At 73.5% G+C, this 46,843-nt stretch carries 25 protein-coding genes and 3 pseudogenes; 17 read left to right on the forward strand and 11 right to left on the reverse strand.

The window, feature by feature from the left end:
* Positions 1-157 precede the first annotated feature (157 nt).
* The 6 genes and pseudogenes from ORI94_RS22885 to ORI94_RS22910 all read left to right on the forward strand — a co-directional run bounded on the left by ORI94_RS22885 (position 158) and on the right by ORI94_RS22910 (position 5,274).
* Entirely contained in the window at positions 158-1,195 is a 1,038-nt protein-coding gene (locus ORI94_RS22885) for a 3-oxoacyl-ACP synthase III family protein (protein WP_266078656.1), read from the forward strand.
* A 164-nt stretch (positions 1,196-1,359) separates the two neighbouring features.
* Positions 1,360-1,676, forward strand: a pseudogene (locus ORI94_RS22890) (undecaprenyl-diphosphate phosphatase); the annotation flags it as partial.
* A gap of 170 nt (positions 1,677-1,846) precedes the next feature.
* Entirely contained in the window at positions 1,847-2,539 is a 693-nt protein-coding gene (locus ORI94_RS22895; protein ID WP_266078708.1) for a FadR/GntR family transcriptional regulator, read from the forward strand.
* Between the two features lie 89 nt (positions 2,540-2,628).
* Complete coding sequence (locus ORI94_RS22900; protein ID WP_266078658.1) at positions 2,629-3,681, forward strand: asparaginase; 1,053 nt, start codon at positions 2,629-2,631, stop codon at positions 3,679-3,681.
* Positions 3,682-3,781: 100 nt separating this feature from the next.
* Positions 3,782-4,174, forward strand: a pseudogene (gene aspA, locus ORI94_RS22905) (aspartate ammonia-lyase); the annotation flags it as partial.
* Between the two features lie 167 nt (positions 4,175-4,341).
* Positions 4,342-5,274, forward strand: a complete 933-nt coding sequence (locus tag ORI94_RS22910) for a glutaminase (protein WP_266078710.1) — start codon at positions 4,342-4,344, stop codon at positions 5,272-5,274.
* A gap of 480 nt (positions 5,275-5,754) precedes the next feature.
* Here the strand turns inward: ORI94_RS22910 and ORI94_RS22915 are convergent, their stop codons facing one another.
* Positions 5,755-6,447: a type III effector protein gene (locus tag ORI94_RS22915; RefSeq protein WP_266078659.1), complete on the reverse strand. Its 693-nt coding sequence runs from the start codon at positions 6,445-6,447 to the stop codon at positions 5,755-5,757.
* A 139-nt stretch (positions 6,448-6,586) separates the two neighbouring features.
* Between ORI94_RS22915 and ORI94_RS22920 the strand changes: the two genes are divergently transcribed.
* Together ORI94_RS22920 and ORI94_RS22925 are read left to right on the forward strand one after the other, a co-directional pair.
* The gene (locus ORI94_RS22920; protein ID WP_266078661.1) at positions 6,587-7,018 is read left to right on the forward strand and encodes an Hsp20/alpha crystallin family protein; all 432 of its coding nucleotides are present in this window, start codon (positions 6,587-6,589) and stop codon (positions 7,016-7,018) included.
* 190 nt (positions 7,019-7,208) lie between these two features.
* Positions 7,209-7,643 carry a DUF2267 domain-containing protein gene (locus ORI94_RS22925; protein WP_266078663.1) on the forward strand — a complete coding sequence of 145 codons (435 nt, stop codon included), beginning with the start codon at positions 7,209-7,211 and terminating at the stop codon, positions 7,641-7,643.
* A gap of 1,452 nt (positions 7,644-9,095) precedes the next feature.
* On the opposite strand, the gene ORI94_RS22930 is transcribed toward ORI94_RS22925, so the two are convergent.
* From ORI94_RS22930 to ORI94_RS22970, 9 genes are all read right to left on the reverse strand, one after another.
* Positions 9,096-9,620, reverse strand: a complete 525-nt coding sequence (locus tag ORI94_RS22930) for a hypothetical protein (protein ID WP_266078665.1) — start codon at positions 9,618-9,620, stop codon at positions 9,096-9,098.
* A gap of 415 nt (positions 9,621-10,035) precedes the next feature.
* Entirely contained in the window at positions 10,036-11,247 is a 1,212-nt protein-coding gene (locus ORI94_RS22935) for a cysteine desulfurase-like protein (protein WP_266078667.1), read from the reverse strand.
* Between the two features lie 71 nt (positions 11,248-11,318).
* Positions 11,319-12,416 (reverse strand): AI-2E family transporter, encoded by a 1,098-nt coding sequence (locus tag ORI94_RS22940; protein ID WP_266078669.1) that lies wholly within the window; start codon positions 12,414-12,416, stop codon positions 11,319-11,321.
* Between the two features lie 126 nt (positions 12,417-12,542).
* On the reverse strand, positions 12,543-13,748 hold the full coding sequence (locus ORI94_RS22945; RefSeq protein WP_266078671.1) for a glycoside hydrolase family 64 protein: 1,206 nt from the start codon (positions 13,746-13,748) through the stop codon (positions 12,543-12,545).
* A 162-nt stretch (positions 13,749-13,910) separates the two neighbouring features.
* Entirely contained in the window at positions 13,911-14,684 is a 774-nt protein-coding gene (locus tag ORI94_RS22950; protein ID WP_266078673.1) for an aminotransferase class IV, read from the reverse strand.
* Between the two features lie 62 nt (positions 14,685-14,746).
* Positions 14,747-15,433: a PAS domain-containing protein gene (locus ORI94_RS22955; protein ID WP_266078675.1), complete on the reverse strand. Its 687-nt coding sequence runs from the start codon at positions 15,431-15,433 to the stop codon at positions 14,747-14,749.
* Positions 15,434-15,941: 508 nt separating this feature from the next.
* Complete coding sequence (locus tag ORI94_RS22960; RefSeq protein WP_266078677.1) at positions 15,942-18,749, reverse strand: helix-turn-helix transcriptional regulator; 2,808 nt, start codon at positions 18,747-18,749, stop codon at positions 15,942-15,944.
* A 4-nt stretch (positions 18,750-18,753) separates the two neighbouring features.
* Positions 18,754-21,558: an AAA family ATPase gene (locus tag ORI94_RS22965; RefSeq protein WP_266078679.1), complete on the reverse strand. Its 2,805-nt coding sequence runs from the start codon at positions 21,556-21,558 to the stop codon at positions 18,754-18,756.
* An 83-nt stretch (positions 21,559-21,641) separates the two neighbouring features.
* A complete protein-coding gene (locus ORI94_RS22970; RefSeq protein ID WP_266078681.1) occupies positions 21,642-24,533 on the reverse strand; it encodes an ATP-binding protein in 2,892 nt (963 codons plus the stop codon).
* A 325-nt stretch (positions 24,534-24,858) separates the two neighbouring features.
* Here ORI94_RS22970 and ORI94_RS22975 point away from each other — a divergent pair, with 325 nt between their 5' ends.
* From ORI94_RS22975 to ORI94_RS23015, 9 genes and pseudogenes are all read left to right on the forward strand, one after another.
* Positions 24,859-26,235 (forward strand): glycosyltransferase, encoded by a 1,377-nt coding sequence (locus ORI94_RS22975; RefSeq protein ID WP_266078683.1) that lies wholly within the window; start codon positions 24,859-24,861, stop codon positions 26,233-26,235.
* Between the two features lie 81 nt (positions 26,236-26,316).
* The gene (locus ORI94_RS22980; RefSeq protein WP_266078685.1) at positions 26,317-27,375 is read left to right on the forward strand and encodes a DegT/DnrJ/EryC1/StrS family aminotransferase; all 1,059 of its coding nucleotides are present in this window, start codon (positions 26,317-26,319) and stop codon (positions 27,373-27,375) included.
* A gap of 70 nt (positions 27,376-27,445) precedes the next feature.
* Positions 27,446-28,627, forward strand: coding sequence for a cytochrome P450 (locus tag ORI94_RS22985; RefSeq protein ID WP_266078687.1), 1,182 nt, complete (start codon positions 27,446-27,448; stop codon positions 28,625-28,627).
* A gap of 133 nt (positions 28,628-28,760) precedes the next feature.
* Positions 28,761-28,937: pseudogene (locus ORI94_RS22990) on the forward strand (ferredoxin); the annotation flags it as partial.
* 294 nt (positions 28,938-29,231) lie between these two features.
* Positions 29,232-30,002, forward strand: a complete 771-nt coding sequence (locus tag ORI94_RS22995) for a thioesterase II family protein (protein ID WP_266078689.1) — start codon at positions 29,232-29,234, stop codon at positions 30,000-30,002.
* A gap of 160 nt (positions 30,003-30,162) precedes the next feature.
* Positions 30,163-32,370 carry an aminodeoxychorismate synthase component I gene (gene pabB / locus ORI94_RS23000; RefSeq protein WP_266078692.1) on the forward strand — a complete coding sequence of 736 codons (2,208 nt, stop codon included), beginning with the start codon at positions 30,163-30,165 and terminating at the stop codon, positions 32,368-32,370.
* A 134-nt stretch (positions 32,371-32,504) separates the two neighbouring features.
* Positions 32,505-37,826 carry a type I polyketide synthase gene (locus ORI94_RS23005; RefSeq protein ID WP_266078694.1) on the forward strand — a complete coding sequence of 1,774 codons (5,322 nt, stop codon included), beginning with the start codon at positions 32,505-32,507 and terminating at the stop codon, positions 37,824-37,826.
* A 119-nt stretch (positions 37,827-37,945) separates the two neighbouring features.
* Positions 37,946-38,968, forward strand: a complete 1,023-nt coding sequence (locus ORI94_RS23010; protein WP_416237870.1) for an ATP-binding cassette domain-containing protein — start codon at positions 37,946-37,948, stop codon at positions 38,966-38,968.
* A gap of 31 nt (positions 38,969-38,999) precedes the next feature.
* On the forward strand, positions 39,000-39,848 hold the full coding sequence (locus ORI94_RS23015) for an ABC transporter permease (protein ID WP_266078696.1): 849 nt from the start codon (positions 39,000-39,002) through the stop codon (positions 39,846-39,848).
* A gap of 939 nt (positions 39,849-40,787) precedes the next feature.
* Here ORI94_RS23015 and ORI94_RS23020 read toward each other — a convergent pair.
* A partial coding sequence (locus ORI94_RS23020; protein ID WP_266078698.1) for a type I polyketide synthase occupies positions 40,788-46,843 on the reverse strand: 6,056 nt, incomplete at its 5' end.

Genomic DNA, 46,843 nt, shown 5'->3' on the forward strand with positions numbered 1-46,843 from the left:
CTCCGCGCGGGGTGGTCACAGGGAGGACCGGGCAGCGCGCCCGCGCGTTTCCCCCCCCCCCCCCCGGTCCACGCACCGGGCCGCCGCAGCCGCCGTGCGCCACACGACGCGGGCCCCGGGCCCCTGTACGCCCGGCACCGACACGAAACGAGGGATCATGACCAGTCGTGCAGCTGCGTCCTCCGCCAAGGACGCGGTCGGAGTACTCGGCACCGGCTCCTGCCTGCCCGGCAACGTCGTCACCAACGAGGAGGTGGGAGCACCAGCCGGGGTCACGAACGAGTGGATCGTCCAGCGGACCGGTATCCGGGAACGCCGCTGGGCCAAGCCCGACGAGGTGACCTCCAGCCTTGCCTCGACGGCCGCCCGCAGTGCGCTGGCCGATGCCGCCGTCTGCGCCGAGGACATCTCACTGATCATCGTGGCGACCTCCACCCCGGACTCCCCGCAACCCCCCACCGCCACCGCCGTCGCCCTGGAACTGGGCGTCCCGGCGGGCACACCCTGCTTCGACATGAACGCGGTGTGCAGCGGTTTCGTCTTCGCCCTGGCCACCGCGGAGCGGATGCTGCACGGCACCACGGGACACGCCCTCGTCATCGGAGCCGATGTCTACTCCCGTACCCTGAGGCCCACCGACCGCCGCACCGTGGTGCTCTTCGGTGACGGCGCGGGCGCGGTCGTCCTCGGGCCCGCTCGGGGGCGGGGCGTGTTCGCCACCCGCCTGGCGACCTTCCCCGACAAACGGGACCTGATCCGGGTCCCGGCCGGCGGCTCCCGCATCCCCGCTTCGCCGGAGTCCCTCGCCGAGGGGCTGCACTACTTCACGATGGACGGCCGGGCCGTACGCGCGTTCGTCGAAAGCCGGATCGGGCCGATGATCCGCGACTTCCTGGACGAACACCGTCCCCCTGCCTCCGGCACCGGGCCGCGCACGCACCTCGTCCCGCACCAAGCCAACGGCCGCATGATCGACGCGCTCGCGGCAGGCCTCGGATTCCCGCCCGCGCTCACCCATTCGACCGTACGGGAGTACGGAAACACCGGAGCGGCTTCGGTCCCCCTGACCCTCGACCACGCCACCGCCAGCCTCACTCCCGGCGACCTCGTGCTCCTCGCCGGCTTCGGTGGAGGCATGGCCGCTGGACTCGCCCTCCTCGAGTGGGAGCCCTCTCCCCCACGGCACCGGGCTTGACCGGGGGTCCGTCGGGGGGACGCTGCCGCACCGTTCGGGTCCGTGCCACGGCTGTCGGCGCTGCGGGCCGACTCGCGGGCTTGAAGAGCCGGTGGTCGCCGGGGCACGGCGAACATGCCGCCGATCTGGCGGCGGGCGCAGTAAACGCCGGATGCGTCGCAGGAGACGACACCTCGCACAAGGGCGCGATGCCGGTGAGCCGTTCATGGATTTCGGCCCCGCCCTTCCCTGGCTCACCGCGCTCCGGCGCGACCGTGTCCACTGCCCTCGCCCTCGACCGGGTCGCGGCCACCCGGCCCCGCCCTTTCCCCGGCATCCCGGACCTCAGGAACGCGGGCCTGCACGAACTCAGGGGCTCCCTGGGCACGGGATCGCGCGCCACTCCACCGACCACGGGCACGGCCGTCTCGTTCGTGGTCGCGTACACCTCGATCGCCCGGCGCTGAAGTTCGTGGCCAAACACCCCTTCAACGCGTTCGTGCCCTGACGGATCACGGTCGGACCACTGCTGGGCGCCCGGGGCTCAGACCGGCCGGGGAGCGGGGGCCGACTGCTCGTTCTTGACAGCCGGCCCCCGTTGTCCGCAGGATCACTTCCGTGAACCTGTCAGACAGCCAGACAGGTGACTCGGTGCCGCGGCGCGTCAGCGCGATGGAAGCGGTGCTCGGTCATCTGCGGCGTGCCATCGAGCGCGGTGACTACGCCGTGGGGGACAAACTGCCCTCCGAGGCGGAACTCTGCCGCCGCCTCGAAGTCAGCCGGCCCGTACTGCGGGAGGCTCTGCGAGCCCTGCAGACGATGGGGTTGACCGTCTCCCGGACGGGCAAGGGCACGTTCGTCGTCTCGAACGGGCCGGTCGAGGACCCCACCTTCGGCGACTACACGGCCAGTGACCTGCTGGAGGTCCGGCGGCACGTCGAGATCCCCGTCGCGGGCTACGCCGCCGAGCGCCGCACGCCCGAAGACCTCGACCACCTGGCCCACCTCCTCGACCGGATGGAACGGGAGACCGACACCACAGCGTGGGTGGCCATGGACACGCTCTTCCACCTCGCCGTCGCGCAGTCCGCCCAGAACCCGGTCTTCCGCCGGGTGATCGAGGAGATCCGGGACGCGCTGGCCCGGCAGTCGGCGTTCCTCAACGAACTCGGCGGCCGCCGCGAGCAGTCCAACCGTGAACACCGCGCCATCGTCGAGGCGCTCGTCGACGGCAGCGAGCGCGACGCGACCGAGGCCATGGCCCACCACCTCGACCGCGTCGAGACGACCCTCAGCGCGATCGTCCGCCCCGAACGCACCGACGGCGCGGACACCCCCACGGAAGGCGGAGGACCCCAGGCGTGAGCGAGCAGTCCCTCGAAGAGCAGATACGCCGTACCGGTCCTGACGCACGCCGACGGGGAGCGGGGCGTACGGAAGTCCGATGTGGAGGCATGAGCATCAACACACATACCGCGTACAACAGTCCACTCGCCGAGGCACCCTCCGTCCGAGAACCGCAGCACGCGCCCGTCGCCCATCTCATACGCGGCGACGTCATCGAGGGGGTCCACTACGGCTCGGTCGTCGTGCTCGCCGCGGACGGGAGTGTGGAGCTGCAGATCGGTGACGTGGAGGCGGCCTTCTACCCGCGCTCGGCGCTCAAGCCCGTGCAGGCCGTGGCGCTGCTGCGGGCCGGGCTGCCGCTCGACGGGGACCTGCTCGCGCTGGCCGCCGCCAGCCACTCCGGCGAGGAACGGCATCTCTCCGGCACCCGGCGGATCCTGGAGCTCGCCGGGCTCGCCGAGAACGATCTGCGCAACGTCACGGACCTGCCGTTCGACCCGGTGGTCCGCGAGGACTGGATCCGTGCGGGCCGACTGCCGTCGAGGCTCGCGCAGAACTGCTCGGGCAAACACGCCGCGATGCTCTACACAGCGCGGCTCAACGGCTGGTCGCTCGACGACTACCTCGACCCCGCGCACCCTCTCCAGCAGGCGATCGCGGAGGTCGTCGAGGACCTGACCGGTCAGAGCGTCGCCCGGGTCACGGTCGACGGCTGCGGCGCTCCACTCTTCTCCGTCTCGCTGCACGGGCTCGCACGCGCCGCCGCCCGGATCACCACGGCCCCGCCCGGCACCCCCGAAGCCCGAGTGGCCGACGCGATGCGCGAGCACGCCGAAATGGTGTCGGGCTCCGGCCGCGATGTCGCCGCGCTGATGCGGGCCGTGCCGGGACTCCTCGCCAAGGACGGCTTCGAAGGGGTCCAGATCGCGGCGCTCCCGGACGGCCGGGCCGTCGCCGTGAAGATCGCGGACGGCGCGGACCGGGCGCGCGTACCGGTGGCCGCGGCGGCTCTCGCACGCTGCGGCGTCGACCCGGCCGCACTCGCCGAGTTCGCCGGTGCACCGCTGCTCGGAGGCGGTGCGGTGGTCGGAAGCATCCGTCCGGCGCGGGCGCTCGAGCCTCCGACGACGCCCTCGTCGCCCTGGGGAACGCACACCTGATTCACCACCGCCCGCCCTCCCCCGGCTCACCCACTCCGGAAGGAGGACCCGCACCGACATGACCGTCCGCAGTGAGCACGACCTCCTCGGCCACCGCGACGTCCCCGCCGAGGTGATCGGCAACGACGTCACGACCACCATGGCGGCCGAGGCCGGCCAGCCCCAGGTGAAAGCCTTCCGACCGATCATCCTGCACTCCCTCTTCGAGAGCATCACCCACCTGCGCGCCACCTGGCTGACGCTCGCCGAGCGGTGCGTCGCCGGGATCACGGCCAGCACGGACGTGCTGCGCACGGCCGTCGGGAACTCCATCGGCCTCGTCACCGCGTTCAACCCCCACATCGGCTGCTCGGCGGCCACCGACATCGCCAAGGAAGCCCTCGCCACGGGACGCGGCGTCGCCGAACCCGTCCTGGAGAAGGGCTTGCTGCCGGCCGACGCGCTGGCCGCGTTGCTCCGTCCGGAGGTTTCGGCGGGGTCCCGGACCGGCTGAGCACAGGCGGGTGCGGGCCGGTGAGGGCTTGTCGCACGGTTTTCCCGCGCCCCTCGAAAGCCTGGGGCCGGTTCGTACGCTGCGGCCGGCCACGAACCACCCGCACCCGCCCACCCGGCTCAGCTCGGCTCCACCCCATGGCACACCCCGGAGGGCCCGACGGCACAATGGCGGTCATGACCTCGTCCCCCACCTTTCAGCCCCTTCTGCACCGTATCGCCGCCGAGATCGAGAGCATGCCCGAACGCGGTCGGCCCGCCGACTACATCCCGGCGCTCGCGGCATGCGACCCGCACCGGTTCGGCATGGCCGTCGCGGAGCTGGACGGCACGGTGTACGGAGTCGGGGACTGGCGGCAGCCGTTCTCCACGCAGTCCGTCTCCAAGGTCTTCACCCTCGCCCTCGACCTGGCCCGCGAGGGCGACACGCTGTGGGCGCACGTGGGCCGTGAGCCCTCCGGCAACCCCTTCAACTCGCTGGTGCAGCTGGAGTACGAGAACGGCATCCCGCGCAATCCGTTCATCAACGCCGGCGCACTCGTCGTCACCGACCGCCTCCACACCCAGACCGGCGACGCGGCGGGCACCCTCCTGGAGTTCCTGCGCGCGGAGAGCGACAACGCGGAGCTCGCCATCGACGAAGGTGTCGCCGCCTCCGAGTCCGCCCATGGCGACCGCAACGCCGCGCTCGGCCACTTCATGGCCTCGTACGGGAACATGGGGAACCCGGTTCCGGTCCTCCTCGACCAGTACTTCCGCCAGTGCTCCATCGAGGCCTCCTGCGCCGACCTCGCCCTGGCCACCGGTTTCCTCGCCCGGCACGGCATCCGCGCCGACGGCACCCGTCTGCTGACCCGGAGTCAGGCCAAACAGGTCAACGCGGTCATGCTCACCTGCGGAACGTACGACGCCGCGGGCGACTTCGCCTACCGCGTGGGCCTGCCCGGCAAGAGCGGCGTCGGCGGCGGCATCATCGCCGTCGTCCCCGGCCGCTGCACGCTCTGCGTGTGGGGGCCCGGTCTGGACGAGCGGGGCAACTCGGTGGCGGGAGTGGCGGCCCTGGACCGCTTCACGACGCTCACGGGACTGTCGGTGTTCTAGCGCCGTCCCACTGGACCGTACGGACCCGGTCCAGTGGGACGGCAGGCATACCGTGGCTGCCGCTCAGGGACGAGTGCGCTTTCGGCCCGGAGGTCGTCCGGGGTGAGCGCCAGCAGTTCGCCGGTCGACCGGTTCCATGCGTCAGCCGCCTGCTCCACCGCGGACCGGAAGCCTCTCCGCACCGGGCGCCCGGCCACCGTCAGGGCGACAGCGGCGACCGGCCGCAACAGCCACCGTCCACGCACGGTGGGTGCGACGTCCACCTGCCCCCGGCCGCCGTCCGCCCGCCGCGGGCGCAGACGCAGACGGACCTTGCCCAGCCGGTGCTTCAGCCGTGCCGTCGCCGGAGCACGCGCCGCCGGCGGGGCCCCGGGCGCGAAGTCGGTCGCCGCCCACCATGCGGCCAGGTCGAGCCGTGCCTTTCCCGGCCCCCGACGCAGCGCCCCCGATCCTTCGGGACCCGCACCCGTCCTTCGACGCTCAGCGCGCCGGTGGTCTTTGTGGTCCCTGGCGCTGGTCGCCGCTGTGCCGGCGGAGCCGGTCGGTGTGGCGGGTGACGTCCTCGACGCGCGCCGCGAGGTCGGGGTGGGCGGACACCAGATGCGGGTGTGTCACCGCCAGGGGGCCGACGAGGGCACCGGCGTCGTTCTCGGCGAGGGCTGCGGTGAGTTCGGCGAGAGGGGTGCGGGCGGTGGCGGGAAGATCGGTGAGCGCGGTGATCTGACCGGCGAGCTGGCGCAGGTCCGCGGCGTTGGCGCGGGCCCAGGCGGTGACGGTGCGGGCGGCGGCACGGCGGTCGCGGGTGGCCCGCACCCGCTGTTCGCTCGTGGACCCCGGGGTTCCGGGGCGTACGCGCAGGTAGCGGCGTTCGGCGGCCTGGCGGCTGGAGACACCCAGGGGATGTGCGAGGTCGGCCCAGCTGGCGCCCGCCTCCCGGGCCTCTTCGATCAGGCCCGGTTCCCACCCTGCGAGCTGATCACGGACTTCACGGAGCAGCAGGAGAGCGGCGAGTGCCTGCTCCGAGCCGGTCCGGTCGGGCTCGGGGCGCACCTCGTCCTGCGACGTCCGGGCGGTGTGCAGGGCTTCGTGGATCGTGTTCAGGGCGGCGGCGGCGAGGAAGGACGTGGGGGTGAGACCGCGGGCGCGCGGGGTGGGCCGATCATCGCTGATCATGGAATCTCCAGCAGAAGCAGACACTGTCGTCATCTCGGCGACACTCAACTTGTCATCACTTGGATGACATGTTACAACGAAGGCAGGTGAACCGCATTGGCAGCAAAGTGCCTGACCTGAACACTGGAGGTGTTTCACCATGTTGATGCGCACCGACTCCTTCCGTGAGCTCGACCGGCTCACCCAGCAGCTCCTGAACACGGCCGGCACCTGGTCGCGGCCGTCGGCGATGCCCATGGACGCCTACCGCGAGGGCGAGGAGTACGTGATCGCCCTCGACCTGCCCGGCGTCTCCACGGACGCGATCGAGATCGACGTCGAACGGAACATGCTGACCGTCAAGGCCGAGCGGCGGCCCGTCACCAAGGCGGACGACGTCCAGATGGAGCTCGCCGAGCGGCCCCTGGGTGTCTTCTCCCGCCAGGTCGTGCTGGCCGACACCCTGGACACCGAGCACATCAAGGCGGACTACGAAGCGGGTGTGCTGACCCTGCGCATCCCGATCGCCGAACGCGCCAAGCCGCGCAGGATCGCCATCGGCGGCTCCGCCCACAAGGAGATCAGCGGCTGAGCCCCCTCCCGGCCGCGCGGCACACGGGGGTGACGGCCGCTCTGCGGCCGCCCCGTGCTCCGCGCCCGGCGCGCAGGGCAGAAGGCAGCGACGCCCCGCTCCCCCGGCCGGGCGACATCGGTGGCCGGCGAAAGGACCCCGGCCGCCGCCTCCCCCAACACCTCCCACGAGAAAGGCAACCGCGTCACCGATGACCCCCCAGCAGGAGCCGTTCCGGTCCCCCGTCAGCACGACCTACGAGCAGATGCTGGAAAGAGTGCGCTACGAAGGCGCATATCCCACCCGCGCACGGGCCGAGCAGGCCGTGCGCGCCGTGCTGGCCCTCCTCGGGGGGCAGCTGACAGGCGACGAGCGCGTGGCTCTGGCGGCCGAGCTGCCCCGCGAAGCGGCCGACATCCTCACCTCACAGACACCCGCCACCCGGCCCCTCACCGGCTGGGGCTTCGTCGAGGACCTCTCCTCCCGCACCGGCGGCACACCAGCCACCACCCGCTGGGACACCGGCACCGTCCTGCGCATCGTCGCCCAGCTCATCGACGAGAAACTCCTCGACCGTATCCTCGACCGGCTTCCCACCGGCTACGCCCTGCTGTTCGGCCGTGCCGAACTCACCCAAGCCGCCTGACACCCAAGGGCCGTGCCGCCGCGGAGCCGAGCCCCCGCCGCTCGGCGAAACGAGCGGGCTCCACCCACCGGCGCCTCCGACGGCTGACGCGACCGCGCGGCGTCCAGGCACAGCCACGCCCTGCCGCTGGCCAGGTGCACGACGGCCAGGCCGTCGGGGCCATCGGGCGTGGTGTCGGTGAGGCACGCGCAGTCGCGGCACGGGTCCGCCGGTGCCCGGCCGGAAGCGAGCCACGGCCGGGGAGGAGCCACCCTCGATGTGACGTCCCCGGAACCCTTGCCCGCCGGTCATCCGCTGCGGCGGTTCCCCGGGGTGCCGATCACGCCGCGCGCCGGAGTGTTCACCGACTTCTTCGAGGGAGGCTTCCCGGGACTTCCCGGTGCGGCAGTCGCACCGCCACGCGCGGGGCGAGCCACTCGCGCACATCGTGCCGACCGGGGACGGCGCGGGACGAGGTACCGCTCCCGGTGGTCAGCGTGCCCGCGCACCGGGAGCACCCGGGTAGCCACGCGCGGCCGACCTGGTGAGGTTGTTGTGTACGCGTCTGAGGTGTTTCGCCACGGCGCACGGCACACCGTCCGCGGCACACTGACGGCAGGTTTCGAGATGCCTCTCGTGCGAGACGCGCGCCTGCTCCAGAGGGTCGTGCGAGGGCTGCATGATAGTTCCTGGAAAGGAAGGGGTGCCGCGAACGATCCGCACGCGGCCCGCGGGACGGGAAGGGGCCGAGGCTGGTTGCCCGAGGCGCCCACCCCACATTTGATCTTGTTACTGAGGGTATGACAAGTTGTTCTTCGGTCCGGACAACTCCATTACCGATGGAGCCAGTTGTCCCCGGCTGCCCCTCTCCTCCAACCAGCCTGGCCCGGCACCCGGCATGGCCCCTCCTCCCCCGAACCGCGCGGCGCCGGGCCGGGCCGCCGATCCGGTGGGCGCCCCGCCCGCACCCCGAAACCCCGTCCCGGACCGGGAGACGACGGCGTCGGTCTTCCAGGCGGAGTGCTGTTCAGGGACGAGGCCCACACCCTGCTGTCCGGCGGCAGGGGCCCGGGCACCGCCTTCCGGCCAGGAGACCATCGACACGCTCGTCGAACTGTTCGAGGACCATCGCGACGAGGCGGTGGTCATCGTCGCCGGCTGTTCCAGGAGGACGCGGACGAGGACGAGTCGGCCCGCGCCGACCTGGCCGGGCGCTCCACCGGGTACACCGCGCGCCTGTGCGGTCCGCCGACACCAGCGGCACCTTCACCCTGCTGGAGCACTCCGGCGAGTGCGGCTGCATGTCGCCTCTGCACCCGCACGGGACCGACGAGGAGACCTTCCTGATCCTGGACGGCACCCTGCTAATCGAGGTGGGCAGCGAGGTCCGCAGCGTCGGCCCGGGGGGCCTGGCCCCGCCGTTCCCCCTGTGTCCCGTGCTCCTTGCGGGCTCACAGCCCCTGCCGGGTGAGGTCAATGGGCCGCGTCGTGAATCACGAGTTTGAATTCGGCCAGCGTCACCAGCCGGGGAGCCGCGTCGTTGTGCGTGACGCGCAGCGCCAGGGGTGTACCGGGGTCGACGAAGATACCGTGGTTCTTGACGTAGTACTGGCCGCCCGGTGTCGGGGTGCGGTGCTCGGTCGCCGTCGTGTCGTCGGGGTCCGTGGTCAGGCCGAGCGGGTCCCGCACGAACTGGTCGCGCAGCTCGGTGTAGCCACCGGAGGGACCGGCGGCCTCCCACTGGATCATGGCGTGCAGATGGCCCCAGCCCGCCTTGGACGGCCAGACCAGCCCGCTGCGGTCGTCCGTCGCCCAGTTGCTCACCACGTACCCGTCGGGCTGAACTGCCTGGTGCATCCCGAACCGGTCTGTCGGCTCCGCCGCACCGAACGGAAACCTCACTATTCGGTACGTGCTGCCGGGCGGGATCAGTTGGTCCGTGTCGGTCTTGAGGGAACACACCTGCACCCCGGGGGTGGCGGCCTCGTCAGCAGACATACAGCGATACTGCCCGCCGTCGGACCGGCCGAAGCCGGGACCTGCCGATCCGACGGAGGGCGCTCGGCACACGGCGGACCACGGAGTGTGCTCGTGCGCCGCCTCGCGCGCCGACGGGCTACGGCCATTGGTCCGCGGTGCGTGTCCTGTCGGCTGCCGCGCCTTCACCGGCGCGGCCGACTGCCCGCCCACAGCAGGGGGTCCGCCTCGTCCTCCCGTGCATCGCGCAGGTGCGCCGCCACTGCGGTCGCGGCCGTTGTCATCATCACGGGGAGGGCGGCGCCCGCTACGGTCGCCGGGGCGCGGTCAACGGCGGCCCGCTGAAGAGCTGACCGGCCGCCGGCACGACACACCCGGCCTCTTCGGGCCGAGCGCTCCGCGCCGCCGCGGCCGGCCCGGCTCTTCCTTCACCCCTTCACCCCTTCCGCCCCAGGAAGGCCGACAGGCCCGACAGGAGCCGGTCGACGTCCTCGCTGTCGGTGTAGGGGGCCAGTCCGATACGGAGCCCACCCGTGTCTTTGAGGCCGAGGCGGCGGGAGGCCTCCAGCGCGTAGAAACTGCCGGAGGGTGCGTGGACGCCGCGGTCGGCCAGGAAGCGGTAGGCGTCCACGGTGCTGTGGCCGTCGAGGGTGACGAGCAGGGTCGGGGTGCGCCGGGCCGCGCGGGACCGGACGGTGACCTGCTCGAAGGCCGCCAGTCCTTCCTCCAGCCGGTCGCGCATCGTGCCCTCGTGTTCCTCGATCATCTCGAACGCCGAGGCGAGCCGTTCGCGGCGGCTGCCGGTCCGGTGCCCGGCCAGTCCGGCCAGGAAGTCGACCGCCGCACGGGTGCCCGCGAGGAACTCGTAGGGCAGCGTGCCGAGCTCGAAGCGCTCGGGGACCACGTCCGTGGAGGGCAGCAGCTTGTCGGGGCGCAGCGTTTCGAGGAGTTCGGGCCGGGCTGCCAGGACGCCGTGGTGGGGGCCGAGGAACTTGTACGGGGAGCAGACGAAGAAGTCCGCGCCGAGCGCCTCGACGTCGGCGAGGGCGTGGGCGGCGTAGTGCACTCCGTCGACGTACAGCAGTGCGCCCGCCTCGTGCACGATCCGCGCGATCTCGCCGACCGGAGGGATCGTGCCGAGGAGGTTCGAGGCCCCGGTGACCGCCACCAGCCGGGTGCGTTCACTGAGCACGGCCCGGATGTCGTCGCCGGTCAGTTCACCGGTGGCCGGGTCGAAGTCCGCCCAGCGGACGGTGCAGCCGGCCCGCTCGGCCGCCTGTACCCAGGGCCGGATGTTGGCGTCGTGGTCCAGCCGCGTGACGACCACCTCGTCGCCCGGTGACCAGGTTCCGGCCAGGGTGCGGGAGAAGTCGTAGGTGAGCTGGGTGGCGCTGCGGCCGAAGACGATGCCCGCCGGGTCGGCGCCCAGGAGATCGGCCATGGCGCGGCGGGTTTCGACGACGAGGGTCTCGGCGTTGCGCTCGCCGGGCAGACCGTCGCCCCGGATCGAGAGGGGTTGGGACAGCGCGGCACTGATCGCCTCGATGACGGGCAGCGGCATCTGGGTGCCGCCGGGGCCGTCGAAGTGGGCGGTGCCGGTGGCCAGCGCGGGAACCTGGGCGCGCAGGGCGGTGAGGTCGTACGTCATGTGGGGGCTTCCTGTCGGTGCGGCCTGGGAGGGGGTGCGGTGGTCGGCGTGCCGGCGTGCCGGCGTGCCGGTCAGGGGTGCGAGCCGTCGGTCAGCGGTTCCCGCGGCGGGTCGGAGAGCTGCTCGCGCAGATAGTTCCAGACGACGGCGATCAGCGCGGCGGCCGGTACGGCGAGCAGGCTGCCGACGATGCCGACCAGACTCCCGCCCAGCGTCACCGCCAGCAGGACGACCGCCGCGTGCAGTCCGAGACCGCGGCTCTGGATCATGGGCTGGAACACGTTGCCCTCGAGCTGCTGCACCCCGACGATGAGGGCCAGCACGATCAGCGCGTCCATCAGGCCGTTGGACACGAGCGCGATCAGCACCGCCACCAGACCGGCGAACAGGGCGCCGATGATGGGCACGAAAGCCGACACGAAGGTCAGCACCGCCAGCGGGAGCACCAGCGGTACGCCCAGGATCCACAGGCCCAGGCCGATGAGCACGGCGTCGATCAGGCCGACGAGCGCCTGGGACCGGACGAACGATCCCAGGGTGTCCCAGCACCGCGTGGCCACGATCGGGACGTCGGTGTCGAGCCGGCCGGGGAGCTGCCGGCCGAGCCACGGCAGAAAGCGCGGACCGTCCTTGAGGAAGAAGAACATCAGGAAGAGCGCCAGCACGGCTGTGACCACACCGTTGAAGACGGTGCTCACTCCTGTGGCGACCGTGGAGACGATGGTTCCGGCGCTGTCCTGGACTCGGGCGGTCGCGGTGTCGAAGGCACCGGCGATCCGCTCCTCCCCGATGTTCAGCGGCGGCCCGGCGGCCCACTCGCGCAGCCGCTGAATGCCTTCCACCACTCCGTCGGCCAGTTGTCCGGACTGCGACGTCACGGGTACCGCGATCAGCGCGACGGTGGCCGTGGCCACCAGCAGGAACAACACGGTCACCAGTGCCGCGGCAAGCGCCGGGGCGAGGCCGCGCCGTCGCAGGAAGCGGGTCGGGGGCCAGGTGAGCGTGGTGAGAAGGAGACCGACTATCAGGGGCCAGACGATCGGCCACATCCGGCCCAGCACCCACAGAACCACCGCGACGGCCACCAGGACCAGCAGCAGCTCACCGGAGATGCGCGCGGACGTGCGCAGCGCGGCGCGGGTTTTCCCCGCATTCAACGTGGCAGACATGGGGGCACCTTATGGGGCCCGCCGGTCACGGCGATCACGGGCCCCGCCGCGTCGTGTCCGTCACCGGCGGTGGCGGCGCGGCGCCCGCACGCCGCCACCGGCACGGTGCGCACCGCGCAGGAACGGTCAGCTGAAGGGGTCCAGGGTGAGTCGGGCCTGGCGCGGGTTGCCGTCGTGGACGAGCGACTCGTGGTTGCCCACGTCGTCGAAGGCGAAGGCGTAGGCCTTCCCGTCGGCCATCTGTGCGTGGATGGCGCGAGCGTAGTGGTTGGTGACGGCGTCCTGGTAGAAGCCTGCCGCATTGGAGTCGGGCTGGTGGGGGTTGGTCAGGAGTGTGGAGCGGTGGAATCCGGCGCACAGGGTGCGTGAAATGGGGCCGCGCACCTGGTCGTTCGGCGCGTCGAGCCGCCTGTGGCAGCCGAAGACGGAGGAGGCGTCCGGCTTCTGGAAGCTGGTGACGACGGCGCCCGCGCTGTCGGTGAAGTTCATGACGTCACCGAGGACCCGTCCGTGGTAGGTGACGTCGGGCTGGTGGGCGAAGGGCGTGACCGTCAAGGTCGAGGCGGTGTACTTCTGCCAGACGCGGTTGACGTAGTCGTCCATGACCGATGCCGGCAGGGCGCCGGTTTCCACTCCGTACAGCGGGGACAGTGCGCGTAGCACGGTGCCGTCGGACCTGGTCTGGATCAGACCGGCCCAGCCTCCGGGCTGTCCTCTGAGTGCGTCGAAGACTGCGGTGTAGCCACCGGACCTGAGCCGGCCGGCGCTCGCCGTGCTGCCGTCGGCGCGCTGCACTCCGACCGAGTAGGGCGTGGAGAACATGTCGACCTGCGTGCTGTTGAGCCACAGGCCCGAGTCGTTGAGGGTGTACTCCGACCAGTTGAACAGGATGTCCCGGTTGGGGTCCGCGGGGTTCTGCACGGCGGGCTGCACCAGGCCACCGGTGGTCAGCCTGAACACGAGCTTCCGGCCGTACGAGAAGTAGATGCGTCCGGAGAACTTCGGCATGCGGATGGTCGTGGACTGTCCGGCGGCCGGGCCCGGTATCGACGCGTCGGGCGCGGGGGCGGGCGGGTTGCCGCCTGCGGGCCAGGGGTGGAACGTGCCGTTCGCGTCGGCCCAGCCCTGGCGGCCGGTCGACAGCTGGGTGCCGAGGTTGTAGACGTACACCTGCTCGCCACGACCCGAGTTGTTGGTGATCTGCAGGGGGATGGTGTCCGGGACGGCGGCGTGGGCGGCCGAGGGGGTTGCCGCGGCGAGCAGTGAGCCGCCGAGCAGCATGAGGATGGTCGACACCACGGTCAGGGCCCGGTGTCCGAGTGTGCGCAGCATGCTCCGTCTCCGTTCGACTGCGGTCGATGCGGGGTGGGGGGTGAGAGCGCTCTCAGCGTGCCTCTCTGGTATGGACCTGTCAACGGGTGGGGAGGGGCGGGCCCGGCCCGGGTACGCGGTGTCGTCGCGCACCCGGGCCGCCCCGGCCCGGGACCGTGTGCGCTACAGCCTCTCGGCCGGGAGGGACGCGTAGAGGTCGGCGAGGCTGGTCACAGTGGGATGATCGGCGGGGAACACGAGGCCGTCCACTCGGGTCACGGGGTGGACCCCGAGGGTGGAGTTGGTGACGAACACGGCATCGCACCCGGCCAGTTCGGGCAGGGTGAGGGGGGCGGCCGTCCCGGCCCCGGCGCGGCGCAGGAGTTCGCGGGCGGTGCCCGCGAGGGCCGGTCCCGCCGGCCAGACCACCCGGTCGTCACGGACGACGCCGATGTTCCAGGTGCTGCCCTCCAGCAGCGCCGAGTCGCCGTCCGTGAACAGCACGTCGTCGTAACCGGACCTTTGGGCCTCGCGCCGCAGCCGCAGAGCGCCGAACAGACCGACGCCCTTCACCTCGGGCAGGTCCCGCAGGTGGACGGCGGAGCGCACTCGCAGTGGCTCCGCCCTGGTGGCGGACGTGGGCCTGACGGTCACCAGAACCTGCGGGACCGCGTCCTCGGAGATGTTGGCGAGGCTGAGGAGCGGATCGAAAACGGTGATCCGCACGGTGCACCGGCCTGCCGCCGAAGCCGCACGGCGCGCCCAGGTGCGAACCCGTCCCAGGTCGAGTGGCACGTCGAAGAGGAGGCGGCAGTCACGGTCCAGCCGCTCGAGGTGCAACTCCAGTCCGCGGACCCTGCCGTCCTCGACCGCCATGGTGGTGAAGTGACCGTAGTTGGTCAGGGCCAACGCCCGCAGGACCTCCGGGCCGGCAGGTGAGCCGTTCAGTTCCGTCATCTCGGCGGAGCACGCGCCACGCCCCCGAAGCTGCGCACTCCGACCGGCGTCGGACACGTGACTCACTTGATGAAATCCTCGACGACCTTCGGCGGCCAGGTGCCGACCTTGAGCACGCCCATGGAGTAGGAGCGGGACACCAGGGCGGCGCGGTTGGGCACCTTGAGCTTACGGAGCAGACCGGACACGTGGTACTCCACTCCCTGGCGGCTGAGGTGGAGGCGGGAAGCGAGTGGCACGGTGGAGACACCCGCGGCTATGCCTTCGAGGATGCGCGCGTCGACCTCGCTGAGAAGCTTCTTGCGAGGCACCACGATCTCGGAGTCCGCGCTCTCGCCGTCCGCCGCGGGCAGCATCACCAGGATCCCGGCGACGTCCGGGATGGGGCCGCCGCGCACGGCCATCGCGGTCAGTGGAAGTGTGTGGGCGGTGTCCTGGCCCAGGGTGATGACCTCGGTGGCGAACCGGTTCCGCTTGCCCTCCAGCATGCGCGAGAACTGTCGCATCAGGGGCTGCTGGACGCTGGGGTGCACCAGATCGCAGAAGGGCCGGCCGCAGAGCTCCTCCACCGGGTTGCCGAACCGGCGGCCGAACTCCTGGTTGGCCTGCTGGATGGTCAGGGTGGGGTCCAGGCACGCCACGGAGGCATGGGGTCGGTCTGCTGCGGAGGCCGCGCCGTCCAGCGGCCCCTCGGTCCCGTCGGCGGTGTGCGGACGGTCCATGACGAGGTCGTGGGGGGAAAGCGTCAAGGAACTCAGGCCCTTCTACGTCGTACATCAAAGGGAAAAGAAGAACACGGCCGCCTTTCGGATCGACACGGAAGCCTGATCCCGCTGAAAGGCCGTGGCCGCGTTCGGTATTGATTCGGAGATTACGGAGACGACTGTCGGCGGTCAATGCGAGAACAGGGACGGCCCGCCAACACTGTGGTCGTCCCTTCGGCAGGTACGGTCCCGCACCGAAGGGGTTCGGTCCTCGGGGGTTCGGTGCGCCCGCGGCCGCCCCGGACGGGCACACCGCCCGCACCGGACGAAAAACCCTACCGCGATAACCCTGAGCCGTGGGGTCATTACAGCAGGAAACCGTTTCGGTCCGCCGGGAGCGGCCGGGCCCGCTCCAGCCGGGCGGGCGCCCCGGGAACGGTGCCACAGCCACACCCCGGACCCCGCACACGGAAACACCCGGGCACGGTCCTCGAATTCCGCGGACCGTGCCCGGGTGTCCGTGAGCGGCTCATTCCCTCGGATCGGAGGGAATTCACACGCCGGAAATCAGGGCGATCAGTTCTCGTCGGCCGGAGATCCCGAGTTTCCGGTAGGAATGGGTGAGGTGCTTCTCCACGGCCCGGGAGCTGACTCCCATGGCCTCGGCGATCTCCTGGTTCGTCAGACCCCTGCAGGCGAACGCGGCCACCCTGCGTTCGGTGCGGGTGAGCACAGCCTCCGGGTGGGCGGTGACGCCTACGGGGATCCCACTGCCGACGGCGGCCCGTTCGGCGAGCCACGGTGCGCCGCACGCGGTGGCGAGTGTCGTGGCCTCGCGGGCCAGGGCACTCGACTCCGCTCCCCCGCCCAGCCGTTCGGCGAGCGCCAGCAGGGCGCGGGCGAGTTCCAGCTGGTTGGCGGATCCGCGCAGCACGGCGACCGCCTGACGCAGCAGAGCCGTCCCCCGGCCGCCCTCCTCCAGGCGGCCCAGCAGGCGCAGCGCGCGGCCGACACCCACCGGCGCTCCCCACTGCTGAGCCCTGGCGTGTTCCTCCTCGGCCAGGGCGCGCGCCGCGCGGAGGTCTCCGAGGCGGCGATGAACACCGATGGCCCAGGGACGCCAGGGGAACAGCACCGGGTTCTGCCAGCCGGCGGCATCGAGGCGGCGCCCGCAGGAGCGCAGGGAGTCCAGTGCTCCGGTGAGATCACCCGTCGCCACGGCGCCGGCGGCCTCCAGCAGGCGCAGCATCGCGGTGACGGTCAGGCCCTGCGGGCGGATGTGTTCGGCACGTCGCAGCACGCGTCGGGCCGGGAGAGGGTCACGCGTCTCCAGCGCCACCATCGCGTGCGCGAGGGTGGCGACCGTGCCGAGGCTGTGCCGGTCGGCCTCGGTCATACCGAGGGCGGTTTCGGACTGCTCACGGGCCTGGGCGAGCCGGCCGCGGCCGATGTGGATCAGGGCCCGCTCGATGTGCACCAGCGCGTCGGCCGGCGTCGTGTGGTGTTCCCGGGCCCGGTACTCGACGGCCAGCCAGGAGTCGAGGGCTTCCACGGAGTCGGCGGCGATCATGGTGATGACCACCAGGGGAAGGGTGGACTGGACGCGGGCGGAGGTCGCCGGCTCGCGGTCGAGGACGCGTTCGGCACAGCGGACCACGTCCGCGGCCGGCAGGCTGCTGCCGAAAGCGGCGGCGACGAGCAGGGCGATCGTCAGTTCCCGCTCGCCTCCGGTCTCCAGCGGTGACTCGGGACCGAGCTGCCGCAATCGCTTGGCGGCGTCGGCGAGTTCGTAGGGGTCCTCGTAGGCGCAGTGGCGCAGCCGGGCTTCCAGGCGCAGGGCGAGGTCCCGGTCGGTTCCGGTGAGTGCGGTGGCCGGTCCGAGCCCTTCCGCGGCCTGACGCAGCAGGTCGACGACGCCGGAGGGAACGGGCCCGAGGGGGGTGGGTGCGATGCGCAGCACCGCAGCGGCCCGGTCACGGGCCTCGGGCAGCAGGGCTGTCGCCTGCGCGATGTGCCGTTCACAGGCCACGGGGTCGAAGGCACGTTCGGCACTGCCGAGTTCGACGAGCAGGCGGGCCCGGTCAAGGCCCTGGGCGGCGCTGTCGAGAAGGGCACGACGCAGGTAACGGGCCGCGGCGTCCGGGGCTCCGCGGCGCAGGGCCGTGTCGGCGGCGGACCGCAGGACGTCCACGGTCCAGGACTGGTGACGGGTGACGACGGCCATGAGCTGTGCCGCGACCTGTTCGGCGGGCCGTCCGGAGGCGTAGAGGAGGGCGGCGGCGTCGTCGTGGAGCTGTTCACGCCGGACCATGGTCAGAGTCGACTCGGCGGCGTCCCGCACCACACGGTGGACGAAGCGCGGCCCGCGGTCCGCGGCGACGAGCCCGAGGGCTACGAGGGTTCGCAGCGCGGCCGTGTAGCCGACGGGGTCGAGGCGTGCCAGGCCGGCGGCGTTGTCGGGGTCGACGTGATCGCCGAGCACCGCGATGGCGGCAGCGAGGTCACGGACCGGTTGGGCCTGGGTGCGCAGGATGCTGGCGAGCCGCTCCCGCAGCTGGGAGGGGCGCAGCGACCGTGCCTGGTCGGCGTGCTCGGCGAGCGGCCGCAAGCCGGCGTGCTCCATGCCGAGCAGGATGGACATCAGGAACAGGGGGTTTCCGACGGCGGTCTCGTGACAGGCCCGGACAAAGGTGTCGTCGCCGGGCTCGCCGAACCGTTCGTGGACCAGCTCGCGGGTGGCGTCGAGGCTGAGGGAAGCGGGCCGCAGGGACTGGGTGGCGGCCTCCCTGACTTCCCGTACCAGGGTGTGGTGGGTGCGGGGGTCTCCGTCACGCAGGGCGCACACGACGACGGCGCGCAGGCCGTGCAGCCGTTTGGCCAGGTAGGTCAGCCAGCGCAGGGAGGGGACGTCGGACCACTGGAGGTCGTCGACGAGAATGAGGAGCCTGCCGTCGGCGCTGACGTTGGCCAGGAGGGACAGCAGACCGTGCAGGACCGCCTCGCTGGCCGCGGCGGCCTGGTCCGCACCGGGCGAGTCGCTGTCGTCGGCGAAGACGTGGCGGGCGAAGGAGGCGTGGGCGTCCATCCAGCGGCCGTCGGCGTCCTCGGGCGAGGCGGACAGCAGGCCCTCGAAGAGCTGTCGCACGACTCCGAAGGCGAAGTCCTGCTCCATGGGCGCCGCGTTGGCACGCAGCACCCGGATGTCGTCGTGGCCCTCGGCCAGCGCGGGCAAGGACTGCAGGAGGGCCGATCGCCCGATGCCGAGCGGACCGGTGACCATGATCAGGGAGGATCTGCCCCGGCCGGCGGCGACCAGCGCCGCCTCGACCAGGGACGTTTCGGTAGTGCGCTCCAGCAGCATGTGGTCAGTCGTCCTCCGTACCTTGGCCAAGGATGCGCAGTCCGTCGCGTCCCCGGACGCGCAGCTTGCGGTAGACACTGCTCAGGCGCAGTTCCACGGTGCGGGTGGTCACCGACAGCGCAGCGGCTATCTCCCGGTTGGCGAGACCTCGGGCGGCGAGCGCGGCAGCGGCCTGTTCCCCCGGCGAGAGGGTCCGCCATGCGGACGGCAGGGCGCCGGTGCGGGCTCTCGTGGGCCGGGGCGACGGCAGGGGTGACGGCACCGCGACGCCGTGGGCGCCGGCGGTTCCCGTGCCGACGCCGGCCGTGTCACCTGTCCGGGGGGCGACGGCCCTCGCACGGTCGGGTTCGCCGCTCTCGGCGGAGAGCACCGCCACGGCCGCGTACGGGTGGGGGCCCGGGCCCTGGGAGCGTCCGGAAGCCTCGACAGCCGACCGGAGCTGCTGGACGCGGCCCTCATCGCTGATCATGGCGAGGCAGAGCCGGGCCGCGCCGATGGAGCCCGGCGCGCCCCAGCGCTCTGCGAGTTCGAGTTCCTCCTGCGCCAGTCTCCGGGCCTGCGCCGCGTCGCCGAGGGCGTGGGCGGCCTCGGCTGCCCGGGAGCGCCAGGGCAGGACGGCCGGGTTGGTGCAGCCGTACTGCAGGAGCCAGCGCCCGCAGGCCCGGAAGAGGGCACGGGCCCGGTGGGGGTCACCGTCGGCGTTGGCCAGCAGGCCACGTGCGAACAGCAACTGGGCACCGTTCAGGGACTCTTCGGCGGGGGGCGGTACGGGGCGGTCGGCGGCGGCACGCGCCCGGTCCAGTCGGCCGTTGGCCAGGTCGGTGATGACGCCGAGCGCCGTCCAGCACGGGTAGGACAGCGGATGTCTGCTGTCCGGTGGCAGTTCGAGGTCGGCGGCGGCCAGGTCCCGGGCGGCGGAATCGGGCCGGCCGTGCCGCAGGTGCAGTTCGGCGCGGAGGGCGAGCACCCGGCCGACCGCCACGGAGTTGCGTTCGCGGTGGGCCTCGGCCAGAAGGGCGCACAGATGGTTCTCGGCCTCTTCCCCGTCCTCGGTGAGAAGGAGCGTGCGGCAGGCCAGCAGCCGGGGCACGGTGAGCGAGGGCCGGCCGAAGGGGCCGGGGGCCAGGGCGGCGCGGGCCAGCCTGCGGGCCTCCTCGCGATCGTCTCCCCGCACGGTGGCCTCCCATGCGTGCACGCCGTTCACCGCGGGGTTCCGTGAAGCACGGGGCAGTTCCGGCACGGGCGGGACGGCGATCTCGGCGGGCGTCCGGTGGAGCGGCTGCGCCACCCGGAGCAGGGCCGCCAGCTCCTCGTGGTGCGCTGCGGCCGTCTCCGCCGCCCGGGGGTCGGCGGGCGGTGTCCCCCGCCTGTCGCCGGACCTGCTGTCGGCGAGGGCACCGGCGAGGGCGCGCCGGGCGGTGTCCGTGTCACCACTGAGGAGGAACAGGTCGCCGGCACGGGAGCGCAGGGCGGCAGCCGCCTCTCCGGGCTCCCGGAGGATGCCCGTGAGGCGGCGCCCGGCGGCAACGGGCGCGATCACCAGCTCTGTGCCGGCCAGTTGGAGCAGGACACACAGGCGGTCCTGTGCGGACAGCGGTTCGTCCAGGGCGCGGGAGAGATAGGCGGCGGCACGGTCGTGGCGGCCGGCGCGGAGAGCGGCGGCGGCGGCACGGCACAGCGTGTCCGCCGCCCACGGAGCGCCGACCGGACGGGCCGGCAGCAGCAGATCGCCGATGCCCTGGTCGTCGGCGGCCGCCCGGTGGGCCAGCTCGGCGGCACGCGCGTGCAGGTCCGCACGCTCGGCGGCGGTCATCTCCTCGATGATCCGGGCCCGCACCACCGGGCCCCGCACCCGGATCCGGCCGTCGCGCACGGCGACGAGACCGCTGTCCAGCAGGGCGGCACGCAGACGGTCCTCGGACACGGCACCCGGCCCTGCCAGGGCCAGTACCAGCGGGAAGTCGAGGAGTTCGTCACAGACCGCGAGGGCCCGCAGGACGCCGAGGGCGACGGGGTCGCGCAGACCGCCGAGCGCCGAAACGGCGTGCTCGCCGATCACGTCGGCCGCGATGGCACGGACGTGGTCCACGTGGTCCGCGTCCGGGGTGTGCCCCGCCCGGGTGAAGCGGTGCAGGGTGCCGCGTACGGCGGCAGGGTTGCCTCCGGTCGCGTCGGCGAGGGCGTCGAGGAAGGAGCGGTCGGCGAGGGTGCCGCAGACGGTCCGTACGGCGCTGTCCGTCCCGGCGCGGGTGAGGCCTGACAGAGGCAGTTCGACGGTGGTGGCCGAGCCGGTGAGCGGGCTGCCCGCGCACCAGTCGAGGCCGATGTCCGCCGTGCGGATGCTGCTGGTGATCAGGGCCAGCGGCGCGCGGGGCAGCCGACGTACCAGAGCCTCCAGCCAGCGCAGCGAGTCGGGGTCGAGCCGGTGGACGTCCTCCACCGTCAGGAGGACGGGCCGGTCACGGGCCACGGTCAGCAGACGGGTGAGCCCCGGGAACCGGCCGGGCCGGCCCTGATCGAGGAAGAGGTGGGGCAGGTGGCCGGCGAAGCTCTCGTGGCCCGCCAGGAGTTGGCTGACCGCGCCGTAGCGCAGATCCTGTTCGGCGGGGGTCGCGCGGGCAGTGAGGACACGAAGCCCCCGCTCGGCGGCGTGCTGGGCCGCCCATCGCAGCAGTTCGTTCTGTCCCGCGCCGGGTTCGCCCGTCACCGTGACCACGGCCGGCCGGCCCGCCCGTAGTTCCCCGGTCACGGCGGACAGCACGGCCTGCTCGCGGTCACGCTCCAGGAAAGGGAGCTCGGCGATCGGCATGGCGTGATCGTACGGACGCCGGCACGCTTCCCGGCGGACCTGCGGGACAACGTTTTCCTGGTGACCTTGTACCCGCATGGCTCTCACCGGGTCGCACCGGGCCGGGAGCCGGGAGCGGCCGGGGTCTCCTCGCGCAGGATGCCCGCGAGATCGGCGCGGCGGGTGATCCCGAGCTTGCGGTAGATGCTCGTGAGGTGGAGCTCCACGGTGCGTACCGTCACGAACAGGGACTCCGCGGCCTCCCGGTTGCTCACCCCCGAGGCGACCAGCGTGGCCACCGTGCGTTCCGTTCCGGTCAGCATGTCCAGTGGTGAGACCGTGACCTCCCGCATCCTTCCACCCGCCCCGACCAGTTCCTCGCGGGCCCGTCGGGCGAGGGCCACGCAGCCGCAGCGGTGGGCGATCGCGACCGCTTCCCGCAGGTGTTCGCGTGCCTCGCGCGGCGCGCCCCCGGCCAGCAGTGCCCGCCCCAGCAGCAGCAGCGCGCGGGCGTGGTCGGCGCGGGCCGGTGACGCCGCCAGCCGGTCAACAGCCTCCCGCAGCCGAGCGATTCCTTCCGGCCCGGGCGTGGCGACGCCGCGGGCAAGGGCGGCGTAGCCCAGGGCGCGAGGGGTTCCCCAGCGTTCGGCCGGCCCGGCACCGTGGTCGGCCGTCTCCCGGGCCTCGTCGATGCGGCCGGCATCGGCCAGCAGGCAGGCGGCGTCCAGCCACCAGGGAGCCAGGACCGGATTGGAGTGTCCCGCCTCGGCGAGGGAGTCTCCGCACGTGCGCAACAGGGTGAGAGCGCTCTCCCGGTCGCCGTGGGCCCACCGTGCCCGTGCCCGTGCCATGAGGTACCAGTGGTACTCCCACGCGAAGCGCTCGATGCGCGGGCGCTTGATGGTGTCGAGCACCGCCTCGGCCCTGGCCGGCTCACCGCGCTCGGTGAGGGCAAGGGCACAGGCGGTCTGCGGCATGATGGCGCCCTCGCCCCGGTCCTCGTCCTCGATCAGGTCGAGAGCCGTCTGGGCGTCTGCCGCGGCCTGCGTGATGTCACCCCGGTCCAGATGGACGAAGGCACGGGTGGAGAGCGCGAGACCGCACGTCCAGGCCCCCGCGGTCCGCCGGCTGTCGCGCAGGACGGCGTCCAGGGCGTCCAGCGCCTCGTCGGTCTCGTCGGCCAGGGACAGCACGAGAGAGGCGGGCAGCAGGGACCAGGCGCCGAGCGGTACGTCCGGGAAGCGCAGGGCACTCCGTGCCTGACGGACCGACCGGGCGGCGGAATGGCCGTCCATGGCGGTGAGCACGCTGAGCATGGCGAGTTGCTGGCGCTGGGCGGGCGTGTCGCCCGGCGGCGGGGTCAGCCGGGCCGCGAGTTCACGCACCACCGGCAGGGTGCTCTTCTCGTCCGCTCCGACGATCAGCAGGACGGATTCGACCATGGTGAGAAGTTCCCGGTCGGCGGGTTCCGCCTCGGGGCCGAGTTCGGCGCTGAGGGCGTCCAGTGCCTCGGTCAGCACGCGGGCACCCTCGGGCGACCTCTGGACGCTGAGACAGGTCAGTCCCAGCTGGACCGCTGCCCTCGCCCGGGTGCGAACGTCGTCCGTGCGGGCCAGCGCCTCGTGCAGCAGTGTCACGGAGCGGGACGGATCCGTCTCGGACAGGACTTCGGCGAGCCGTATCCGGGCCTCCGGCGCATCGGGCCGGGCCTTCATCACGCGCTCGAGATACCGTGCGGCAGCCTCGGGAGCCCCCCGCTGTTCCGCCTGTGTGGCGGCGTCGAGGAGGACGGAGATCATCCACGGCCGGTCGGCTCGCGGCAGGAGCAGCAGTTGGCCGGCGATCTGCTCGGGGGGCCGCCCGACGTCGCTGAGCAGTTGGGCGGCCCGGGTACGCAGACCGGCGAGTGCCGTGGAGCCGACCGTGGAGAGGATCGCCGCACGCACCATGTCGTGCGCCGGCTCGGTCCGGCCGGGCCGGACGAGCGCGGCCCTGCGCAGGATCTGCACGGCCTCCTCGGCCTGCACGGCGGACACACCGGCGAGGGCCGCGAGGTGTTCGGTCCGTTCCGGGCCGAGCACGGCCAGGGCGCGGGCCACCTCGCGCACGCGGTCCGGCTGGCCGTCCAGGACCTCCCGCACGGAGGAGGCGATGACCCGGCCCCCGATCTCGGTGATGCGCCGGGTGCCCGTGTCGTCGGGGGCCGCCCCGGCGGTGCGCAGTCTGTGCAGGAGTCGCTGGAGTTCAAGGGGGTTGCCACCGGTGACGGCGGTGAGCGTGTCGACGAAGGAGGGCTGCGGCAGGACACCCGGGAAGACGCGTTGGACAAGGGTCTCGACATCACGGGTCGGCAGTGCGGTCAGGCGCAGCGGCACGGGCCGGTGGTGGGCCACCAGGTCGGTCAGGGCGGGCCCGGCCGCCCGGTCGGACTCGGTGCGCCGGGCGAGCACCACGAGCAGCGGCATTCCGTCGGCGCGGCGCAGCAGGAAGTCCAGCCAGCGCAGGGATCGTTCGTCGCACCAGTGGGCGTCGTCGAGGGCCAGCACCAGGGGGCGCTCCGCCATGAGGTTGGCGGCCAGCCAGTACAGGCCGTTCAGGGCGGGAAAGGCGGCACCGGGTGTGGTGTCCGCGTCGACGAGGTCGGGGGCGAGGGCGGGCAGGGCGTGGCGGGCGCTCCCGCCGAGCAGGGACGATGCCCGGCGTCGGCGTGCGGTGAGGTTGAGCGGTCCGAACAGAGCGCGTACACCGCTGTAACCGCTTCCGGAGTCGATCGCGCGGCAGGCTCCGTACAGCGTGGTCGCGCCGTCGCAGGGTCCGCCGTCCTCGAGGGCGGCCCGCAGCAGGGAGGTCTTGCCGATTCCCGCCGGCCCGTCGAGGACCACCATGTGCGGCCGTCCGGCGCGGGCGGCGGCGGCCCTGGCGGCGAGTGTTTCCAGCTGGGCCTCGCGGCCGACCAGGGGGAGGGACGGACCGATGGCCCGTTCCCGGTTCGTCACGTGGTCCCCCTTGCTCGTGCTGAGGCCAGGGCCGGTGCTTTGTGAGCAGCCCTTGTCCCCGGCGCTGCGGAGCGCTCGGCGCGCCCCACCGTACAGGGAACGCCGGTCACCTCGGAGTGTCGCGGGGTTCTGCGTCCGGCGTCCGTCCCGGCCTGCGCCGGGAAGTCTAAGGATTTCCCGGTTACGCCCGTGAGATCAAGGTGGTGTGCGGTCGCCACCCGCCCGACTCGGGCCCCGGCCGACGGGCCGCACACGGACAACTCCGTCCTGCCCGCCCGTGCGGGCGGGCGGCGAGCCCCGGCAGTCATCTCGTGAAAGGGCCCTCATGGACTCCGCCGCACGGCCGATCCTGTTCGTCGGTCTCCCTGAGAGCGGCCTGCTCAACCCGTTGCTGGTGCTGGCCGGGGAACTGGCGCGGCGCGGTGTGCCCGACCTGTGGTTCGCCACCGACGAGCACCGCCGCGAGGACGTGGCGGCACTGGCCGCCGATTCCCCGGTGTCGTTCGCCTCACTGGGCGAGGTGGTGTCCGAACTGTCGGCGGTGACCTGGGACGACACCGTGTACCGGGAGGTCACCCAGTCCTCCCGGTTCAAGGCGCACCGCGCCGTGGTCCGGCAGTCGTACAGGCCGGCGCTCCAGGCTCGCAAGTACCGCGCTCTGGAGAAGGTGGTCGAGCGGGTGCGGCCGTCCCTGATGGTGATCGACTGTGTGAGCGGCTTCGGTGTGGACCTGGCGCTCGCGCACCGGATCCCGTACGTGCTGTCCGTGCCCTTCGTCCCGAGCAACGTGCTGACCTCGCACAACCCCTTCGGCGCGTCGTACACCCCGAAGAACTTCCCGGTGCCCAACTCCGGTCTGCCGCTGGAGATGACGCCCCGGCAACGGCTCACCAACACGCTGTTCAAGTGGCGGACGCTCTTCATGTTCCTGCATCCGTCGATGGGCAAGGTGCTCAAGGAGGACGCCGCCATCCGCAAGGAACTGGGCATCGCCCCGCCCAACGCCCTGACCCGGGTGGACGCGGCCGAGATGGTGCTGTGCTCCTCGGTCCCGGAGCTGGACTATCCCTTCGACGTGCCGGAGAAGCTGCGGCTGGTGGGCGCCCTGCTGCCGCCGCTGCCGGAGTGCCCGGACGACGAGGACCTCGGCGGCTGGCTGGACCGGCAGTCGTCGGTGGTCTACATGGGCTTCGGTACCATCACCCGGCTGACCCGTGAGGAGGTCGCGGCGCTGGTGGAGGTGGCCCGCCGGATGTCGGACCGGCACCAGTTCCTGTGGAAGCTGCCGAAGGAGCAGCAGCACCTGCTGCCGCCGGCCGCCTCGCTGCCGGACAACCTGCGGGTGGAGAGCTGGGTGCCGTCCCAGCTGGACGTGCTGGCCCATCCGAAGGTGTCGGTGTTCTTCTCGCACGGCGGTGGCAACGCCTACCACGAGGGCGTCTACTTCGGTAAGCCGCAGGTGGTGCGGCCCCTGTGGGTGGACTGCTTCGACCAGGCGGTGCGCGGCCGTGACTTCGGCTTCAGCCTGACGCTGGACCGGCCGGAGACCGTGGACCCGGACGACGTCGTCGACAAGCTCACCCGGGTCGTCGAGGACCCCTCCTTCCGCGAGCGGGCGGAGCGCCTCGGCGCGCTGCAGCGGGCGGCCGGCGGGCGCAAGGCGGCGGCCGACCTGATCCTGGGCCTGCTGCCGCGGCCATGAGGCCCGGCCGTCCGCCGGCCCGCCCCCGAAACGACCACTCTTCCCTTCCGGTTGTCGCACGCACCATCGCAGCGAGGACGCATGTCTTTCACCCAACCCGTTTCCCGGCCCACTCTGGGCGGGCGTGAACTGGAGTACGTCACCGACGCCGTCAGCGGCGGCTGGATCTCCTCGCAGGGCCCCTACGTGCGACGCTTCGAGGAGGCGTTCGCCGAGTGGAACGGCGTGGCGCACGGCGTCGCCTGCTCCTCCGGCACGGCCGCGCTGACCCTGGCGCTGCGCGCACTGGGCATCGGGCCGGGCGACGAGGTGATCGTGCCGGAGTTCACCATGGTGGCCTCCGCCTGGGCTGTCACGTACACCGGGGCGACGCCCGTCTTCGTGGACTGCGGCGACGACCTGAACATCGACGTCTCCCTGATCGAGGAGAAGATCACTCCGCGTACCAGAGCGCTGATGCCGGTGCACGTCTACGGGCGCCGCTGCGACATGGACGCGGTGATGGACCTCGCGCACCAGTACAACCTGCGGGTGGTCGAGGACTCGGCGGAGGCGCACGGGGTGCGGCCGGTCGGGGACATCGCGTGCTTCTCGCTCTTCGCCAACAAGATCATCACGGCGGGCGAGGGCGGCGTCTGCCTCACCGACGACCCGCGGCTGGCCGAGCAGCTCGCGCATCTGCGGGCCATGGCGTTCACCCGCGACCACAGTTTCCTGCACAAGAAGCTGGCCTACAACTTCCGCATGACGGCCATGCAGGCGGCCGTGGCGCTGGCGCAGGTGGAGCGGCTGGACGAGATCCTGGCCGCCCGCCGGGAGATCGAGGCCCGCTACGACGCGGGACTCGGGAACGTCCGCGGTGTGACGCTCATGCCGCCGCGGGACGTGCTGTGGATGTACGACATCCGTGCGGAGCGCCGCGAGGAACTCCGCGCCCACCTCGCCGAACGGGGCGTCGAGACACGGCTGTTCTTCAAGCCGATGAGCAGGCAGCCCGGTTACCTCGACCCGGTGTGGCCGTCCCTGAACGCGCACCGGTTCAGCGAGGACGGCCTGTACCTGCCCACCCACACCGGACTGACCGCCGCCGACCAGGAGTACATCACCGGAGCCGTCCGGGAGTTCTACTCCGCGGGCTGAACCGCCGGGACCCGGCCGCGGCTTCGCGCGGCACCCCTGGAAACCTCAGGAAGAGGAAGAAGGAACGGACATGACGACCGGCACCGACCCCACGGTGGTCGGCTTCCCCCGGCGCACGCCGGAGGAACCGCTGCCCCTGTCCCAGTACGCGAGCCACCGCGAGCAGAACGGTCTGGTGCTGTCCCACCTGCCGAACGGGGTGCCGATCTGGCTGGTGACCCGGCACGAGGACGTGCGCGCGGTGCTCACCCACCCCAAGATCAGCGCCAACCCGGACAACGAGGGCTTCCCCAACGTCGGTGAGACGATGGGTGTGCCCAAGCAGGACCAGATCCCGGGCTGGTTCGTCGGCCTGGACTCGCCCGAGCACGACCGGTTCCGCAAGGTGCTCATCCCGGAGTTCACCGTGCGACGCGTCCGGGAACTGCGCCCGGCGATCGAGCGCACCGTGGACGAGCGCATCGACGCGATGCTCTCCGCGGGCGACCACGCCGACCTCATCAGTGACTTCGCGCTGCCGGTGCCGTCCCTGGTGATCTCCTCGCTGCTGGGCGTGCCGCCGGCGGACCGTGACTTCTTCGAGTCGCGCACCCGCACCCTGGTCGCCATCCGCACCTCCACCGACGAGGAGCGGGCCACCGCCACCAGGGAGTTGCTGCGCTACATCAACCGGCTGATCGCCATCAAGGAGAAGTGGCCCGGCGACGACCTGATCAGCCGGCTGCTGGCCACCGGGCAGCTCACCGCCGTCGAACTGTCGGGGGTGCTGCTGCTCCTGCTGATCGCGGGCCACGAGACCACCGCCAACAACATCGGCCTCGGTGTGGTCACCCTGCTCGGCAACCGGCAGTGGATCGGCAACGAGCGGCTGGTGGAGGAGCTGCTGCGGCTGCACTCGGTGGCCGACATGGTGGCGCTGCGGGTCGCGGTGGAGGACGTGGAGATCGCCGGCCAGCTCATCCGCAAGGGTGAGGGCATCGTGCCGCTGCTGGCCGCAGCCAACCACGACACCGAGGTGTTCGGCTGCCCGCACGCCTTCGACCCTGAGCGTTCCGAGCGCCGCCATGTGGCGTTCGGCTACGGCGTCCACCAGTGCCTCGGCCAGAACCTGGTGCGGGTCGAGATGGAGATCGCCTACCGCAAGCTGTTCGAGCGCATCCCGACGCTGGAGCTGGCCGTCCCGATGGACGAGCTGGCCTTCAAGTACGACGGGATCCTGTTCGGACTCCACGAGCTGCCGGTGCGCTGGTAGGCCACCGGCACCCGGGTGCCGCCGGACGGTCCCGGCGGCACCCGGCACCCCCGCCGGCCCGGCCCCCCCCCCCGAAACCCACCTCCCACTCCCCAACCCACAACGAGCAACCAGCAAGCGCGTCACCCTCGACAGCGAGCGGTGCGTCGGAGCGGGCCAGTGCGCGCTGAACGCGCCGGAGGTCTTCGACCAGGACGAGGACGGGATCGTCGTCCTGCTGGTGCAGGAGCCGAAGGAGGCGGACGCGGAGGGCGTCCGGGCCGCGGGCGACCTGTGCCCGTCGGGCTCGGTCGCCGTCCACGAGGACTGACCGCCCATGAGGACCGGCCCGTCCACGAAGGCCGCCCGCGCCCGCCCGGGACGGCCGGGCGGGCGTTTCGGGGCGGTCGACGGATGGACTTCCGCGGCGGGACGGGGCGACAGCGCCGGCCGGGCCGCGGATTCCGCGGCGGGGCGTCCGGGTTCCCGAGGGTCCGGACACCCCGCCGGGGGCGCAGGGGTCCGTGGCGGTCCGGTGCGGGAGGTGCGCCCGTCCCGGACCGTCGCGGACCCGCCCGGCCGGCGGAACACCGTCGGCCGCAGCATCACCGAAGGGACTCACACCGTGACCACCGCTGACGACACCGGGGCCCTGTGGCTGCGGCGCTACCACCCGGCCGACGCCGACGCGGTACGGCTGGTCTGCTTCCCGCACGCGGGCGGTTCGGCCAGCTTCTACCACCCGGTCTCGGCTCGGTTCGCCCCGGCCGCCGAGGTCCTGTCGCTGCAGTACCCCGGCCGCCAGGACCGGCGCAAGGAACCCTGCGTGGAGGACCTCGGCCGGCTCGCCGACCTGGTCACCGAGCAGCTGCTGGCGCTGGACGACCGGCCCAGCGTGTTCTTCGGGCACAGCATGGGCGCGGCGCTGGCGTTCGAGACGGCGTGGCGGCTGGAGCAGAAGGGCGCCGGGCCGCTCACCGTCATCGCCTCCGGCCGGCGCGGCCCGTCGACCACGCGGGCCGAGGAGGTGCACCTGCGGGACGACGACGGCATCGTCGCCGAGATGAAGCGGCTGAACGGCACCGCGGCGGGCGTCCTCGGCGACGAGGAGATCCTGCGCATGGCCCTGCCGGCGCTGCGCGGCGACTACCGCGCCATCGAGACGTACTCCTGCCCGCCGGACCGGAGGGTGCGCTGCGGAGTCACCGTGCTCACCGGCGACGACGACCCGCTCACCACGGCCGAGGAGGCCGAGCGCTGGCAGGACCACACCCAAGGCCCCTTCCGGCTGCGGGTGTTCACCGGCGGCCACTTCTTCCTCACCCAGCACCTGACGGCGGTCAACGGCGAGATCGCCGACGCCCTCGACCTGGCACGGTCCGCCCCGGCGTCCTGACGTCCGCCCGGGCGGTGCCGCCGGACGGCGCCGCCCGGGCAGGCGCAGGAGTCGTGGTCGCCCCACCACCGGAGAGCCCGCACACGGCCGGACCGCCACCCGCGTCCGTCACGTTCCCCGTCACTTTCCGCTCACGCGCCTCCTGGACAAGGAAACGCTCATGCGCACACTGCTCGTCGACAACTACGACTCGTTCACCTACAACCTGTTCCACTACCTGTCCCGGGTCAACGGGCGCGAACCAGAGGTGATCCGCAACGACGACCCGGCGTGGCGGCCGGGCCTCCTCGACTCCTTCGACAACGTGGTGCTCTCCCCCGGTCCGGGCACACCGCACCGGCCCGCCGACTTCGGGCTGTGCGCGGGCGTCGCCGAGGAGGGCCGGCTGCCCGTGCTCGGGGTGTGCCTGGGCCACCAGGGCATGGCGCTGGCCCACGGGGCGTCGGTGGGCCGGGCCCCCGAGCCGCACCACGGCAGGGTCTGCGCCGTGCGGCACGACGGCGCCGGACTGTTCGAAGGGCTGCCGCAGCCGCTGGAGGTGGTGCGCTACCACTCCCTGGCCGTGACGGACCTGCCGCCGGAGCTGGAGGCCACGGCGTGGTCGGCGGACGGGGTACTGATGGGCCTGCGCCACCGGACGCTCCCGCTGTGGGGGGTGCAGTTCCATCCGGAGTCCATCGGCACCCGGGAGGGGCACCGGCTGCTGGAGAACTTCCGCCGGCTCACCGAGGAGCACGGCCGGGCCGGCGGGCACCGGCCGGTCGTCGCGACGGGCGTCCCCGCGCAGCGGCGGCCCCCGGAGACCGGCACCGCCACGGCCGTGGCACCGGCCCCCGCCACGGCCGCCGGTGCGGCGGGCGGTGCGGCGGGCGGTGCGGCGGGCGGCGGATCGCCGCGCCGGCTGCGGGTGGTCGCCGAGCGGCTGCGCACCCGGTGGGACGCGGAGGTCGCCTTCGACCGGCTGTTCCGCACCGGTGACCACCCGTTCTGGCTGGACAGCAGCCGTCCGGGCGGACGCCTGGGGCAGCTGTCCGTGATGGGGGACGCGTCCGGCCCGCTGGCCCGCGTCGCCTCGGCGGACGTGGAGGCCGGCACCGTGACCGTCGCCGAGGGCGGCACCACGCGCGTCGAGCAGTCGCCCTTCCTGTCCTGGCTGGAGCGGGACCTCGCCGGGCTGAGCACCGAAGTCCCCGATCTCCCCTTCGACTTCGCGCTGGGCTGGGTCGGCTGTCTGGGATACGAGCTGAAGGCCGAGTGCGACGGCGACGCGGCGCACCGCTCCCCCGACCCGGACGCCGTCCTGGTCTTCGCCGACCGCGCCCTGGTGCTCGACCACCGCACCGACACGACGTACCTGCTGGCGCTGGCCGAGGACGGTGCCGAGGAGCCGGCCCGGTCCTGGCTCGCGTCGGCCGCCGGCACCCTGGAGACCCTCGCGGGCCGGGAACCCGGGCCCCCCGAGGCGCCGGCGTCCGGCGGCACCGGCCCGGTCGTGCTGCGCCACGACCGGGACGCCTACCTCAAGCTGATCGACGTCTGCCAGCAGGAGATCGCGGCCGGCGAGACGTACGAGGTGTGCCTGACCAACATGGCCGAGACGGACACCGACCTCGACCCCTGGCAGGCGTACCGCTGTCTGCGCCGGGTGAGCCGGGCGCCGTTCGCGGCGTTCCTGCACTTCGGGCCGATGGCCGTGCTGAGCACTTCGCCCGAGCGGTTCCTGCGCATCGACCGGCACGGCGTGATGGAGTCCAAGCCCATCAAGGGCACCCGGCCGCGCGGCGCCGATCCGCGGGAGGACGAGCGGCTCGCCCGGGACCTGGCGACCAACGAGAAGGACCGCGCCGAGAACCTGATGATCGTCGACCTGGTCCGGCACGACCTCGGCCGGTGCGCGCAGGTCGGCTCGGTCGTCGCCGACCCGGTGTTCCAGGTGGAGACGTACGCGACGGTGCACCAGCTGGTGAGCACGGTCCGGGCCCGGCTGCGCCCCGGTCTCAGCCCGGTCGCCGCCGTGCGCGCCGCGTTCCCCGGCGGTTCGATGACCGGCGCCCCGAAGATCCGCACCATGCAGATCATCGACCGGCTGGAGGGCGGCCCGCGCGGTGTGTACTCGGGCGCCATCGGCTACTTCTCCCTGACCGGCGCGGTGGACCTGAGCATCGTCATCCGCACGGTGGTGCTCAGCGGGAACCGGCTGCGCTACGGCGTCGGCGGCGCCGTCATCGCGCTGTCCGACCCGGCGGCGGAGTTCGAGGAGACGGCGGTGAAGGCCGCGCCGCTGCTGCGGCTGCTCGGCGCCGCGTTCCCGGGGCGTGAGGAACTGACCGGGGAGGCCGTGTCCGACGTGACGCCGGCGGGCCCGTAGGCGGGGCGGGGGTCCGTCCCCCGTTCCGTGCCCCCGCATGCCTGCGGCGGCCCATGTCTAGGGAAAACCCGGGACGTTGGGCAACAGCCTGAGAGGGTTCCCCGTTCACCGGAAACGCTCGACCCCCGGGAGTGATGGTGCCCGTCCACGCTGACGACTACGTGATCCAGCCGCCCGGTGTCCGCGAGGGCGAGCTGGACGGTCTCACCCTGCCCGCGGTGCTCGCCGACGCCGTGCGGACCGGGGGCGACGCGGTGGCCCTGGTGGACGGGGAACGCGAACGCACCTGGCGGGAGGTGCGGGACGACGTGGACGCGCTGGCCCGTGCGCTCCAGGAGGCCGGTGCCGGGCCCGGCGACGTGGTCGCCCTGCACCTGCCCAACTGCTGGGAGTACGTGACGCTGCACCTGGCGGCGGCGTCGGTCGGGGCGGTCACCCTGCCCGTACACCAGGGCAACGCCCCCGCCGACGTACGGGCCCTGCTGGAGCGGGTCGGTCCGGCGGTGCTCGCGCTGCCGGCCGGCACCCAGGAGCCGGGCGGCACGCTGGCCGCGGCGGCCCTGCGGGAGTCCCTGCCGTCGCTGCGCGCCGTCCTGGTGACCGGTGGCAAACCGGCCGAGGGCACCGAGTCGGTTCAGGGTCTGCTGGACCGCTGGGCGGGTGAGCGGCCCCGGCCGGTGGAGGTGCGGCCGGACGCACCGTTCCTGCTGTTCCCCTCGTCCGGCACGACGTCCGCGCGGCCCAAGATCTGCCTGCACACCCACGACTCGCTGCTCACCAACTCCCGTGCCGCCACCGAGGACAGCGCCGGGGCGTACGGCGGCACCCTGATCACGGCGTGCCCGCTGACCCACTGTTTCGGCCTGCAGTCGCTGTATTCGGCGCTGTTCCGTTCCGGACGGCAGGTGCTGCTGCCCTCCTGGGACGTGGACCGGTTCCTGGAGCTGGCGCGGTCGGCGCGGCCGAGCGTGGTGGTGGCCGTGCCGGCGCAGCTGCACGACGTGGTGGCACGGGCACGGGAGTCGGCAGGGGGCGCCGGGTTCCGCCCGGAGCGGGTGCTCACCGCCGGCGCCGCCCTGCCCGCCGCACTGGTGCGGGACGTGCGCGAGACGCTGGACACCGCGCTGGTCGTGGTGTGGGGCATGTCGGAGGCCGGGAACGGCACCAGCAGTCTGGCCGGGGACCCGCCGGAGGTCGCCGCGCACAGCGTGGGACGGCCGGTCCGGGGCGCGCGGATGCGCGTCCTCGGCGAGGACGGCAGGCCGTGCGGTCCGGGCGAGGCCGGGGAACTGTACTACCGCAGTCCCAGCATGTTCCGCGGTTACTACGGCGAGCCGGAGCTGACCCGGTCGGTGGTGTCGGAGGACGGGTGGCTGCGCACCGGTGACCTCGCCTCGATCGGCGAGGACGGCCTCGTGGTGTTCCACGGCCGCTCCGCCGAACTCATCAACGTGGGCGGCCGCAAGTTCAACGCCGTGGAGATCCAGGGCCTGCTGGCGGATCTGCCGGGCATCGGTCCGCTGGCGGTGGTCGCCAAGCCCGACCCGCGGCTCGGGGAGTACCCCTGCCTCGTGGTGACCGCGCACCCGTCCGGTTCCGCGGAGGCACCGGCGGGCACGGTCGGTCTCGGGGAGGTGACGGCGTTCCTGCGGGAGCGCGGTGTCGCCGAGTACAAGATCCCGCTGGAGCTGGTCGTGCTGCCGGCCCTGCCGCGCACCCCCGCCGGGAAGATCAACCGGCGGGCGCTGGAGCAGGTCCTGGCCGACGCCGCCGCGTGTCCGGAGCCGGTTCCCGGAGACGTGCCCCGCCCGGACCTCGGCACCGCCCTCGACCTGGTGGTGGCGGCGGTCGCCGAGGTGCTCGGCGCGCGGGGCGCGGACGGCGCGGGTCCCATCGGACCGGACGTCACCTTCCGCGCGCACGGCCTCGACTCGGTGGCGTCGGTGCGGCTGCGCAACGCGCTCGCCGAGGCCACGGGTCTGCCGCTGCCGGCCGCGGTGGCCTTCGACTTCCCGACCCCGGCGGCCCTGGCCCGGGAGCTGGCCGGGCTGAGCCGCCAGGAGGAGGAGCCGGCTTCCGGCCCGGAACTCCACGACGAGCCCGTGGCGGTCGTGGGCATGGCCTGCCGGCTGCCCGGCGGCACCGCCTCCCCGGAGGCGCTGTGGGCGCTGCTGAGCGAGGGCGGCGACGCCGTGTCGGGGTTCCCCGCCGACCGCGGCTGGGACCTGGACACCCTCTTCGACGACGACCCGGAGCACCCGGGCACCACCTACGCCCGTGAGGGCGGGTTCCTGCGCGACGCCGCCCACTTCGACGCGGGGTTCTTCGGCATGTCGACGCGGGAGGCGCTCGCCACCGATCCGCAGCAGCGGCTGCTGCTGGAGACCGCCTGGGAGGCCGTGGAGCGGGCCCGGATCGATCCGCTGTCGCTGCGCGGCAGCCGTACCGGCGTGTTCACCGGCGCGATGTACCACGACTACGCGACGGGGGCGACCGACCCGTCCGGGGAACTGGAGGGGCTGCTGCCGGTGGGTACCTCCGCCGGCGCGCTGTCCGGGCGGATCTCGTACACCCTGGGCCTGGACGGCCCGGCCCTGACGGTGGACACGGCCTGTTCCTCGTCTCTGGTGGCGCTGCACCTGGCGTGCCGGTCGCTGCGGTCCGGGGAGTCGGAGCTGGCGCTCGCCGGAGGGGTGGCGGTGATGGCCACTCCGGCGCCGTTCGTCGGTTTCTCCCGGCTGCGGGGCCTGTCGCCGGACGGCCGCTGCAAGTCCTTCGGCGAGGGCGCGGACGGGGCCGCCTGGTCGGAGGGCGCCGGTCTGCTGCTCCTGGAGCGGCTGTCGGACGCGCGCCGCAACGGCCATCCGGTGCTGGCGGTGATCCGCGGCTCGGCGGTCAACCAGGACGGCGCCTCCAACGGTTTGACCGCGCCCAACGGCCCCGCCCAGCGCCGGGTGATCCGCCGCGCGCTGGCCGACGCGGGGCTCACGGCGGCGGACGTCGACGCGGTGGAGGCGCACGGCACCGGTACCACGCTGGGCGACCCGATCGAGGCGCAGGCGCTGCTCGACACCTACGGACGGGAGCGTCCCGAGGGACGCCCGCTGTGGCTGGGCTCGGTCAAGTCGAACCTGGGGCACACCCAGGCGGCGGCCGGCGTGACCGGGGTGATCAAGATGGTGCTGGCGCTCCAGCACGGCGTGCTGCCGCGCACCCTGCACGCGGACACCCCCAGCTCCCGGGTGGACTGGTCGGCCGGGACCGTCCGGCTGCTGAACGAGGCACGCGCGTGGCCGGCCGGGGAGGGCGGGCCGCGCAGGGCGGCCGTCTCGTCGTTCGGCATCAGCGGCACCAACGCCCATCTCGTGCTGGAGGAGGCCCCGGCCGGTCCGGGGGCCGCACCGGCCGCGCGGGCGCAGGACGCCGAGGGGCCCGTCGTGCCGTGGCTGGTCTCGGCCCGGGACGCGGCGGCACTGCGGGGCCAGGCGCGCAGGCTGGCCGCGTACGCCGAGGCCCACCCGGAGGTGCCGGCCCGCGACATCGCGTACTCGCTGCTCACCACCCGCCCCGTGCACGCCCGTACGGCGGTGTTCCGCGGGGCGGGGCGGGACGCGCTCACCGCGGCGGCGGCCGGGTTCGCCCGGGACGGCGCAGCCGGGGTGACGGGCCGGGGCGCGGGCGGCGGCCCGGCAAAGACCGCGTTCGTGTTCACCGGTCAGGGCAGTCAGCGTCCCGGCATGGGCCGCGCGCTCGCCGCCGCGTTCCCGGTGTTCGACGCCGCGCTGCGCGAGGTGTGCGCGGAGCTCGACCCACTGCTCCAGCGGCCGTTGACATCGGTGATGTGGGCGGCCCCGGACAGCGAGGAGGCGGGGCTGCTGCACGGCACCGGCTGCGCGCAGCCGGCCCTGTTCGCCTTCCAGGTGGCCCTGTACCGGCTGCTCGGGTCCTGGGGGGTGACGCCCGCCCGGCTGGTGGGCCACTCGGTGGGCGAGATCGCCGCCGCGCACGTGGCGGGCGTGCTGAGCCTGCCGGACGCGTGCGTGCTGGTTGCGGCGCGCGGCCGGCTGATGCAGTCGCTGCCGCCGGGCGGAGCGATGGTCGCGGTCGGCTGTTCCGAGGCCGAGGTGCTGCCGTGGCTCGACGGACGCGAGGAGCACGTCGCCGTCGCCGCGGTGAACGGTCCGCGCTCGGTGGTACTGTCCGGCGCCGAGGCTCCGCTGGCCGACCTGGCGGGCGGCCTGACGGCCGCCGGGTACAAGACGCGCCGTCTGGTGGTCAGTCACGCCTTCCACTCGCCCCTGATGGACCCGGTGCTCGCCGAGTTCCGGAAGACCGTGGCGTCGCTGTCCTTCGCCGCGCCGGAGGTGCCGCTGGTCTCCGGGGTCACCGGCCGCCCGCTCACCGCCGCGCAGGCCGCGGATCCGGACCACTGGGTGCGGCACGCGCGGGAGGCCGTCCGGTTCGCGGACGCGGTCGTCCACCTCTCCGACGCGCGGACCGGCGTCTACGTCGAACTGGGCCCCGAGGCGGCGCTCACGCCCATGGTGGACGAGTGCCTGGCGGAGCACCTCGGGCAGCGGGAACCGGGGAACGGGCCGGTGGTGGAACCGCTGCTGCGGGGCGAGGAGGACGAGGCAGGCGCCCTGCTCGCCGCCACCGTACGGCTGCACGCGCACGGTCTGCCGGTGGACTGGCCGGCGGTGCTGCCGGGCGCGCGGAGGGTCCCCCTGCCCACGTACGCGTTCCAGCACGAGGCGTACTGGCTGGCCTCGGTGCCGGCCGGCACGGTGGCCGTGGCGAGCCCGGAGACGGCCGGGGCGGCGGACGCTGCGCCCGCGCTGGCCGGGCGGCTGGCCGGCCTGGCGGACGCGGAGGCCGAGGCGCTGGTGACGGACCTGGTGCGCGGCGAGCTGGCGGCCGTGATCGGCGGGGAACTGCCGCCGGACGCGGGTGACGGCCTGGCCTTCACCGAACTGGGCGTCACCTCCGTCACCGCCGTCGAACTGCGCAACCGGCTCACCGCCGTCACCGGGGTCCGGCTGCCGCCGACCCTGGTCTTCGACCATCCCTCCCCCGCCGAGGTGGCCCGGCTGGTGTGCGACACGCTCCGGCGGTCCGGGCCGGCCCGTGCCCGTGACGCGTCCTCCCTGGTCGACGAGTTGGAGGCGCTGCTCACGTCGGGCGCCGACCTCGACTCCGGGACGGCGGGCCGGCTGAGGACGCTGGCCGCGCGCCGGGCCCCGGCCCGCGCCGGTGGTGCGGAACTCGCCGCGGACCCTTTGGACCTGGCGGACGCCACGGACGAGGAGTTGTTCCGCCTCATGGACGGGGCGGGACCGTCCGGCTCGCACCCGGGGCCGTCCGGCCCCAAGCCCGGGGCCGGCGGCACGGACGAGGACCTGTTCGGCCTCATGGACGGGGTGGACGGCACGGACGCTCCGGGCGGCGGCCGGTAGGCGCTGACCGGCGTGTCCCCACCTCCCCGTGGTCCGTCGCCCGGCGGGCGGCGGGCCCCACGGTCCGGCCGCCGGCCGGCCCTCCACCCAGCGCACACCCACCAGCGGGAGATCACCTCATGAGCGGGCTCGTCATGCCCCCCATCACCCAGTCCGGAGCGGGGGCCGGATCCGGCCCGGACTCCGGCCCCGGCGGCGATCAGATGATCGTGGCGGAGGACGTCAGCAAGTCGTTCGGATCGGTCCACGCCCTGGACTCGGTCAGTGTCAGCGCCCGCCGGGGCACGGTCCTGGCTCTCCTCGGCCACAACGGGGCCGGCAAGACCACCCTCGTCAACATCCTGACCACCTCACTGCCGCTGTCGTCGGGACGGGCCTCCGTCGCCGGGTACGACGTGGCCCGCGAGCCCTTCGAGATCCGCCGCCGTATCGGTCTCACCGGTCAGTTCGCGTCGGTGGACACGCAGCTGAGCGGACGGGACAACCTCGTGCTGATCGCCCGGCTGCTCGGTGCGGGCCGACGGGCCGCGCGTTCCCGGGCCGACGACCTGCTGGAGCTGTTCGAGCTGACCACGGTCGCCGACCGGCGCGCGAGCGGCTACTCGGGCGGCCTGCGCCGCCGGCTCGACCTGGCCGTGTCGCTGGTCGGCGGCCCGCGGGTGATCTTTCTCGACGAACCCACCACCGGCCTGGACCCGTCCAGCCGCCTGAAGCTGTGGGAGATCGTCGAGGGCCTGGTCCAGCAGGGGGCGACGGTCCTGCTGACCACCCAGTACCTGGAGGAGGCCGACCGGCTCGCCGACTCCATCACGGTGCTCTCGGCCGGCAAGGTCGTCGCCTCGGGCACCGCCGACGAGCTCAAGGCCACCGTCGGCCGGCGCACCGTCACGCTGACGCTGGACGGGGACGACGCGCCCGCGCGGGCGGGGGCCGCGCTGCGCGGCGCCGGGTTCGCGCCGGTCGGCGGCGAGGACGGCACCCGCAGTCTCGTCGTCCCGATCGACACCACCCGGGAGATCGCGGACGTCATCCGCGCGCTGGACCGGGCGAGCGTCGAGGCCACCGAGCTGACGTTCGGCGAACCGACCCTGGACGACGTGTACCTGACCCTCGCCGAGCAGCACGCCAGGACCCCGGCGTGACCGCCGCCCGACGCCCTCTGTGGAGGACCTCTTGACCACGCACCTCACTCCCGCGCCGCGCCCGGACGCGCCCGCGGCCGTCGCACTCGAGGCGCCCGACTTCGGCGGGAGTTCGTTCGTCGCCCAGGTGCGGGTGCTCACCGGGCGGTCGCTGCGGGCGATGGTGACCGATCCGGGCATCGTGCTGTTCGGCCTGATCCAGCCGGTCGTCATCCTGTTCGTGCTGACCCAGGTGTTCAGCAGGATGGGCATGCCCCCGCACTTCCCGGAGGGCGTGAGCTACCTCGACTTCGTGCTGCCCGCCGTGCTGGTGGACAACGCCGCGCAGTCGGCGATGCAGTCCGGGGTGGGCCTGGTGGAGGACCTGCGCAACGGCGTGGTCGCCAGGCTGCGTTCGCTGCCGGTGCACCCCGGGGCGCTGCTGGTGGCGCGCAGCCTGGTCGGGCTGGTGCGCAGCGCCGTGCAGATCCTCGTGATCATGGTGCTGGCGATGACGGTCCTGGGCTACTCCCCCAACGGGGGCGTCGCCGAACTCGCCCTGTCCGCCGGGCTCACGCTCTTCCTCAGCTTCGCCCTGGGCTGGGCCTTCATCGCGGCCGGCGCGTGGCTGCGGCGCGCGGAGCCCTTGCAGAACCTCGCCCTGATCGTGATCTTCCCGCTGATGTTCGCGTCCAGCGCGTACGTGCCGGTCGCCGACCTGCCCGGCTGGCTGGCGGCCGTGGCGCAGGTGAACCCGCTGACGTACGCCATCGACGCGAGCCGCGCCCTCGCGCTGGACGTGCCGGGCCTGGACCACGCGGTTCCGGCGCTGGTCATCGGCGGGGTCATCAGCGCGGCGGGCGTGTTCGCCGCCCTGGCCGGCTTCCGCCGGCCCCTCTGACCCCGCGCCACTCCCCCGGGCGCGGGGCCCGGCCCGCAGGTGCTTACCGGCGCCTGCGGGCCTTTTCCGTGCACGGATCGGGGCGGGCACGGGGTCGAGGGCCAGAGGTCGGCGATCGAGGGGCGGAGGCTGGAGGTCGGGGCTCGGGGCGGGGGTCGGTCCGGGGGCGGGTTCTGCACCGGGCGTGCATGCGGGTACGGCGGGCGCGGGCGCGTGTGGGTACGGCGCCGGTACCGGCGTGGCATCCGTGCGGACGGGGGCACCGCCGCCGCGGTGCGTCCGCACGAGTGCGGGTCCGGCATCGGCACGGGAACGGGCGTAAGCACCGCTACGGGCGCCGTCCGAGGACCGAACGGGCGCGCCGGGGCGGGCGGGCCCCGGGCACGGAAGGGGGCCCATGAGGGGGCGGGACGGCGGGAGTCCTGTGGGAGGTGGCCGCGGCTCTGCCCGTGGTCGGGGCGGCCGGGCGCTTCCCGTACACCGCCTGGTTTCGGTCACCGATCGGCGCGAAACAGACGGTGGCAGGTGTCGGGGTGGTGGAAGAGTCGCTGGTCAGCACAGAGAACGGCTGCCCGGATCGTCTCCAAGCGGGCAGCCGGGGACCGGCAAACGGGTCGGCCACCCCTTTTTTGGCCCCCTGCCGGCCCGGGTCCCGGCGGGGTCGGGCGCGAGCGGCTGCCGCCTCCCCGCCGCGGTCCCGGCCCGCACTCACGGCGGGTCCGTCCTCACCGTTCCCGACCGGGCGCCGCCGCAGCCGCTGCCGTGAACCCGGGCCGCCGTGGGCGCACTCGACACGGACGGGCACGGCCGGGCACGACGCGCACTCCGCGTACGGCAGAGCCCGGACCGGCCTTCACGTCGGTGGTGGCCGTCGTGAAGCCGGTCCGGGCCCTGGGGGTGGCGGGGCGGGCCGGGGCTCTGCCTGCTCCGCCACCGTGGTTACGAGAGGCCCAGCTCGTTGTCGAGCATGTCGAAGACCTCCTCGTCCGTGGCGGAGTCGAAGTCGAACGCGTCGTCCTCCTCCCCGGACGCGGCGGATGCCTCCGTGCGCAGCGACTGCCACTTGCTGCGCAGCACCTCCAGCCGGCCCGCGACCTGTTCGAAGAGTTCGGCACCCGCTTCGATGCCCGTGATGCTCTTCTCCAGCCGGTCCAGTTCGGCCAGGACCGCCTCCGGTCCGTCGGCCGGTGCCGGTGCGACGCGCGCGTACAGGTGGGCGACGAGTTCGCTGGGCGTGGGGTAGTCGAACAGGAGGGTGGCGGGGAGGCGGGTGCCGGTGAGCGCCCCGAGCCGGTTGCGCAGTTCGACGGAGGTCAGCGAGTCGAAGCCGAGGTCCTGGAAGGGACGGGTCGGTTCGACGTCGGCCAGGTCCACGTGACCGAGGACGGTGGCGATCTGACCCCGCACCAGCTCCAGCAGCGCCTCGCGGCCCTCCGCCGGCGTGAGTCCGGACAGCCGCCGGGTGAGGTCCGCCGCGGCCGCCGCCGCTCCCGCCGCCGGAGCCGCGCGGCGGGACGCCACTCTGATCAGCGAGCGGAACAGCGGCGGGATCTCGCCGAGGGACCGCAGGGCCCCGAGGTCCAGCCGTACGGGCAGGACCTCGGGCCCGGCGTCGGCGGTGCGGAGCGTGTCGAACAGGGCCAGGCCCTGTTCCGGCTCCATCGGCGGCATGCCCGCTCTGGTCATCCGGGCGATGTCGGCCTCGCCGAGGTCACCGGTCATGCCGCTGCCCCGGGTCCAGGGGCCCCAGCCGAGGGAGAGGGCGGGCAGGCCCTGGTTGCGGCGGTGCCGGGCGAGGGCGTCCAGGAAGGCGTTGCCGGCCGCGTAGTTGGCCTGGCCGGCGTTGCCGAGCGTACCGGCGACGGAGGAGAACAGCACGAAGGCGTCGAGCGGGAGGCCCCGGGTCGCCTCGTGCAGGTGCCAGGCGGCGTCCGCCTTGGGCCGCAGGACGGCGGCGAGCCGTTCGGGCGTGAGGGTGTCGACCATGCCGTCGTCCAGGACGCCCGCCGCGTGGATCACGGCGCGCAGCGGCCGGTCGGCGGGTACCTCGGCGAGCAGCCGGTCGACCGCGGCGCGGTCGGTCACGTCGCAGGCGGCGACGGTGACCCGGGCTCCCTCCGCCTCGAGCGCGGCGGCGAGTTCGCCGGCGCCGTCGGCGGCGGGGCCGCGCCGGCTCACCAGCAGCAGGCTCCGCGCACCGTGCTCGGTCGCCAGGTGGCGGGCGACGGCGGCACCGAGGCCGCCGGTTCCTCCGGTGACGAGGACGGTTCCCTCGGCATCCCAGTCGGCCGTGCCCTGCTGTTCGGGCGCGATGGCCCGGACCAGCCGGGGCACGAGCACCCGGCCTTCGCGGACCGCGAGCTGCGGCTCGTCGGAGGCGGGTGCGAGGAGGGCGGGCGGAAGGCCCGTGCCCGCGTCGGTGTCCTCCAGGTCGAGCAGGGTGAACCGGCCGGGGTGTTCCGCCTGGGCCGTGCGCGTCAGGCCCCATACGGCGGCGGCGGCCGGGTCGGTGCCGTCGGTCGCACCCCGGGTGACGACGACCAGGCGGGAGGCGGTGAACCTCTCGTCGGCGAGCCAGGTGCCGAGCGTCCCGAGGACCCGGGTGGTCACGGTGTGCGCGGCGCCCGCCATGTCGGCCGGGGCAGGGTCGGCCGGTCCGGTGCCGGTGTGGACGGGCAGGAGGACGACCGGCGGCAGCGGCCCGTCGGCCGCCGCGTCGGCCAGTGCCGTCAGGTCCGCGTACCGGTGGGCGGCGGCTCCGGCGGTGCGGACGGCCGTGTCGAGGGCACCGTCGTCCGGGCCGCCGATCAGAGCGACCCGTACGGCCTCCGTGCCGGCGGCGTTCGCGCTCTCCGCGGCGCCCTGCTCCGGTGCCGGGATCCAGTCCAGGGCGAACAGGCAGTCCCGTTCGGCGCCCGTCCCGGCGCCGAGCTGCTCCGCCGAAACGGGGCGGGTCACCAGGGAGTCGACGGTGGCCACGGGTGCGCCGGAGGTGTCGGCGACGGCTATCGCGAGGGTGCCGTCATCGGCGCGGGAGAGCCTGATGCGGACGGCGGACGCGCCGACGGCGTGCAGGGACACGCCGTTCCAGGCGAACGGAATCCCGCCGCCCTGTGACGTCCCCCCGCCCTGCGGTGAGTCGCCGTCCTGCGGCGCGTCGCCGTCGGCGGGCGTGCCGGCCAGCGCGGTGGCGTGCAGGGCGGCGTCGAACAGCGCCGGGTGCAGGCCGTACGCCTCACCGTCGGTGCCGTCGGGCAGGGCGACCTCGGCGAACACCTCGCCGTCGCGCCGCCAGGCGGCCCGCAGTCCCTGGAACACGGGTCCGTAGACGAACCCGGCGTCCTCGAAGCGTTCGTACAGGCCGTCCGTGTCGAGCGGTTCGGCCTTCTCGGGGGGCCAGACGGACGCGTCGAAGTCCGTGGCGGCCGAGGCCGCGGGACCGGTCGCGAGGACGCCCTCGGCGTGGGTCGTCCAGGTGGCGGCGGGGTCGTCGGCGGGCCGGGAGTGGATGCCGAGCGGGCGGTGGCCCGTGCCGTCGGGGGCGCCGACGCCGACCTGGAGCTGGACCGTGCCCCGGGCGGGCAGGACCAGTGGCGCGGCGAGGGTGAGTTCCTCCACCAGCTCGCAGCCCAGGGAGGTGCCGGCGTGCACCGCCAGCTCCAGCAGGGCGGTGCCGGGGACGAGGACGGCGCCCATGACGACGTGGTCGGCGAGCCAGCCGTGGGTGCCGACCGACAGCCGTCCGGTGAACAGGTGTCCGTCGGATCCGGCGAGTTCCACGGCCCCGCCGAGCAGCGGGTGGTCGGCGGGCGTCAGTCCGGCGGCTTCCGCCCCGGCGCCCATGTGCGTCTCCGTGGGCCAGAAGCGGCGCCGCTGGAAGGCGTACGTGGGCAGGGCGGTCCGGCGGGCGCCCAGGCCGGCGAAGAACCGGGCCCAGTCGACGGGCACGCCGTGTCCGTGGAGCCGGGCGAGGGCGTCGACCAGGGCGGTCTCGCCGGGGGTGGTGCGCCGCTGGGCGGCGACGGTCACGGCGGTGTCGGGCAGGGTCTCGCGGGCCATGGCGGAGGCGACGCCGTCGGGGCCGAGTTCCAGGAACCTGGTGACGCCCTGCTCGTTCAGGGTGTTCACCCCGTCGGAGAAGCGGACGGCCTCGCGGACGTGCCGTACCCAGTAGTCGGCGGAGCACAGCTCCTGCGCGGTGGCGAGGGCCCCGGTGAGGTTGGAGACCACGGGCAGGGCGGGCGGCTGGGGCGACAGCCGCTCCAGCACGGCGCGGAAGTCCTCCAGCATCGGTTCCATCAGAGGGGAGTGGAAGGCGTGCGACACCCGCAGGGCTGTGGTACGGCGGCCCTGCTCGCGGAAGACCGCGGTCACCTTCTCGACGTCCGTCCCGGAACCCGACACCACGACGGAGGCCGGTCCGTTGACGGCCGCGACGCCGACGCCGTCGGTGAGGTACGGCAGCACCTCGGCCTCGGTGGCCTGGACCGCCGCCATGGCACCGCCGGCGGGCAGCGCCTGCATCAGGCTGCCGCGGGCGGCGACCAGCGCGCAGGCCTCCTCCAGGGTGAAGACCTCGGCGACGTGGGCCGCGGTGATCTCTCCGATGGAGTGTCCCGCCACGTACTCGGGGACGACACCGAACGACTCGGCGAGCCGGTACAGCGCCGTTCCGAGGGCGAAGAGGGCGGCCTGGGTGTAGGCGGTGCCGTTCAGGGCTTCCTCGTCGTCACCCCAGACGACCTCGCGCAGCGGTCGCTCCAGGTGCTCGTCCAGTCCGGCGCAGGCCGCGTCGAAGGCCTCGGCGAACACCGGGAACCGCCCGTACAGGTCGCGTCCCATGCCGAGCCGCTGCGAGCCCTGGCCCGGGAAGAGGACGGCGAGCAGTCCCTCGCGGGCCGTGGTGGCCGGCTCCTCGCCCCGCGCGACCGCGCCCAGGCCCGCCAGCAGCCCGTCGCGGTCCGCGCCGACGACCGCGACGCGGTGTTCGAACGCCGCGCGGGTGGTCGCCAGCGAGTACGCGACGTCGAGCGGGCGCGGCAGGTCCGCACCGGCCACCCCAGCCTCCTCGACGTGCGCCAGCAGGCGTTCGGCCTGGGCGCGCAGGGCGTCCTGGTCGCGCGCCGACAGCAGCCACGGTACGACCGCGGCGGACGCCTCGCCGGGGCCGGCGGGGGCCGTGGGCGCGGCGGCGGGTGCCTGCTCGACGATGACGTGGGCGTTGGTTCCGCTGATGCCGAAGGAGGAGACACCGGCGCGGCGCGGGCGGCCGGTGCCGGTCCACTCCCGCTGCTCGGTCAGCAGCGCGACGGAGCCGGTGGTCCAGTCGACCTGGTCGCTGGGCGCGTCCACGTTGAGGGTGGCGGGCAGCACACCGTGCCGCATCGCCATCACCATTTTGATGACGCCCGCGACGCCGGCGGCGGCCTGCGTGTGGCCGATGTTGGACTTCACCGAGCCGAGCCACAGGGGGCGCCCCTCGGGCCGGTCCTGGCCGTAGGTGGCGAGCAGGGCCTGGGCCTCGATCGGGTCGCCGAGCGTGGTGCCCGTGCCGTGCGCCTCGACCGCGTCGATCTGGTCGGCGGCGAGCCGCGCGTTGGCGAGGGCCTGCCGGATCACGCGGCGCTGGGAGGGGCCGTTGGGTGCGGTGAGCCCGTTGCTGGCACCGTCCTGGTTGACGGCGGAACCCCGGACCACGGCCAGCACCTCGTGCCCGTTGCGCAGTGCGTCGGACAACCGCTCGACCACCAGGAAGCCCGCTCCTTCGGAGAAGCCGGTGCCGTCGGCCGCCGCGGCGAACGACTTGCACCGTCCGTCGGGTGCGAGCCCGCCCTGCCGGCCGAACTCGACGAACACACCGGGCGTGGCGAGCACGGTGACACCGCCGGTGACGGCGAGCGAGCAGTCGCCCTGCCGCAGCGCCTGCACCGCGAGGTGCAGCGCGACCAGGGAGGAGGAGCAGGCGGTGTCGACGGAGACTGCCGGGCCCTCCAGGCCGAGCTTGTAGGAGATGCGGCCGGTGACGACGCTGCCGTTGCCGTCGCTGCCGGGGTAGTCGTGGTACATCACGCCGGCGAAGACACCGGTGCGGCTGCCCTTGAGCGAGCCGGGGTCGATGCCCGCGCGCTCCAGCGCCTCCCAGGACAGCTCCAGCGCGAGCCGCTGCTGCGGGTCCATCGCGAGGGCCTCGCGGGGCGAGATGCCGAAGAATCCGGGGTCGAAGTCGGCTGCCCCGTCGAGGAAGCCGCCCTCGCGTGCGTAGTAGCCGTCGGGGTGCCTGGCCTCCGGGTCACGCAGCATCGACAGGTCCCATCCCCGGTTCTCGGGGAACGGGGTGATGGCGTCCGCGCCGTCCGTGACCAGCCGCCACAGCTCTTCGGGGGAGGTCACTCCGCCCGGGTAGCGGCAGGCCATGCCGACGATCGCGATCGGCTCGTGCTGGGCGGCGGTGAGCCGCCGGTTGTCCCGGCGCAGCCGCGCGGTCTCCGCGCGGGCGGCGCGCAGGGCGTCGGGGGTCGAGGAGTCGCCGGAAGCCCCGGAGTCCTCAGAGGCCCCGGAAGCCCTGGAAGTCCCGGCGAAGGGGACGTCCTGGGGGCCCGGGTCGGCGTCGACGGCGCCGTCCGGTTCGTCGTGCAGGTCGGTGTCCTGCTCCTCCGGGTCTGCATAAGCCTCCGCGTGCGCCGATGCGCCGTCCTCGTCGGCGAGTTCGAGGAGGACGTCCACCAGACCCGCGTCCCGCAGTCGCCGGGTCGGGATCGACCGGAGCGCGCGGCGGACGCCGTCCTCTCCGGCGTCGCCGTCCGCTTCATCACCCGACGCCGGGTACACGGTGGCCAGCTCGGCCTCCACGAACTCGGTGACGGCGAGTGCGTTGGGGTGGTCGAAGACCAGGGTGGCGGGGAGCCTGAGTCCGGTGAGGTTGTTGAGCTGGTTGCGCAGTTCGGTCGCGGCGAGCGAGTCGAAGCCCAGCTCCTGGAAGGCCCGGTCGGGTCCGA

Origin of the sequence: Streptomyces sp. NEAU-W12 (assembly GCF_026242095.1) — a bacterium.
Taxonomy (GTDB): Bacteria; Actinomycetota; Actinomycetes; order Streptomycetales; family Streptomycetaceae; genus Streptomyces.

Coding starts and splice junctions, on each gene's coding strand:
- ORI94_RS22885 (WP_266078656.1), top strand. CDS start 158: ATGACCAGTCGTGCAGCTGCGTCCTCCGCCAAGGACGCGGTCGGAGTA.
- ORI94_RS22895 (WP_266078708.1), top strand. CDS start 1,847: ATGGAAGCGGTGCTCGGTCATCTGCGGCGTGCCATCGAGCGCGGTGAC.
- ORI94_RS22900 (WP_266078658.1), top strand. CDS start 2,629: ATGAGCATCAACACACATACCGCGTACAACAGTCCACTCGCCGAGGCA.
- ORI94_RS22910 (WP_266078710.1), top strand. CDS start 4,342: ATGGCGGTCATGACCTCGTCCCCCACCTTTCAGCCCCTTCTGCACCGT.
- ORI94_RS22915 (WP_266078659.1), bottom strand. CDS start 6,447: ATGATCAGCGATGATCGGCCCACCCCGCGCGCCCGCGGTCTCACCCCC.
- ORI94_RS22920 (WP_266078661.1), top strand. CDS start 6,587: ATGTTGATGCGCACCGACTCCTTCCGTGAGCTCGACCGGCTCACCCAG.
- ORI94_RS22925 (WP_266078663.1), top strand. CDS start 7,209: ATGACCCCCCAGCAGGAGCCGTTCCGGTCCCCCGTCAGCACGACCTAC.
- ORI94_RS22930 (WP_266078665.1), bottom strand. CDS start 9,620: ATGTCTGCTGACGAGGCCGCCACCCCCGGGGTGCAGGTGTGTTCCCTC.
- ORI94_RS22935 (WP_266078667.1), bottom strand. CDS start 11,247: ATGACGTACGACCTCACCGCCCTGCGCGCCCAGGTTCCCGCGCTGGCC.
- ORI94_RS22940 (WP_266078669.1), bottom strand. CDS start 12,416: ATGTCTGCCACGTTGAATGCGGGGAAAACCCGCGCCGCGCTGCGCACG.
- ORI94_RS22945 (WP_266078671.1), bottom strand. CDS start 13,748: ATGCTGCGCACACTCGGACACCGGGCCCTGACCGTGGTGTCGACCATC.
- ORI94_RS22950 (WP_266078673.1), bottom strand. CDS start 14,684: ATGACGGAACTGAACGGCTCACCTGCCGGCCCGGAGGTCCTGCGGGCG.
- ORI94_RS22960 (WP_266078677.1), bottom strand. CDS start 18,749: ATGCTGCTGGAGCGCACTACCGAAACGTCCCTGGTCGAGGCGGCGCTG.
- ORI94_RS22965 (WP_266078679.1), bottom strand. CDS start 21,558: ATGCCGATCGCCGAGCTCCCTTTCCTGGAGCGTGACCGCGAGCAGGCC.
- ORI94_RS22975 (WP_266078683.1), top strand. CDS start 24,859: ATGGACTCCGCCGCACGGCCGATCCTGTTCGTCGGTCTCCCTGAGAGC.
- ORI94_RS22980 (WP_266078685.1), top strand. CDS start 26,317: ATGTCTTTCACCCAACCCGTTTCCCGGCCCACTCTGGGCGGGCGTGAA.
- ORI94_RS22985 (WP_266078687.1), top strand. CDS start 27,446: ATGACGACCGGCACCGACCCCACGGTGGTCGGCTTCCCCCGGCGCACG.
- pabB (WP_266078692.1), top strand. CDS start 30,163: ATGCGCACACTGCTCGTCGACAACTACGACTCGTTCACCTACAACCTG.
- ORI94_RS23005 (WP_266078694.1), top strand. CDS start 32,505: ATGGTGCCCGTCCACGCTGACGACTACGTGATCCAGCCGCCCGGTGTC.
- ORI94_RS23010 (WP_416237870.1), top strand. CDS start 37,946: ATGAGCGGGCTCGTCATGCCCCCCATCACCCAGTCCGGAGCGGGGGCC.